Genomic DNA, 57,671 nt, shown 5'->3' on the forward strand with positions numbered 1-57,671 from the left:
AACGAAAATAGCCTGACACTTTAATCGACCAGACAGCACGATCTGTCAGATCAGATCGTGGCTACTACAATTAAAGGTGCATTTGGAGAAGGCTTTGATGCCAGCACTTATCTCAATCGGTTTTTCGATTTTGAATTTGGTTTGCCACGAGGTGATTTTAAAGCGTTTGCAAAAAGAATTACCGTAGAAAGGATTGCAAGGTTGGTTGACAATGAAAGAGAGATAGACCCCAGCACGGTTACCTGTTTTGCGGAGTTCTTCAGCCATCATACATACGATAGAGATCTGATAATAAGAGATGGAAATAAATCTCTGCAGATTACGCCACGTGATGTTGAAAGGATTTTGAATCGCTTCAGTATTTTTATCGGCACGCTGGCACCCAGTAGCTTTTTGGTTCAGAGAACAGGATTTATAATTATTGCTGGCCTTTTGACTAGTGAGAAAAATCGTATCATTGATGCTCTCCGCTATTGTCGAATGGGAGCCCCAGCAATAGATGCCATCGTGCGTGCAACTTGTCATAGTGATACCGTCAGTGAGATTAGCGCGAGCCTTGCAGCGATTTTTCTCCCAAACGTTAATCATGAGCAGCATAAACATATGGCACGACATGGGTTCTCCACAGGAGACATTACACAATACGCTAACGAAGTAAAATTGCACAACCTGAGCCCTGCTAGAATCCGTGATGCGTATTCTTTTGCACTCCAAAGCCTCCCCATTGAACACGTTGATGGCGGTAAAATTTCTGACCATATAAGTGGTGAAGTAATTCGTCATCCCTCAGACTCCTAGCTCCAGTTCGGTCTGACACTCGCGGGCCAGGCGTTGTTTGCGGTTAAAGTGGGCTTGGATTTCCCAGGGCTCGGCGGCGCGGTAGCTTGCGCCAGTGGTATTGGCTGCCTGAGCGTCGGCCAAAACAACAAAGCCGAGCTGGTAAAGCTCAGTGGTTCGTGGCCGCAGTGACAGGATCGAAATGCCGCTACGCTCGGCGAGCTCCTCAGTGGAGCCCGGGCCGTGCTGCTGCCACGCCTCCAACACCTGAGCGCGAGACTTGCTCAAGCGCTCCTGGAGGCTTTCAAACGTGGCGTTGCGGTAATCGATCGGTTCCATGGCTTAACTGAATTGGCGTTGTTGTTCGCTGTGGCTTACTTCCAAAGGTTGAGGCGCATCCGGTTGGCTGCTTGGAGCGTTGCTTGGCGTAACGATTGCGGGAGCCCGTAGAATGTCGTCAGCTGCTGAATGCGATGGCTATCGAACCCGCAGTGCTGCCAGTATTGCGGATCTTCGCTGCAGGCGGCCTTGGCCGCGTCGCGCCATTGTTCGTTGGGCTCACGGTGGCCGGTGGGACCGGCGCCGCGTTCGCGTGCTGGGTTTGGTTTATAATTCGGGTCGGGAAAAATGCCCTGGTAGCCGTTGGCGATGCTGTGTTCGATCGCAGCGATCGCCGCCTCGGGGCCGAGGGTGGCGAGCTTCTTCAAGGCCATGCGTTGGGCGCGATCGGTGAAACGCTTGCGCATCTCAGAGCGATGGGCTTTCCACTCTTCCCAGGCGTCCTTAAAAGGCGCGGTGCAGAGCTCTTTCGGAATGATGACGTGCTCGGCCACAATTAAAACGGATCCGCTGACTTGGTGATTACTTTGTAAGGCAAAGTTGCCTGCTTGATCTTGGGCTTGGCTCGGGACTTCGCCCGGGCGCCGCCGACGCGGCGACGATTGCGAACAGTGAAGAGTAAGCTCCAGAGTTGCTTGGGGCTGGCGGCATCGAGGGCGCACTTGAACTGCCGGCGGCAGATCGCGCCCGGGTAGCCTGGGAAGTCCAGATTGCGCTCGTCGCAGCTGGCTTTGATGTTGTTGAGGGTCTGCAGCTGCTCTTCGTCGGCGTGGCGGAGGAGGTTTTTTAACGCGTCGCCACTGTCGCCGGCCAAGTCCTGGAAGTGCGCCAGGAGTCGCAGGTAATGCTCCTCGCTGACGGCTTGCGTGAGACTGCTGATGCCGATGCATTGCTGCTGCTCCAGCTGACGCCAGAGCTCGAAGATCTTGCTCTTCGACAGTTCAGGATTCCGCTCCAGCCAGTCGTCGCGTCGGGACTCGTTGGAGTCCCAAGCGCGGCGAGCAGCCTGGCAGATGCGCATCTTCTGGGTGTTACTGAGGAGTTGCATGGCGTTTAAGTTGCGAGTTACGAGTTGCGAGTTTTGAGTTCGTCAGGATTGGGATTGCTACCGAGTGCATCGCGCCAAGCGCTTTTCCATCCCTTGCCAACTCCAAGCGGCTCGACCGTGAGGGCGTCCCGCAAAAATCCTACGACGCACATTCCGTCGTCGCGGCGACGGACCGCGACACCTCGGGGTCCGAGGTGGCAGCGGGCAATCGCGTTGGCTTCCTTCGCATTCATGACCTAGGCGGCCGTGGCCTTCTTGGGTTCGGCTTTACCGAGGTCGACCTTGGCGGGCTTCACGTTGAAGCTGATGTTGCGCTTGCGGGTGACGCCGAGGTCGAGGAGTTCGTCGTCGCTCAGGGCGCCGAGGGCTTCCTTGTTGGGCTTGATCTCGATGCGGGTCAGCTCGTCCTGTTGGTGCGCTTTCTCGATCTGGCGCAGCGTGAAGGCTTCGTTACCGATTTCCAGGGAGACGCCCTCGGTGCGCTTGACGACTCCGTGAACGAGCTTGAGCGACTTTGCTTTCTCGAACCACTGCGGGTTGCGCTGGCAGGCTTCGGCGACAGAGTTTTGCGCCGCTTCGATCGCGGCGGAAATGTCGTCGTGCTGCGCGCGGTAGCGGTCTTTGATCGCGAGGATCTCGGAGTCGCAGTCGGCCTGCAGGGCTTCGAGGCGGTTCTGGCCTTCGGCAATGACCGATACCAGGTCGGACAGGTTTTGATAGTCGGGTGTTTCGGTGATCTTTGTTTTCTTAGGCATGGTTCCGTGTTGGTGCGTTGTGAGTTGCGAGTTGCGGGGTGTGGGTTGAGTTAGGCGACTTCGCCGCGGCGGCCGGAGCGATCGGCGAGCTGGTGACAGATGTCGATAACCCGCTGGCCGGTGATCTCGGTTTGCGATTCGATGAAGGTGGCGTCGGCCACGTCGACGACGTCGGCGACAAAGGACAGATTGCCGTTGGCCTGACGACGGGCAGGATGCTGCGGGCGACGTCCTTGGCGTGGCCGTTGAAGCCTAGGCATTTCTTGAGATAGATTTCGACGTCCTCGGCGGTGGTGCCTTTGGCGTAGGTGTCGAAGATCGGCTTGATCGTCCGGCGCATCAGCTGGCGGGCCTCGGCGTGAGCGTCGTCACTGGCGAGCACAACGCGGCGCCACAGCGTTGGATACGCCAGGATGACGAAGCGGCACGGCGTTTCGTTGACCAGCGTCTTGATGATCTTGAGCAGGACGACGCCGCCGTCGTGGGCCTCATCGATAAAGATGGTCTTGGGCTCGGCCTTGAGTTTTTCGACAACGCTGTCGAGCTGGTCATCGGACGAGACGCGCTCCTCCACACCAATGACGCGACTGATGCCGCGGAGGATCTGCAGCTCGCGATTTTTCCAAGTTGGCCGGCAAACAACGTAAGCCGTTTCCTTGGGATGCTTGGCGCAGGTGTGGCGGGCGCAGACGCTCTTGCCCGCGCCTTCGTTGGCGAGCATGACGATGACGCGGCGGTCGCTTTTGCGTCCAGTCAGCAGCCGGTAGCGCACGTAAAAATCGCGGTAAACCGGCAGGTCTTCCCAAACGTTTTCGACGGGCGAACCGCCATCGAGCTCGGCGACCATGGCGCGGAGACGCGGCAAGGTTTTGCTGATGCTCACTTCCTCGTATTTGCCTTCGAGGAGGCGATAAGTCCAGGTGCGCTCGCTGGTGAGGTATTGATTGTAGCGCGCCACAAAATCCCGTGGCGACAGGCCGAGGGCTTCCTGATGCCGCTTGATGCGGGCGATCAGCGCCTCCAGCTCTTCGAGTTGTTCTTGTTTCGTGCTCATTGTGTTCCGTGGTTCGTTTTAAAAAAGTTAGTAATCCACCGTCGCGAAGAGCGGGTTGCTGCGGCGGGTTGGTTTGCTCGGCTTGCGTTCGTTGCGCTGCCCAGTTGATTGGCCGCCACGTTCGCTGGCTCCGGCGGCATGCCGGCTCTCCGGTGCAGCGGGACGCTGCTGCCCTTGCTTGATCTCGGCAACGTTGCCGCGGCCGTCGCGGATGTGGTGCGTGGTCTTGGCGGCGGACTGGCGGCGGCCGAATGGCGAGATCTCGCGGTAAAGCAGGCGGCAAAGTTTCTGGTAGCGTGACTTGCGATCGAAGCCATCGCGGGATTCTGCGTTGCGGCGATCGGCGAGCGAAAACTGCGGGACGTTGTCCACCGGCTCAGCGATGCCGATGAACTCACCTTCGCGCAAGCCGAGGCGGTTGCGGGCGCCATCGCGGGGCTCGGCGTTGATCAGGGCGGCGCCGCGCTCGGGGTCGGCGGGATCGAAGGCGACCTTGACCTTCCAGCCGGTGCCGAGGCGGGCCAGCTCTTCATGGAAGAACCAGTAACGCGCGCCAAACTCCTCGCAGCGAATCGACACCAGGCCACCGCTGACGGAGACGACGCGGATCTCCGGCTGGACGCGCCAGGACTCTTCCAGCGTGGGCTGGCGGAGCGGGTGCTGGCCGACGTGGCGATGCCAGATGTCGTCGGGGTTCCAGACGTCGAGGCCGTAGAGCTCGCGGGCGCGGGCCGCGTTGTAAACATCGCCTTCCAGCGGGTCGTTGTTGCAGAAGGCCAGCGCAGCGTCGATGCGGCTGGTGACTTCGGCCAAGCTGCAGAAGTGTTGGCGCGGATCCTTGCGGCCGTCGCGGCAGACCAGCCACAGCTTGTTGGCTTCCTCAAATTCGCCACGCTTGCGGCCGAGGTGGACGCCGTCCAGGGCGAGCGCCTTCTGCAGGTGGTTGAGGCGGTTTTCGATAAACTTGCCCTTGGAGGTTTGGGCGTGGGTGATCCGGCAAAGGCGGGAGTCGGCCCCGATCTCCTCGACGTCTTTGGCCTCCCAGGCGCCATGCTCAAAGCGGAGCACCTCGGGCACGCCCACGCTGTGGAATACCTGGTTGATCGCCCAGCGGATATCCTTGGCACGGTAGGCGTCGCTGTAGCGCAGCACCAGCGAGTAAGCCACGAAGCGGGCGCTGCCGATATCGATCCACGGGATGAGCTGGGCGCGGAAAGCGCGGACGCCGTGACGCGCGGCGCAGGGGTCGGCCGAGTCGGGCCAGTCGATCCAAAACGGCTCGTTGAGGTGCATGTCGTCGGCCTCAAAGCAGACGCCTGGGACGATGGGCTTCTCGGCGCCTGTGGCGTCGATGTAGGTGAGGTCGCGCGGCTGGCTGTAGCCGGCGAGGTCGAACGTTTTCGGACCACGGTGCAGGCGCTTGGACTCGACGGTGACGCGGGCCTGGCGCTTGAGCGTGGGCGTGATGGTGTGCTTACTTTTGCGGGTTTTCAAAATGACTTCGCGGACCTCGTCGGGGCAGTCCTCGCTATGGGCGAAGATCCGGAGCGCGAAGCTAACGCTGACGCGCTTGCCTGGATTGGGGTCGCTCTTGAGCACGATTTCCTGGACGCGCTGCTGCTGCGCCGGCGTCAGTTCGGCGAGCGGTTTGCGGCCTTTCTGGAAGTGCCGCGGGATCAGGCCGTCGAGGCCTTCCTGCTCATAGGCGCGACGGTAGCGGCTCAGCGTGGCCGCGCTCTCGCCCAGCAACGCAGCCGCGCGGTTCTGGCTGTGGCCCTGCTCGTTGGTCAGATTGAGCAAGGTCACGACCAGGTCGCGGCGACGTTGGGCTTCGATGAGGGCGCGGTCTTCGGGAGTCATTAGTATTCGATTACGTGGGTTACGGTTTCGGGTTTGCGCGTGCCTTCGGGGATCTCGGTTTCCGGCGTCTTGTTGAGATTCGCCAGCAAGGTCTTGTTCTCGGCAGTCCAGGCAAACGGGTTCTTGGCGCGGCGGACGGTGGCCTTGTCGCTGAAAAACTTTTCCTTCAACAACTCGGCGACGTGATCGGCATCGCGAGCCCAGGTGCAGCTGATGCTGTACTGAGCGCCGACGCCGATCGCATACCAGGTGCAACCATCGTTGCGGGTGCGGACAAAGAGTTGGCTCCTAGGCATTGTCTTTCCCTTCAATTTCCAGACGACCGTAGGACTGCTTTCGTTTTACTGCCGGCGATGGTTGCTCCAGGCCTTCGCGATTGCGGCCGACGTGGCTGGCGAGCATCCGTAGGCCGGCCAGGATGCGGTTTGGCTGCGGGCCGGTAATGGCGATCGAATCGCCGCTACGCAGGCGGACCGCCGCGGTGTAGTGACCGCGACGGTTGCATGCTGATAGCGTAATGTGCGGATCTTCGCTCATTGTTTGGCGGGCACGCTGTTGTCGAGTGCCGTAGCAATGAAGTTGGAGCGGTTGCGGTTTTCCGCCGCCGCTGCTGCGTCAATGCGATCGATGAGCTCCTGGGGGAGGCTGATCGAGATTTGTGTCTTACCAGGCGCGCGGCCGTTGTTCTTGTTGGTTCCTTTGCTCATGTTCTATCCGTGGTTGTGGGTTAGCTCGGGACTCGTGACCCGTAGGCGGGCGTCGAGGCCGAAAAAGTCAGAGAAGATCACCACGCAGCGGAGGCTCTGCAGTTGATTTGCATGAAAGCCGCAGTGGACGGCGAAGCTGTCTTTGGTGACGTGGAAACTCACCTCGCCGATCCGGAGCTCGACCGTGACGACGTTGACGCCACGACGCCGGCAGATCGCCAAAGCCTCTTCCGCCGTGATGTCGATCCACTCCCCCAGCGGCGGCAACGGCACCGGCAACGTGCCGTTGCATCCAGAGGCGCCTGCGGCGCGGGGCTTGTCTGGCGCAAGGCTACTCATCGCAAGACCTCGCTGTTTGTAATTGCCGCCCCACAAAAAAAAGGGTTGGATGGCAGCATGACGGCATGGGAAATTATTAAGGACATTCCAACATGGGTAGGTATCGTAGCCGGAACCATTATCACTGGTGGGTTTGCCGTATTAACCGCCATGATTGCTAGGAATGGGACTTTGAAGGCTAAGCAGATGGAAATTGACGCTACTCGTGAAGCCGTTCCGAAGCTGAATTTGGCTAGCCCTAGCGATAAAAGGCCGCTGCTAATCACATATCTATACGCACTAGACAAACGCAATAAGGCAGCTAACGAAGCAATTGCACCGTGGCTAAATGTTGCCTCAATCAGAGAATCATTTTTAACAGCCCGAAAGAAGTATGAACGGCAGTTGATGTGTGATCGTTTGAAGCGTTTCGCGCTGCTTTTTATCCTGCCTACAAGCTCAATTCTTCTGGGATTGAATATGGAACAACTGAATGACATGGGAAACATCGGTTTAGCAATTAGGGCCATACTAGGAATGTGCATTGGTGGGTCGCTGGGTAGCCTACTTGCGACGTGTTATTTGTTTACTACTGTAAGTTATGATTTCGCTTTTAAGCCGGAAGACTCAGGTTCAGCTCCGACTTCAGCTCATCCGGAAGCTCCGCCAGCAGACCAGTGACTTGCTTCACGGCTTCCTTGCGTTCGACTTCGTCGAAGTCGTTCCAGCTTGGCGACTGAGGCCCAGCCGCTGATGAAGAGATCGAGCTGGCGGCTCGTGGGGCGCTCTTTGCCCTTGGTTGCTTTGCGGCCGGCGAGGCCTGCGATCACCGCGCCCAGGCCGCTGCCTTCGATGAAGATCGCCTCCTCGATGTCGGGGCGCAGATCGGGGTCTTTCGCGATCTCGTTGTGGATCTGCTGGGCGTAGAAAAACAGGGAGCGGGACACGCCGAGCGAGGCCGCGATTTCCTCGGCGGTTTTACCGTAGTCCACTGAGTGGACTGCGGAGTCGGCGCTCTGGCGCAGGGCGTTGAGCTGGCGTTGGCGGGCCTCGGCGACGGCGGGCTCCAGCAGCGGATAGGCGCTGTAGGCCAAGGCGGACTTCGACAGGTGGCGGCGGAGGATCAGGCCGGCGAGGATGCGGGCACATGTATTTCGTCCGCGTGATCGTCCGCCTGAAAACTGGCAATCCCGACATCCTCAAGAAGATCATCGAGCCGGCGCTGTCGCTTCCCCACGGGCTGAAGCTCGGCAAGCTCTGCGTCGACGCCACCAACGAACGTTTCTTTGCGGCCAGTCTGAAAACGTCGCTCGCTGGCAGCGTCATCGTCGAGCCAGTCGTCAACAGCGAGTCGATCGAATACCTAGGCCAGTCGATGTCTTACAAAAGCTACCTGGGCAACCTGATGATCGAAACCTTCGACGATGGCTACATCGCGCTACCCAACGAGCAGTGGATCAAAGACGACCTGCGCCGCGTTATCCAGGACAAGGGCACCTTCGATTGCGAGCTCGGCGAAAACGGCGAGCACGGCGACGTCTTCGACGCCATCAAGCTTTCCATCCATGCCCTCCGCGGCAAAGGCGGCCCCGTCAGCGCGGCCGCAGCGCCCGCCGGCCATGGCGATCTCCACCAGGGCGGCCAACGCCCGGGCATCAAGAACCCACTTCTGCGCAAAATCCGCCGAAAAATCAGCATGTACCAACGATGAGCAAACTTTCTTTAAGCAGCCGCTTCCGTGTTCTTGTCTCCGGCAAGATTCCGGAAAAAACCATCCCAACCACCGCCGCCACGCCACGCTGGCGCCGCCTGGGCGATGAACCGCGCTCCACGGCCGAGGATCTCGACGTCGATCGCCTCCACGCGATTCTGGAATCCGCCGAGCACGGCCAAGTCAGCGACCTTTTCGCGCTCTACCGCGACATCCTCGCCAGCGACAGCCACCTGCAAGCCGAGTTTGCCAAGCGAAAGCTCGCGATCATTGGCGACGCGCTTTCCGTCCAGCCGATCGACGACGGCGAATCTGCCGACGAAGAGGCCGCCGAGCTCGTTGAAGACCAAATCCAATGCCTCACCGCGTGGCCTCACGCCTTGGCCCACTTGCTCGACTCGACCCTTTGGCCGGTCGCCGTCCTGGAGAAGGTTTACCGTCCATCCTCCAAGCCCGGTCTGCGTTACGAGCTCGCCGAACTGGTTCCCGTGCCGCATCAGCTCCTGGATTATACCACCGGCCGAATGATGATCCGCAATGTGGATCCGGAAACGAAGGCCACGCTACAAACCTACCACGAGCCGGATCCAAATCGCTACATCGTTCACCGCGGGCACATCCTTTCCTTGCCGGATTATTGGGGCGGCCCGATGCGATCGCTGGTTTTCTGGTGGTTGCTCTCGGCAATGGATCGCACCTGGTGGGCCAACTTCCTGGACAAATACGGCACGCCGTTCCCCGTGGGCAAGTTCGACCGCAACGACGACGCCGGCCGCTCCGTCCTACAGCTGGCTTTCCAGTGGGCCAAAAAACTCGGCGGCCTCGTCGTCACGAAGGAGACCGAAGTCGAGCTACTCGAAGCCGGCCGCGCCGATGCCGGCGACGCCTACGAGAAATTTTACTCCATCTGCCAGCGCGAGAAGTCGAAACTCATCCTTGGCCAGACCCTTTCCGCGGAAGCACAGTCGACCGGCCTCGGCTCGGGCGTCTCCAAGCAGCAGGAGAGCGTCCGCCAGGACATTCGCCAGTTTGATGGCCTGCTCCTCGGCTCCACGCTCCGCGACCAACTCTTCCGGCAGTTCCTGCTCATCAATGGCAAGAAGGGCGACGTCCCGACCTTGGCCTGGGGCTCGGAGTCGATCGAAGAGAGTAAAGCACTCTCCGACATCCTGACTTCGCTCAGCAACGCCGGGATCCACGTCGCCGACGAAAGCCTTCCAGTCCTCTCCAAGCGCATCGGTCTCACTCTGGAGCGCAAACCGCAACCAGCGGCGCTTCAGTCGGCACAGCCAGCCGAGCAACAGCAGCAGGCACTTAGCGAGAAAGCGCTAAAAGAAAATCAGCAAGCCGAGGAAGATCGTGATTTTCGTTCTCTGATGGCAAATGCCGAAATCGTGGGGCCCAAGCTTCGCGCGCTCGCCGCACAATCGCCCGAGGATCCGGAAGACGCCATCATCCGCAACACAACTGCGGACCTCTCGCAGGTGTTCCGCGGTAGCCTTGCACCGGTTCGGCAGTTGATTCGCGAAAGCGAGTCACCGGAAGACCTGGAAGCAAAACTGCGGACCTTCTACACCGATTGGCAGCCCGGCCGCGTCCAGGTTCTAATCACCGAAGCCCTGACCGCCTTCCTCGCCAACGGCGTCTCAACGGCCGAAAGTTGATTTTCCTGCACGATCGACGATCACGACCCTTTTTTCTAAATGCGTTCCTGTGGTCGACCTCGACCCTTTTCATTTATTCTGCATCTGGGATGATCGCCGATCGGCGGCCTTTTTTTGAAATACCTCTGATCCCTTATATTACCTAGCCGTACGCTATCTGGCGCTATTTCACCTTTTCCGCCTAGTGCTGTTGATAGTCGCATTCCTCGCAGAATCCCTCCCCCCCTTTCTCCCCCTCTGGGCGGAAAAATTGGGATTCGTGGGCACACTGGCTTGCATTGGGTGTCGTTCATTGTCTCACTGCTTCTTTCCACGATGCCCTGGTATTTGTATCTAGCGATTAAACAACTGTTTCCGACCGGAAGGGCGGCATCGTTTTTCGCGTGGATATCCATCACCGGCGTCGCGCTCGGGGTGGCGATTTTGATCGTCTTCGCCAGCGTGATGAACGGCCTCGGCGACCGCATCCGCAGCAAGGTCGAGGAAACCTTCGGCCACGCCCACGTGTTTACCGGCAGCATCATATATGATTACGAGGCGCTGCTGGAGACCCTGCAAAATTACCCCGGCGTCACCGCCGCCACGCCCTACACCAACGGCGTGCTGATGATGCAGTATGAGAACCGGCCGTCGTTCCCGAAAATCACCGGGCTCAACCCCTGGGAAGAGAACCAGGTGATCCCGCTGGAGGATTATTTGGACATCGGCAGTATCGACGATTTCAACGACCAGAAGGTCATCATCAGCATCGGGGTCGCGCACCAACTCAAGGCCAGCGTCGGAGACGAGGTCAACCTCTACTCCCCGCTCATGCTCCAGCAGATCAAGCGCGACGAAATTCCGCTGCCAATGGAGCTTGAAGTGTGCGGCATTTTTGCATCGGGCTTTAACGAGGTGGACAACAACACCATCATCGTCACCCGCCGCACCATGCAGGAGCTTTATGGCCTCGGTGACGGCATTCACGGCGTCATGCTGCTGATTGAGGATCCCGACAACGTCTTCGAATTCACCCGCCAGTTGGAGCAGGATCTTGGCGAGGGTTATCAGTCCCTCAGCTGGATGGAGGCCAACGAAAACCTGCTGTTCCTCCTGCAGTTTGAGAAGACGATCATGCTCTTCCTGCTGTTCGTGATCCTGATCATTGCCGGGTTCTGCATTGGCGCGATTTTGATCGTAACCGCGCTCCAAAAGACGCGCGAGATTGGCCTCCTCCACGCGATGGGCGGACGCTCCCGCCAGCTCGCCGCGATCTTCTGTTTGGACGGCGTACTCGTCAGCATGATGGGCTGCATTGTGGGTACTTTATTTGGTTTTGCGCTGATTTTCTCGCGCACATTCCTGATCAAACTCATGCTCTATGCCACTGGAAAAGGAAACGCGTTTCAGGAGCATTACCCGCTACCAATCACCGACTTGCCCGTCGCTTATCAGGTAACGGACTTCGTGCTGATTTACCTGTTCTGCCTTGTCGTCGGCGCGCTGGCTGGCCTCTATCCCGCGTGGCGTGCCGCCCGCATGAAACCCTCGGACGCCATTCGTGCGGAATAAGACCATGAGTGAACCATCCGCCATCCTCGAGGCCCGCGGCCTCAGCAAAACATTCCAAACGCCGACCCGCCCCATCCAGGTCCTCGACGAAGCCAACGTCTCCCTGGCCTACGGCGAATCGCTTTCCATTCGCGGGGAGTCTGGCGCCGGCAAAACCACCCTGCTCTACCTGCTTTCCGTCCTCGAAAATCCCGACAGCGGGGAGCTCTTTTGGGCCGGTGAAGACGCCTTGAAAAAGTCCGCCGATTGGCGCGCCCGCAAACGCGCAACCTTCATGGGCTTTGTCTTTCAGGCGTATTATTTGATGCCCGAGCTGAGCGCGATTGAGAACGTGCTCCTCGCACGCCGCCTCATTGACAAGGTCCGCAGCGAAGACCGCGCCCGCGCCGAAGCCCTGCTCGAACGCGTGGGCCTCGCCGAGCGCGCCAAGCAAGTCCCCACCAAGCTTTCCGGCGGCGAAAAGCAGCGCGTCGCCGTGGCCCGCGCACTGATGAATCAGCCCCCGCTCATCCTCGCCGACGAGCCCACGGGCAACCTCGACGAGCGCACCGGCGAGCACATCATGGACCTCCTCCTCACACTTTGCGCCGAAGAGAACACGAGCCTGATCCTCGTAACGCACAACCCGGAATTCGCCAAACGAACCGACCGCGGCCTCTTCCTTCACAATGGCCGTTTCACCAGTGGCAACGAGCCGTTGCATCCATAGGCAGCGCGCCGTGACATAGACGGCAAAAGCCTATTCCTTGATCTCCAGTTTTTTGCGGGATTGTTGGAAGTAGCTGCTGCCTACAAGCGATTTGCTTACTTGCTCGTGCTGACATCCAGTTGCTCTTCGATGTTGAATGACCACCACAATTTGCACGTCATACCGCATCTCTCTTAAATTGATAGTTATAAAGTTTCATGAAGCTTTTGCAGAAGCGCATGCCCAAGCGCTGGTTCGTCATCCCGTTGCCTCTGTCTTCAACAGAGCCATAATACGCTCACGGTCTATATCGTTGCCTAAATGTCGTTTCCTCACAAAGACACTGAATCAAATATCGCGCTTATTATCTCATTTTAACCGAGGAAAGGTATTAGATAGAGAAATTTACGCAGCACGTAAATTCACGATTAAACATGACAAAAGCGCAGTGGCAACAAGCCCTGCGCTTTTTCTGTGGTCAAATTCAAATAATAACCAGCAGGCCAACATCGCCCTACAAATATTTTGGGCTTAAGAATTTTTCAACTTTGCTTCGAGCGAACGGAGTTCTTCCATGCGCTGCTCAAGCTCAGTTTCGGTTTCTTGCTGTTCCATCATCTTTTCAAACAGAGCCGCTTCGGATTCCTCAACGAAAGCTTCGCGCTCCTTCAGCTGGTCTTTGGCTTCCTGCAAGGCTTGCTCTCGCTGCTCCAACGTTTCACGGAGGTGCTCCAACGCTTGGCGTTCCTCATCAGACATCGCGGTTCCACCACTGGCTTCTTCCGAACCCGCTTCAGCCTTGGCCTTTTGAAACTCGCTCATTTTGGCGGCAAGCATTTCCTGCTTCACCTTAAGCAATGCTTCGCCCTCCCAGATATCACGTTCTCGCTCAGCTAACTTCGCTTCATACTCCGCCGCGTTGCGCTCACGTTCCAATAGATCCGCTTCGAGCTTTCGCAGGCTCTTTTCCAGTGTATCAATCTCAGCACTCGCCATCTGATCACGATCATTAAACGGCGCGCGAGTTCGACGCATGATAAGGTCGATCGTTTCCTTGGACTTCAGCGAAGCCTCAGCGGCCTGCTGAATCTTAGGCCGTAAGCTGATAACTCTTTTCTTCTGCGGTGGTTTAGGTGCAGTCATGCCTCGCGGCCCATTCATTTACGACCAAAGAGACGGGCAAAAAACCCGGGTTTCTTGCCAGAAGCCGACTCAGGTAAATCCGCCACGGCATTTTCCTTGAGATAGCGGGCAGTAATCTGAGCGCAAATACATTCTCGCTCCGGCTCATCCACAACCATGAATACACGCTCCAAGGTTTTGCCGCCTTTGATATCAATCGCAAGCTGCTTGTATTGCTCTGGAAAATAGTCGCAAATTTCCTTTAGCTTAGTTTGCAGAATGTCTTCTAATTGAGATATTTGCTCCTTGCTCAGACGCGCCTTAGACTCCTGTAACTCACTCAACTTACCGTAACTAAAGCGCTTGAGCAGCGAACATTTCTCAACATCGCTCAATTGGTTTAACAGCAGGCCAATACACTCCGGCAAATGCAGCCCGAAACTGCCGGGACGGAAAGGAATGTATTTTGCCAACGTTTGCTGGTCTTCTTGAGTTAGGGCATTGAGTAAGGCGCGGAAATCGCCCCCTATAACAATGTTTTGCGCCATATTCTGCGCGAAATGACCGAAATCTTTCAGGGTCTTGATGTCTTCGTTTTGACAGAAAGAAAGCGTGTCAGCTGACAAGCCGCTGAGCGCCATCGGAAAATCCTGCGGGATCTTGAGGCGGTTAATGTTCTTTTCAAGCGTGCGGTCAACACTCGCGTGGGCATCAACGGTCGCGACCATGTCACCAAAAGGATCATCAAAGGCCTGTGTTTCACGCAGAATATGAATGAGCAGATCGATGCGCTCTGGCATATCAGCCAAGCCAGGCAATTCTTGAAGCTCCTCCCACGTAAAATCAATGTACTTGGAGGGTGTTTCGCCGGAGCCCTTGATCGGCCACTCCTCAATTTCCAAATTCTGCGACAGACTTAGCAAATTCGTGTCAACCATCAGCGAAGTGGCGAAGGCTAAACGAATTTCATCCCAGTCATCTTTGTTATAACGAAGCGTTGGCGATTCCTCAGACATGTTCTCCTAAATATCCCGTCTAAAATAAACTTTGCAACCGACTACCAAGAAATTGCGTGACGGTCAATCTCTGCGGCGAGTCGTGCATAGTCCTTCACCACGCTATCCTCCTCCTGAGCGGCCTGCCCCACAAGGCTAACCGGCAGACCAAGAGTCACCGCACGGCGAACAACCGTGGCGTCACGGATCATAGATTCAAAAATCTTAGCATCTTGAGAAACACGGCGCTGGTTGCGGAACTGGTTCATGCGCAATTGCATACGCATTTTTGGAACTTCAATGTCCACATTTGCCTTGATCGAGTTGAAGATGATCCCGCGAACGGCTGCTGGCGGTGCCATACCTGATGTGCGGAAGCTCGCAGCACGCTTGTGAAAAAGTAGTAATTTTTCTACTAGCAGCGTGAAGCCAATCAAACTGAGGGCATCAGGATTAGATGGAACGTAGATTTCTGAGCTGGTAAACACCCCGCATTGTGATGCGTTGAGGATATTTGGCGGGCAGTCAAAAACGACGTAATCGTAATCGTCTTCAATCTCAGTTAGCTGATCGTGGATCAGCTTGTAGTGAGGCATCTGTGGATCGCCCTTGTACTCATTTTCAAGATCAACGAGGTTAAACGTCGTCGGAACGATGTCCAAACCAGGCAATACCTTCTCACCAGTTTTGCTCTGCACAACGTCCTTAACCACAATATCTTTAATGGTAGACTGACCGGGATCAAAAACAGAATACACGGAACCGGAACCGTTGATATTCAGCTTATTCCAACGATCAAGGCGCATCAGCCATATACTGGCGTTTGACTGCGTATCGAAGTCAAACAGGAGCACGCGTTTACCCTTGTGCGCCAAACAGGCGGCAGTGTTGACGATGAGCGAGGTTTTGCCCACGCCGCCTTTATAATTTAGGAAACAGATTTTACGTGGCATAGAAAAAGAGAGGAGTTAACGGGTGATTCGCAATCGAAATAGCTAGTGACGTTGAATGCAAGCTTTTCACCGTCAAAATGCTAGATATCCTCCAGCACGACAATGCGCTCATGCAGGAAGCTCTTATCGACACATTCCAGACCAAGTCAAGCCGCAGCTTTCGTGTAACATTTCAGATGTTCTTTTTTAGGTGAAATTTACGCGTTTTCCTCCACTGCGTGATTGATTGGTTAAATTAATGCTCGTAGCCCACACACTTGCTGGAAGCATTTATGCAAGTGAATCAGCCAATTTAGGGTTGAATTTACCATTTGGCCTACTTAATGTTCACGAAATAAGCGCATTAAGACGTCTGCAAAACCCATATATTATCAGGCATTATTCACAATAATCTCTACAGGAATTAGATATGAGAAAATTCAAGGTTGTTACCCGCATCACCAATTACATCTGGGCAGAATCCCCAGAAGATGCGCGGAAATTTCATGAAGACCTAATCAATAAAGGTAAAGTCACCCTCCAGAAGGATGGTGAAACAACCGTGAAGTTCTCGCGCGCGCTCGGCGTTCAATTCCTTGAAGCGCCTGAAGACATTTCCCGCTCTCGCGACCCGATCGAAAAACCACGCCCGCTCGACTGGCTGGAGATCGAACAAGACGGCATGTCGCTCATCGCGCTCGTCACCAAGCTTTCCAAGCGCCGCGTCTATTATTACGAAGCGCTGACTCAGACCCAGCGCTCGATCGACCGCGACGCATGGGCAAAGTGGGCCGGCAGCCACAAGGTACATCCAAGCTACCAGGAAAAACTGCCGCCCTTCATCATTCACGAGTGTGTGCGCATCCACCGTGAGAAAGGCCTCATCACAGACCACGGCGGCACTCCGGACTCCTCCGTCATTCTGGCTACCCTCGAAAAGTATGGGTACGAACCGGACGACTATGAGTTGCAGAACGGTTACTGGGCGGAAAACATTCTCGATAAGGAACTCAACACCTACATTCTCGAGAATTCCAGCAAGACTGGCCCTTCCGTCGGCGGCGACGAAATCGACGAGTGGGACATACAACTCGGAGACGATCTTCCAACCTTGGACGAATTGTCCAAGTAGAGTGCTCCCGTCATCTATTTACCAACCCGGCGTGCAAGCGCCGGGTTTTTTCATACCCCCATTCAACTGACGTCTGCGGCCCGCAAAAAAGGTTCATCGTCAAAGACGGGATAGCGCGGAGCGAAGAAGCTAGAGATAAAGCTCTCACACCAACCATCCAGCTTCAAACCTCGCTTTCCCAAAGGAGATTGATAGCTTCGGTGCTCAGGGTATCGTGCTCGTGGTGTTTGGTCATCGTTGGTGCTGGTTTTTGTTTTAGCACCCTCAGTTTTCAACGGTAGCCCGATGCCGCTCAATGCCAAGCGAAACACTTCCTTCCCTGGGAGGGAACCGCGTATTCAGACCACTACTTACGATTTACAGACGATTTGTTGCACCACCGCCACCGAGGTCAGCAAGTTAAGACACGTTACAATATTTGACGGTCGCGAATGCGTACAATGGAAAACGCCGGAGTTACCTCCGGCGCCGTATAAAGTAAATTATGAGCTGGATGTGACCGCGGCTCCGTATGGAGGCCCAATCAGCTGACGATGAGGATTACTCGTCGCCGTCGTCGCCAATGGCTTCGACCGGGCAGCCTTCAAGCGCCTCCATGCATAGGTCGATGTCGTCCTGAGCTTGCGGCTGCTTGACGACATAAGAATAGCCACCATCGTCGCTGCGCGCAAAGTAGTCAGGCGCGGTTTCACGGCAGAGATCACAATCGATGCACTGCTCGTCCACATAAAATTTACCGGTAACGTTCTCCGGCCACTTGTCATTGATATCAGCCATAAAAGGAAAAAATGTGAGATTCGGAGCCTCGAAGTCAAGCGGGCAGTTTCTAAAATAAGCAGGACTTCCGAAGTGATTACAAATCGTCGATCGCGCCGATCTGCGCCAGGTGCGAAATGTCCCCCCAAGTATGGAGCAGCCAACGACCATCTTCGAAGAAAAACTCATTGAAGGCGGCGTTAACGAATTTGTAGGCACGCGTACTCTCGCAGGGGATGCCGATGGCGTGGCGCAGAAACATGCCAAGGATGCCGCCATGCGTGACCACACAGACGGTTTGTCCGTCAAAGCACTTGGCAATGGAGTCGAACGTGTTGCCAGCGCGGTGAAAGACATCGCGCAAACTTTCACCTTCTGGAATCACGTAATCGACGCCACCGTGGAGGTAGCCCTCCTCTTCACGGGGAAACTTAACCGCCGCTTCCGCTCGGGTGTAACCCGCGAGGATGCCGAAGTTTCGCTCGCGTAGCCCCGCGTTCTGCTCCCAGAGCGTATCCGGATGATACTGAGCAATGGCGCGGCAAGTATCCACCGCTCGCCCGAGGTCGCTGGAGATGATGCGGTCGAACTTGAAGCTCTTCAAACGTTCGCCAATGGCGTCAGCCTGGCGACGGCCCTTCTCGGTTAACGGTGAATCCTGTTGCCCCTGATAGCGATGCTGAATGTTCCACTCAGTCTCGCCGTGGCGGATAACGATTAAACGCATGGCTGGTAAGGAAAAAGATTAAAGGAAAAAGGAAAAAGCTAAGAGGCAACTTGGTAAGTTCTGAATGCCCCCTTTAATCTTTTTCCTTTCTCCTTTTTCCTTAAATGTGAATCGCTTCGTTGTGGGTGGCCGCTGCGGCTTCCATGAGCGCTTCCGAAAGCGTCGGGTGCGCGTGGATCGTGCCGTGGATTTCTTCCCAAGTCGCTTCCAACTCCATGCCCAGCGCGTATTCTGCGATGAGCTCAGTTGCTTCGGCACCGGTGATGTGCGCGCCCAGCAGCTCGCCTTCCGGCTCGGAAACAATCAGCTTCACGAAGCCATCGGACTCCATAGCGGCTACAGCCTTGCCAGATGCGGTGAACGGGAACTTGCCGACCTTGTATTTGATTCCCTTGGCCTTCACGTCGCGCTCTGTCATGCCGATGCTGGCAACTTGCGGCTGGCAGTAGGTGCAGCCAGGGAAACGCTCGTAAGGACGCGGCTCACCGTGGCCAAACATACCATTGACAGCCTGTACGGCTTCGTAGGTAGCCACGTGAGCCAACCAGGGCGGCCCAATGATATCGCCAGCAGCATAGATGCCCTTGACGCTCGTGCGGTAGTGCTCGTCTACCTTGATGTAATTCTTAAACATCTCGAGCTTCACACGACTGGAAAGCAGCTTGTCGGTATTCGCTTGAACGCCGATAGCGACCAGCAGTGACTCAGCTTCGAGCTTCTCGGTCTTGTCACCCTTAACGGCATTGAGCGTGACCTTGCCCTCCTTGACTTCGATGTTCTCGGCCTTCGTGCCGAGCAGAACCTTGAGGCCCTGTTTCTTGAATTCCTTTTCGACGAACTTCGAGACGTCGTCGTCTTCAACTGGCAGCACACGGTCCATCATCTCAACGACGGTCACTTCGCAGCCAAAGGCGTTCAGGAAGTAGGCAAACTCCATGCCGATCGCGCCGGCGCCGAGAACGACACAGCTCTTGGGCAAATCGCGGCGGTCGAGGATTTCGCGGGCGGTCATCACCTGCTTACCGTCCTTTTCGAGACCGGGTAGCATGCGGGCGCGGCAGCCCGTGGCGATAAGGATGTTTTTCGCAGACAAGAACTCGCCCTTGCGGTCACCCGAGATTAGCTCGACCATGCCAGGCACATTGATCTGCGCTTGGCCAACAATGTAGTCGACCTTGTTCTTCTTAAAGAGGAATTCGATGCCCTTTGCCATCTTATCCGCGACACCGCGGGAGCGCTCGACCACCTTAGGGAAATCGACATCGATTTTGCCAACGGTGAAGCCGAAATCATCGGCGTGGAGCATCTTCTGGTAGAGCTCAGCGCTTTTCAGCAGGGCTTTGGAGGGGATGCAGCCCCAGTTAAGACAAGTGCCGCCTGCGCGCTCCATTTCTACGCACGCGACCTTCTTGCCCAATTGCCCGGCGCGGATCGCACCGGCATATCCGGCTGGTCCGCCGCCAATTACCACTAAATCGTAGCTGCTTGTGTCTGCCATATCTATGTTCTCCAATAATCGTATCGGTCGAAAGGCGAGCATTAATGGCCCTCAAAAGCTATACGTCAACCCTTCGACGCCACCGGAAGTAATTATTCAACCCATCACACTGGATTAGCATAACTGTCACAATACACTGTAAAAAGTCCTTGAAATAAAAACTAATGCCTCCAATTTCGATCAACGTATGCTTAGAACTTCCACTATTCTGGCCTCAGTTGCGCTTTGCAGCATTGCATCTGCTGACACCCTCGTATTGAAAAATGGCGACCGGATTACCGGCAGCCTCGTGAGCCAAGAAAATGGCGCGATTAACTTTCGCTCAGATCTACTGGGTGAATTGAGCGTTCCGGAAGACCAAGCAACCGTTGAAGTTCCGCAGGTCGCAGCACCCAGCGCAGCCGAAGCTGCCGCCGTTGCAAATGCCGCAACCACCCCCAGCTCCAAGACCTCGGGCAAAAGTGAACCGCTGTCCGCCGAAAAGCAGGAGAAGGTCGATATGGTCACCCAATCCATCAAGGACGCGCAAAGTTGGCTTGATGAAAATGTCATCCCAGAAGGTTGGTCAGGCAAGATGTCATTTGGCTTCAGTTACTTGGAGTCAAACACTGACACCACTGCGATCAATTTTGACCTGAACGGCAAGAAAAACGCTGCCCCGCATCACTACGCCTTTGACATTTACTATGATTACAGTCGCCAAACTCAGACCAATGGCGGAGTTAACAAAAACCTCGACCAATACGGCGCAGAGTTCACCTACGATCACGACATCAACGAGTGGATGTTCTTCAACTCCAGCGCTAGCTACCTGAAGAACATGGTCAAAGACATTCGCCATCAAGCTGACCTCGACCTTGGCCTTGGCTTCCATGTCATCAACAACGAGGATATGACCTTGGATATCATCCCAGCCTACACGCTCCAATATAAGGACGCCGAAGGCGTTTCCCAAAAATGGTATAACTTAGCCACGATCAAGGAATCTTACGTTTACCACTTTAGCGAAATCGTCCGCTTCGAACAAACCGCCTATGGCAGTGTTGAGCCCGGTGACACCAAGAACTACCAGTATGGCTTCACCGCAGCGCTCATCAGCAAGCTGGCAGACTGGGTAGAAGCAAGCATCGCCTACGAGCTGACCTACGACAACACCGTTGGCACAGGCGGCGTCAAGCGCGAACAACAGATCATCGCTGGCATCGGCATCCCCTACTAATCGATATATTTTTCTGAAAAAAATTAAGGCGTTCTTGAATCACAAGGACGCCTTTTTTCTTTATCCCGTTTCCTGAAATCTGTTTCCTCCATCCATGTCAGAAAACCTTCGCCTGGACGGTCGCACCTGCGACCAACTTCGCCCCATCACCTTTGAACCCGGCATCGCGCCAAATGCGACTGGCTCTGTGCTCGTCAGCTTTGGCAATACGCGCGTCATTTGCGCCGCCACGATCGAAAAACGTGTCCCCGGCTGGATGAACGCCCAAGGCGTCGAGGGCGGCTGGATTACCGCGGAATATTCAATGCTCCCCTACTCCACCCTCGACCGCAAGCAGCGCGACAGCTCCCGGGGCAAGGTCGACGGCCGCACCGTTGAGATTCAGCGCCTCATTGGCCGCTCCATGCGCGCCGTGGTTGACCTGAAGAAGCTGCCAGGCATGACACTCTGGATCGACTGCGACGTCCTCCAAGCCGACGGCGGCACGCGAACCGCCTCAATCAGCGGTGCATGCGTCGCCGCCAAACTCGCAATTAAGCGCCTCATGGCTGACGGCGTACTGGCCGAAGACCCGATGCCCAACACCGTTGCCGCAGTCAGCGTGGGCATCTGGCAAGACCTCGAAGTGCTCGACCTACCCTACGTCGAAGACCGCGACGCGGATGTGGATTTCAATGTGGTGATGACCAGCATCGGCGAGTTTGTTGAAGTTCAGGGAACCGGCGAAGAGGCAACCTTTACCCAGGCTCAGCTAGATGGACTGCTCGCGCTAGCCAAAAAAGGCATCCTCGAAATCAGTGAATCACAGGCAGCTGCATTAGTTTAATTAATTATATTCATTTTTTGAACAGGCTGACAATTTAAGCCAATATGGCATCAAAAAACGCACTAATAGGACTGGTTAAGGATGAAAATATAGGCCTAACCTCAAAATTAAGCGTTGCCAAAGTATGTGCTGGACGGCCAAATGGGCTACTTAAGCCTCCTTCCTGAAACCCATGAATATTCACGAATACCAAGCCAAGGAATTGTTCACCGAATTTGGCATCGCAGTGCCCGCTGGCAAAGCGGCGCAAAGCGAATCCGATTTTGAAGCCGCGCTGAGCGCAATCGAGGGCGACACCGTTGTGGTGAAGTCTCAAATCCACGCCGGCGGTCGCGGCAAGGGAACGTTTACGGACGGTTTCAAGGGCGGCGTCAAGGTGCTCCCCCGAGCCGAAGCAATCGACGTTGCCAAGAAGATGCTTGGCAATACGCTGGTCACGCACCAAACCGGTCCGGAAGGCCGCGAAGTAAAGACCGTTTACTTTACGGAAGCCAGCGCCATCCAGAAGGAATACTACTTAGCGATCCTTCTGGACCGCGCCACCAGCAAGCCCGTCATTATCGCTTCGACTGAAGGCGGTATGGATATCGAAACCGTCGCTGATGAGACTCCGGAGAAGATCATCCGCGTCATCATTGACCCAGCGACCGGCATTATGCCTTTTCACAAGCGCCAGATCGCGTTTGGGCTCGGCCTCACCGAAAAGGCTCAGCTCAAGCAGCTCGATAAGTTCCTCACTGGTCTTTATGACATGTTCTGGGACAAGGACTGCTCGATGGTGGAGATCAATCCGCTCATCACCACGCCCGAAGGCGACATCCTCGCCCTCGACGCGAAGGTTAATTTCGACAGCAACGCCCTCTTCCGCCACCCGGAAATCGTCGCCCTCCGCGACCTGGGCGAAGAAGACCCGAAGGAAGTTAAGGCTTCCGACACCGGTCTGAGTTACATCGCGCTCGACGGCAACATCGCTTGCCTCGTCAACGGTGCAGGTCTGGCCATGGCCACTATGGACATCATCAAGCACTTCGGCGGCAATCCGGCAAATTTCCTAGATGTAGGCGGTGGCGCAAATGCAGACCAGGTTACCGAAGCCTTCAAGATCATCCTCAGCGATCCGAACGTGAAGGGCATCCTCGTCAACATCTTCGGCGGCATCATGAGCTGCAAGACGATTGCTGACGGCATCATCGAAGCAGCCAAGAACGTCGACATCACCGTGCCACTCGTTGTGCGCCTCGAAGGCAACTCCGTCGCCGAAGGCAAGCAAGCCCTCACCGACAGCGGTCTGGCCCTCACACCGGCCGACTCGCTATCCGACGCAGCCCAAAAGATCGTCAAGCTTGTTGCTGAAGCGTAACCACACCTTAGAACCATCAATTTTATAATATCATGAGTGTCCTCGTTGGCAAAAACACCCGCGTCGTCGGACAAGGCATCACCGGTAAGGCAGGCACACAGCATGCCCTCAACAACATCGCCTACGGCACCAATTATGTTGCCGCTGTCACCCCTGGCAAGGGCGGTGGCAAGTGGGAAGACAAGTTGCCGATCTTCAACTCCGTTCATGACGCCGTGGCAAAAGAAGGTGCCAATACTTCCGTGATCTTCGTCCCCCCGCCCTTCGCGGCTGACGGTATTCTGGAAGCAATCGACGCCGGCATCGAGCTGATCATCTGCATCACCGAAGGCATCCCGGTTCGCGATATGACGGCAGTTAAAGATGCGCTGATTAAGACTGGCGGAAAAACCCGTCTGATCGGCCCTAACTGCCCGGGCATTATGACCCCCGGCGAATGCAACATCGGCATCATGCCCGGTTACATTGCACAGCCTGGCAAGGTTGGCGTGGTCAGCCGCTCTGGCACCCTTACCTACGAAGCTATGTATCAGCTGACGGTTCGTGGTTACGGCCAAAGCACCTGCATCGGCATCGGCGGTGACCCGATCAATGGCACCAGCCACATCGACGCAGTCAAGCTCTTCAATGAAGACCCCGCCACCGAGGCGATCATCCTGATCGGCGAAATCGGCGGCAGCGCTGAAGAAGAAGCCGCAGCCTACATCAAGGAGCACGTCAAGAAGCCGGTAGCCGCCTTCATTGCAGGCACGACCGCACCTCCCGGACGTCGCATGGGCCACGCAGGTGCCATTGTTTCCGGCTCCAGTGGCAGCGCAGAAACGAAGATCGCTGCGCTTAAGGACGCCGGCATCGCCGTTGCTCCAACGCCTTCAGAAATTGGTGAAACCCTGCTGTCGATTTACAGCTAGAGGTAAGCAGTATATTTCCTCGCTTAGAATGTTTCATGCAGTCTTGCATGAAACATTTTTAGCATATATTGTTAAGAAGTGACTTAAAAATGTCGTTTAATAATCATCAACAGGTTTAAAGATGCTTTTTCGCAATCACGGCTACATGGCAGATGCAAAGATATCCTCCTAAATGTGTTGCCAAAATGCTCTCAAATACCTAGCGATATAGGATTCTTGATAAGCAAGGAAGATTATGGCTAAAAAACAAACTCATGGGCGCGCGCCCGGAAAAACCCAAATCTCAATCAGCCTCCCCGAGGATCTGGTTGATAAAATTGATCGGCTTGCGGCTACAGAAAATCGCAATCGATCTAACTTCATCGCCACGCACCTAGAGTCGTTGGCAGGTGAATTGGAGGCCTCAGAACCTCCCAAGAAGTTCAAAAAGAAAGCTACTAAATAGCTAACTCCAGAGAAAACTTATTCACCCCATCACTGAATCCCGCCTGAACAGGCGGGATTCATTTTTTGCTGCGAAACTTGCTCTTTACCGCCCATGCCATTTGATTGCACCCGTGAACATATACGCCGACTGGTTGCCTGACAATGCCTACTACGCCTTCCACCTATTGGCTTGGCTCGGCGGAGTGGTCGCCCTGCAATGGCTCGGCTTTCATCGCCTGCTTTGGGCAAACCGACGCGCGATTTTCCTGCCTGCGGTTATTCTCGGCACCTACCTGATCCTCACGGATATAGTGGCGGTGCATTTCGAGATCTGGCACTTTGACCCAAATTTCATCCTCGCCGGAAGCGTCGAATCGCCCATCGCTCGATTTCTACTAAAGCCCTTTGGCGTGCCGATCGAAGAATGGCTCTTCTTTTACCTTACAGCCCAGCTCGTGTCCCAGAGCTTTATCTTGTTCCTGCCCAAGCATCTACGCAAGGAGCCGAAAACGCGCCAAGGAAACAATTAAAGCATTCGCCATCATTGAAGCTTACTTACTGACCTGCTGTTCTTGTTATTAAAACATTATTTACGCTTCACAGCTAAGTCGATGTTCTCCATTTATTCCTAGCATGCCCTCCGCTTTTACACGACATCTCACCCAAAGCTGCCTTCTAGTACTGATCACGACATTCTGCGCCACAGCGCTGTGGTCAGATCCGATTCCAGGTTATCAAGATATCGACGGCGATGGTTATGCCGACTACATTGAAAGCCATTGGCTCGACTCTGCTGCCGTAAAAAATCCCGAGCGATATCCGCAGAGCGGCACATCAGTCCTCCTTGGAATCACTGAAGACTACGGATCCTTTCAGCGTTTCCCGCAAAACGACAAGGTTATCAGCATCGCGGCATATGGCTCAAACATGATCCAGCTCAAGGCTGATGGAACCGTCGACATTTGGTCGTCCTTCAACCGGGAATCCACTGAAGCCAAACTGACCAGAGGAGAATGGACCGGTATCCACCCTTCACGCTGGACTGGCGTTGTTGAAGTACGTGCGAATCCAGCCGGGCTCTTTGGCATTCGTTACAATGGCCAAGTATATGCCTGCGCCGAGGGATGGGCTGCTTTGGGAATTGTGAACGAATCAGGCATCAAGGACTTGGATGCATCAGAAAACTTCCTGATCTTGCTCCGCGAAAAGGACAATTTTGACGTATTAACACCTGATGACAGGTATATACCACAGCTCATTGATGAGTTAGGCAGCGCTGAGCACTTAATCAACGGTTCGCCCATTAAAAAGGTCAGAGCTGGCCTGAACAGCCTTTGGGCACTGACCGAAAATGGCTACCTGATCGGTGCCGGCGATGTAGATATGCCGGAGGAGATGGACTATGACTACACTGACGGGCAGGTGGAAGATTTTATCATCGCACACGATCGCCATGCAGGGCTCGCCCTGATGAGTAATACCGCAACTAAGTCTTGGGGGCCTCAGCGGTTCGCCTGCACCAAGCCTGATGGTGTATCGGTCATTAGCAACGGCTTTGTCGACAGCTTTGTCGCGCTGGATACCGACGACCAATACGATCGATCTGCCTGCCAGGAAGATTTTGATTACAGCTACCCCATTGCACCTGAAAACTGGACGTATCGCGACATCGCCTCAGGTGAAAACTTCGTCGTAGGTGTCCTGGACTGCACCATGCTTGACCGCATCGTTGCTGATGAAACCAACTCCGATCCGGAGCATTTGAACGAGCAAGACTACGAACAAGTAAACACTCTGGGCCTCTATCACGTCCCCATTGTCGACCTAAGCGGCTTTGAAAAACTGACCAAACTGGAAGCCCTTTATATCAGCAATGTTCCCGTCAGAGATTTATCGCCTTTGGAGTATTTGCCTCGCTTACGAGAGTTGGAGGTATCCAATGCGCCGGTTGCGGATTTCAGCTTTCTTGAAAACCGTCATCTGGAATATATTTCGATTTCGGATACGCTGTTCGATGAGTTATTGGAGGAAGAAGAGGCCTTCCCCTACCTCAACCTTCAAGCACGACGCTTGATTCAGGAACTCGAAGCCCGTGGCACAAGTGTAAATCTTAGTGCCGTTCACCGCGATGACTGGTGGCAGGTTTTTGATCCTGCGGTGAACCGTCATCTTGCTGAAGCGCTGAATTTCCCTTCATCCCTCCATATTGGGGATCTTGCAAATTTGAGTTCAAGCACGCTGCAGTTCGATAATAATCCTGAACTACCAATAGTGTTTAAGCTAGATGGCCTGCAGTACATTGCCCATTTGCAGTCTTTGGATATTTCAACGCAGTCCGTTACCGATATCAGTCCTCTGGCACAATTGAAGTTTCTTGAAGACGTGAATCTGGCTGATAATCCAGTCGCAGATATTACCCCACTGTTGTCCCTAGCGAATCTACAACAAGTCGACTTGGATAACACCGCCTTTGCGGAAATCATTGATAATAGAGAAGACAATGCGCTGACGCAGGAGATGAAGCGCCAGGTTTACCAATTGGAGTCTGCCGGACGCACTATTTTGTATGAGTTTGGCCGCTCGGCCCGCCCGGATTGGCAACTGCATTTCAGCCCGGAGTTGATGCGCGCAATCCGTGATGCCGCAAACATTTCGACTTCGTTTATCCGCTACGATCAGCTGGCTGCCATCTATGATCTGAACCTCCCCTACACGAGCGACTCCGACCCAGCAGAGGCTCAAGTCATCATTGAGGATCTGGAGGGGCTACAGTATTTGGTCAATCTGGAAACGCTCACCGTCAAGGAGCACTTCATCCATGATCTGACGCCGCTGCGCTTCAGTAAAAGCCTGCGTGAATTGCGTATCTCCAATCGCTTCTTTGAATTCATGCGCTACGACGGGCAAGTGCTCGACTTGACCCCACTTATCTCGCTGCCGGCATTGGAGAACATTGATCTACGTGATTCACCTGTGCTGGATGTTCCGCTTGAGCTCGTTCGCTGGCCGCTGCAGAACCTGCGCTTAGAGCAGACTTACGCCTCTGAGCTCTGGGGAATGCCGAAGGAGAATTCGCTACTCGACCCGCATTATCATCAACTACGCCGCTTGGCTTCTCTGTGTGAAGAACGGAGCATCAGCGTCGGCTTGAATTCCGGTGGCAGTCGTCAACCTTCGCTGTATCTCTTTCAGCCCAATCTACGCTGGGCGCTGCTCGCCGATGTCGGCTTTAACGATTGGGAATATTCAGACCTTCGATACATTTCGCAACTGGCTCTCTCTCAAAGCGGAATCAGCGATTTGAGCTATCTGAATGCTCTGGTTGGCCTAAATACAATCGACCTGAGCGAGAACCGGATAACGTCCCTTGAAGGTCTTGGCCCCAATCCCAACTTGCAGGAGATAAACCTGAGCGCCAATCCGCTGGCGAATATCGACGACTTAACCTTGAGCAATTTCCCCAAATTGTCTCAGTTGAATCTTAACGGCACGGCTGCCAGCGAGCTGGCTGGCCTTAACAAGGATTCAGAATTCGCCTACGAAGCGCCAGTTACGGCGGCACACACGCGTATCATATCATTGGAGGGCGCAGGCATCTCAGTCGATCAAGCATTCGATGAACGCACTGACTGGTGGACCTTCTTCCAGCCTGAGTTAACGGTCGTCATGCATGATCCAAATTCAAATGAATTAAGCGATTTACCCCTCTCGGAGCTCACCAATGTAAGTGGCCTCTACTACTATGAGAATAACCCGAACCTGATCATCCAGAGTTTGGAGGGACTGCAATTCGCCTTTAGAATGGATGCGATATCTTTAGGGAATCAGGCCATACACGATCTATTGCCGCTGCAAAATCTTACGCAACTGCGCACCGTTGAGTTCAACAATGACCAGCGCAAGCAGTGGCCGCGGAACACGATTCAGGATGCGTCGCCACTCGCTAAAATTAGCTCACTAGAGCATCTCAATCTAAGCAGAACTGACTTGGTCGATATTCGAGCCCTAGGCGACCTGACATACCTGGAACAATTCGAAATCCATGAAACACCTGTCTGCGAAGTAATCCAGTTAGAGGAAGCGCGCAGCGACTTCGAACGCGACACCATCAGGACTGCTCAGATTCTGAGCGCCACCGGTTCTCCTCCCACTAATCCAGACTGGCGCCGAGTCTTGCCCCCACAAGTCACTGACATCATTGAACCGTTTTTTGATATTAAAATCGACTATGACCAGCTAGCCAGCGTCGCAAACTTGGATCTGACTGACAGCTGTATCACCGATCTCAGCTTCATTCAACTGATGCCCAACTTACAGGAGCTGACGATTAGCCATTGTCCGGTGTCAGACCTAAGCGCCTTGGGTGGATTGCGGGAGCTGACAAACCTCGAAGCACGTCAACTGGCAGCGCCGCCATCCGGACCGCTGGACGCATCCCCGCTTGCTGGCTGTAGACGCTTATATGACATTGAGTTGAGCGGAAACCTCATTGCAGATCTGGAGCCGTTTCTCAGCTTGCCGACGCTGGAAAATTTGATGCTGGAATACACCTTCGTGAGAGATTCTGCCAACTTCCCTCACTTTACCGAGCTACGCATACTTGAAAATCGTGGAGTAAACATCGTGTCTGGCGACGAGCTTCGCGACTGGTCTTTGCTCATGGATCTACGCCTGGCTTGCTCCCTTGCAGCGTATGCCTACGATCCAAACTACCCAGTAACCTTCGACAATATGCAAGGCATCACTAAGTTCCAGGCAAACGCACTCACCTCAATCTCAGGTATTGAATACTTAAGTCAGCTGGAAGTCCTGGACTTGAATGAGAACTTCATCAGCGACATCTCCCCCTTAGCTCATCTAGATCAGCTAAGGGAGCTCTATTTATCTGGAAACTCCTCTCCGAGAGCCGGCTTCGAAGATCGTCAAAATCCTATTCAAGATTTGTCGCCAATCAGCAATCTCCTACGCCTCCAAGACCTAGGCATCATCGGCCAACTGCCGCAAGAGCTCAGTTGGCTCAGTGAAATGCCCTCACTGCGAAACCTCGATTGCAGCCAGTATGGCAGTCAGTCCCCGAGTTGGCATGCCCGCCTCCTCAAACACAGTGTGCAAGTAAACTTTTTTGAAGAAGACGAAATTCCCGCCGCTGCCCTGCATCCAACGCTCAATCGAGCATTCTACGATAGCGGTAACGACCAATTAGACGCCGACTTGAACTATGCCCATTTAGGTGAGCGCAACATTACCTCGCTGGAGGGCATTGAGAACTTCACCGAACTCAAAAACCTCTATCTGGATGGGAATCAAATACGCGATATCTCGCCACTTGAGTCACTCACCAAGCTCACGTTTTTGAATCTCGGGGCCAACTACGTTTCAGATCTTTCGCCGCTGAAAAGCTTTACACAGCTCGAAACGCTCGATGTGTCTGAGAATTTCATTTCCAAGAGCCAACAATCACCTAATTTTCCTATTGTCGGCCAATTGGAATCCTATGGTGCCGATGTCTTTAATGACTTAGAAAGGGAAAGTTGCAGTGAGCTGTTTCGCGATCCGGTGCTCCGCCGCAAATACTATGACAGCCATCTTTCTGGCTTGGAAGTGATCACGAATCTCGAGGAAGCGCTTCCGATTCGCGACCTGACTAGCGTGGAGTTCATGCTAGGTTTGACGGATATCAAACTGTCGAACGCCTACGTGAGCAGCATCGCTCCCATCTACAATTTGCAGGAGTTAGACCGCATCCTCCTGGGCCGCTATGATGATCCGTTCGACACCGCGCCAGCGCTCAAAGACATCGACCTACTTGCCAATGCAAAGTCACTCCGGGACATCAAGCTGGATCAACAAGGCATCTCGTCCCTCGCGGCGTTCGACCAGTTACCCTTCCTGGAAGGCCTCGTCATTGTGGGGCACCGCATCCCGCAGTATGCGATTGATGCCTTTGACGCTGAAGAGCACCCATTCAGCTCGACCATTATGAACCCACAGTCAGGCATCTATGACCCGGAAATCGACACCGGCCTGGAAAGCGCTCTGAGAGATAGCTTGGGGATCTCGAATAATGGATCCCTGGACTTACATAGCCGCGAGTTAACACAACTCACGGCCAAAGGCTATGGCATTGAAGATCTCTCCGGGTTGGAGCAGACCGATGGCACCTTGTACAATGTCGATCTAGCCGGTAATTCCATCTCTGACTTCAGCACACTGTCTGGCATAAGCACGCTGCGAAGCATTATTCTCGATAACGATAGCGATCTCTACCCCGGCCAGGAAAATACACTGTCTGACCTCAGTGCCTTCAGCGATTTAGGCATCCTGCGCACCCTGTCTCTACGCAACCAGGGGCTGGTCGACCTCGCTGCGCTCAGATCCATGGGCTCTCTGCTAAATCTTAATCTTGCCGGCGCCATGTATGATAGCCGAGAAGGCTCCGCAACCATGACGCTGCTGGACATACTCGAGGAACGCGGAGTTAAGATTACCACAACGGATCACTACGCAGACGGCTTCACCGCCGGGGTGGCCGCCGTTCAAAACGATCCCGACAACTACTCGCTCTACACGCGCGACCAACTGAAGTCGCTGGCGCTGCCTAGCCCGACTATCGAGCGCCAACCAGAGGGCAATTTCTTCTTCCGCTTTGGCCTTTGGAAAAGCGATAACCTTGATAACTGGATGCCAGCAACTGGCTCGCTCAAGCAAGAGGACAACGTCTTCACGCTAGATTTCACGCCCGGTGACAACACTGAGTTCTACCAAATTGAAGTCCTGCCCGAAGTGCTGGAATAAAACAGCGCTAGCGGCCCCACTTCATATTCTTGCCCTTCTTCGCACGCTTACGGCGACGGGTGGCTTTCGCGCCCGAGTCCGAACCAGTCGTGCTTGCGGCCGCCCCATTTTTCAAGGCGTCTATCTGGTCGCGCAAGACCGCCGCGCGCTCAAATTCCAAATTGTTGGCGGCTTCAAGCATCTCGGCTTCAAGCTCTGCCAAAACCGCGGCGACATCCTCATCGCCTCCCGATGCCTTGAAGTCCACCGGATTCTCTGCCGCTTCCTGGTGATGCAAGCTCGCCTGCACGGCGCGACGGACGCTACGCGGCGTGATGCCATGTTCCAAATTGTGCGCGATCTGCCGCTCTCGGCGATCTTCCGTGACCGCAATGGTGCGCTTCAGCGAATCGGTCATATTATCCGCGTACAGAATCACGCGGCCCTTCTCGTGGCGCGCCGCGCGGCCCGCCGTCTGCACAAGACTGGTTTCACTGCGCAAGAAGCCTTCCTTGTCCGCATCGAGGATCGCCACCAAGGCAACTTCGGGCAGGTCCAAGCCTTCACGCAGCAAATTTACACCCACGAGCACATCGAAATCACCACGCCGCAGGTTACGCAGAATCTCCACGCGCTCAATCGCGTCGATGTCGCTGTGCAAATACTCCACGCGAATGTTGGCTTCGCGCAGGTAGCTGGTCAGGTCCTCGCTCATGCGCTTGGTGAGTGTCGTCACCAGCACGCGCTCCTCCTGCTCGATAGCGGTTTTGACCTCGCCAATTAAATCTTCGACCTGCCCCTTGATCGGCCGCACTTCCATCACCGGATCCAGTAGGCCCGTCGGGCGGACGACCTGATGCGCGACCACAGTTGATTTTTCCATTTCCAGCTTTGCCGGCGTCGCTGAAACGAACACACACTGCCCCGTAACATCCCAGAATTCATCAGGCTTGAGCGGACGATTGTCCAACGCCGACGGCAGGCGGAAACCAAAGTCCACGAGACGCGATTTACGCGAACGGTCGCCATGATACATCGCGCCGATCTGCGGCACGGTCACGTGGCTTTCGTCGATGATCAGCAGAAAGTCTTTCGGAAAGAAGTCAATCAGGCACCAGGGGCGCTCCCCTTCTTCGCGCCCCGAAAGGTGGCGCGAGTAATTCTCGATGCCGTTACAGAAGCCCATTTCCTGGAGGAGCTCCAGATCGTAGTCGGTCCGCATTTTAATGCGCTGCGCTTCGATCAAACGACGATCTTGCTCGAACTTAGCTACCTGCGCATCCGCTTCCGAGCGAATTGCCTGCACCGCGGTATCCAGCTTGCGACGCGGCGTGATGTATTGGTTGGCCGGATAGAGCTGAAAGTGCTGCATGCGCTCGCCCATCTCGCCAGTCAGCGGATCCAGGCCGGTGATTGCCTCAATCTCGTCACCCCAGAACTCGATGCGAATCGCGCTCTCCATGTAAGCCGGAAACACGTCGACGACCTCGCCGCGCACCCGGAACTTACCACGTGTCAGTTGAATGTCGTTGCGCTCGTATAAATTCTCTACCAAGCGCTCCAGTAGCTTGTCGCGGCCATATTCTTCACCGACACGCAGCGGGATCATCATTTCGCGGAAATCTTCCGGCGAACCCAAGCCATAAATGCAACTCACACTCGCTACCACCAGCACATCGCGGCGGCTGATCAGCGAGCTCGTGGCCGCAATGCGCAGGCGCTCGATCTCGTCATTGATGCTGGAATCTTTCTCGATATAGGTATCCGTCGAGGGAACGTAGGCCTCCGGCTGATAGTAGTCGTAATAGCTCACGAAATACTCGACGGCGTTGTTCGGAAAAAAGCTCTTAAACTCCGAGTAGAGCTGCGCCGCCAGCGTCTTATTGTGCGAGATAACCAGCGTCGGGCGCTGAAGTTCCTGCACGATATTGGCCATCGTAAACGTCTTGCCCGAGCCCGTTACCCCCAGCAAGGTCTGGAACTGATTACCCGCGCGCAAGGAGCGCGTCAGCGTCTCGATCGCGGTCGGTTGGTCCCCCTGTGGGCCATAGTCGGACTGGAGTTCGAAATCCACAGAGCAACCCTAGATCGAGTTTTTCGGAATGCAACCCGCAGATCCATTCAGGCAGAAATCTACTTGTGCAGTACATGAAAACAGGGCCCGGAAAAATCCCAAAGGCCCTGCTCAGTGCAGTGGTAAAATTACGACTGTTGCGTGGTTTTCAGGCCGTAGATCGAGGCAAGCTGATCCTGAGTCGGAAAGGTCTGATAATATTCACCCTTCGGGCCAACCCATTGACCATCATCTGACGGCGTCAAAACCACCGGCGTCCGCGAGCCATTGCCGTTTTGAATCCACACGGTCACGTTTTGCGGGGCTGCAGGGGCAGCCTCCGCATACACGGGTTCGTTCACCACGACCGGAGTTTCGACGACTACGTAGCCACTAGTGGCCCGACGGTAATATACGCCGTTATACACATAGTAGCTGGATCCACCGACGACCTGCATTTCACAACCGGCAGGGAGCGTCGGCACTATAACGCCAACCGGTGCATTGATCGATATGTAGCTACCATTGGCCCACTGGTAGAAGATGCCGGCGCTGAAAAAGATGTTTTCGTTACCGAACTGAATCGAAATCGCGCCACGGGGAACTTGCGCATAAGGCCGTCCCGGCGGGACCATCACTGGAGAGCGCGGACCAGGCTGATGCTGAGCAACCTGAGGCTGCTGCGGCTGCGGTTGGCCATGTCCGGGCTGCGATGCTTTAGGCTGTGCTGGTTGTTGATTACCTGCGTATTGCGGCTCTGACTGCGGGTTGCCCATATGCGGGCCGCTCTGCTGCTTACCTGCTTGGGGCTGTCCCTGCTGAGAAGGCCCGGCCTGAGGTTGCCTCTGCTGGGCATTCGCAGGCGCATGCATTTGCTGACCAGCCTGCTCGCCTCTAGGGGCACCTGGCTGCCCGCCCATCGCTAGTCCCGGACTGTTGTCACCATGCTGGGCGAAAGCTGAGGCCATAAATGCGCCGCTGATCGCGGAGACCAGCAACGCGCGCTTCATCACTGAAATTAAACGAACGTTTGTGTTTTTAATCATATCTGGGTAAACGCAAAACGTTCTCAAACGTTGCACCACCTAATATGAATTTACCGTAATCTAGATCCTCTTGGGACTAATCGAACAACACCGCAGCATTAGCAGCGCCATAGAGCGAGATGCTGTATTCACGGATTATATAGACTGGGAACTTCGTCAGGATCTCCTGAATGTTCGGATGAAAATTCTGCTCGAAGTAATACATGAACTGCCGACCATCCACGAAGAAATTCTCGTTTTTCTCCACGATGCCACCCGCCAGGTAAATACCGTTAGACGGCAGGAGCAGCGTAGCAAAGTCGGCCGTGATGCGGCCATATACCTTGATGAACAAGCGCAGCACGTCGCGGCAGACCGGGTTGTTCGCGGCGTGGGCGCCGATCATTGCCGGCTTTTCGCTGTCCGGCGCTTCGTCAATGTCCTTTAGGACGCCAAGCATGGTGACCTTGCGCACGTCGCGGTAGAAATTGAAGATATTCGTCAACCCGCGGCCCGACACCAGCATCTCCACCTCGGATGCGTAGTTGGTATTGCGCGTCACGTAGTGCTTCAACTCGCTCGTTTCAGCATCGAAATTCGCAAAGCTCGCGTGGCCACCTTCGGACGGATAGGCTACCATTTTGCCGCCGTGGTTGATAACAAAGCCCACGCCCAGGCCCGTGCCCGCGCCAATGACCAGCGACACCTCGCCCGAGCCCTCGGAGTGACTACCATCAGAGTGCGCCAATTGCGTGATCTGCTCGGGGTTATTGACGTCCAGCAACGGTACACCGTAGCTGATCGCCAAGAAGTCGTTGATCACAATCGTCGGAATGCCGATGGCCGCCGCAATTTCGTCTCCATCTATATTCCAACGCAAGTTCGAGAGCTTGCAGTAGTTCTTCGCCACCGGCCCGGCGCCGCTAATGCAGCACCGCTGAATGGCTATGTCTTTCAGGCGCTTGTCTGCCTCGGAGAGCGTTTGCTTGATGGGCTCAATCAGGCCATTAATTTCCGCACTCGGAAAAACGCACTCAACCAGTACCGTAAACTTCCCGTCGCTCTCGCCTACGAGGGCCAGATTACTATTCGTTCCGCCGATATCGCCGGCCAGCAGATAGCGGTTAAATTTCGTTTCGTTGGAATGCCAGGTAGTGCGCATGTAATGGAGGATTATAAACTAAGGAAATTAATGTAATAGTAACGGAGTATTCCCGTTGACTATACTCGACAAAACAAAGGAAAACTTAGAAAAGCAACTCAATCCCCGCCATGGAACTCTTAACGCAGATTTACGACGAAGCTATACGCTGGTATAATTTGCCGTTTTCCGTGCTATTCGGCCTGGTTCTGATCTATTGGGCATTTCAGCTAATAGGTGGACTGTTCGGCCTCGTTTTCGACTTCGACTTCGATTTTGACGGCGATGGCGACATCGACCCGAGCGAAGCAGGCCTCATGGGCCGCTTCTCCTACGCCCTCAGCGACGGCGAAGCCCCTTTCATGTGGGCCCTGAGCGTATTCATCACCCTCATGTGGGGCATGATGATGCTCCTGAACCACTTCTTCAACCCCATCAGCGTTTGGGGCGTTGGCATTGCGATTATGGCTGGCTCAATGGCCATTGCGCTCTACATTACACGCATGTTTATGCGTTTCTGCGCCCGTGTTTTCCGCAAGCTCTTTGGCGTTACCTCACAAAAGGAAACCTTCATTGGGGCTGTCGGTGTAGTCATCACCGCTGAAGTTACGGATAAATACGGCCAAGTGGAACTCGACCACCACGGCGTGCCCTGCCGTTTTAATGTCGTGCTGGAAAATGAAGCCGAAGTGCTGGTCAAAGGCGACTATGCCAAAATCACCAGCAAAAACCCAAATGGCAAAACCTACCTCGTAACCAAGACCAACGAGGAGCCACACTTAGTTGAATTGGAGGCTGCCAAGTGAAATACCACAAGGCATTCGCGGGCAAAGCACTCGTCCGCTCTGGCCTCGGAGGCCGTAAAGTCACGTTCGACGGCATGTTCGTCTTTCCCGGCCTACAGCGAATTTCCAAAGTCGATATCACGATTTCCAATCTCTCACTCACTTTCACCGGGCCGGACAATCCGCTCATCGCCAAGGACCAGCAACTCTTCGACCTGAAGGTCACGCTGCAGCTCCGCGTCAACGACACACCCAAAGACGTCCTGGCCGCAATTGATTATCTCGAAACAGACGCCCTCTTCGACCTGGATGAACGCATTCCCGAGATGATCAACGATGCCGAGCAGCTCATCCGCGCGGCCGCCAGCGAACATGATTGGAGCGAGCTCGCCGACATCACCACGCTCAAAAACGCGATCATCGAGCGCGTGCCCAAACGCTATTTCAAACCGGGCATCGTCCTGCAAGACGTCGCCCTCGACCACATAGATAAATTTCCCCCGGAGTACAGCCCCACCCAAAGCGGCGGCCTACTCTTCCGGGCGCACTAAACTTAAATTAACAAAACAACCGTTAGCCACTAACTCCAAGTTATCATGATGATATACCGCAAAACCCCGCAAGGTCAGGCCCTCGTCCGGACCGGTTTCGGAGGCATCCGCGTCTCCTTCTCAGGCATTTGGCAAGTATTCTTCGCCCACATGCTCGAAGAGATGGATATCTCCATCAAGCGCGTCCGCGTCGACCGCCGCGCCAAGGAAGGCCTGATCTGCCGCGACAACATCCGCGCGGATATCACCGTCGACTTCTTCGTCCGCGTCAACGACACCGTGGACGACGTTAAAAAGGTCGCCACGGCCATCGGTTGCGGCCGCGCCAGCGACCCCGAGCAGATCAAGGTCCTCTTCGACGCAAAATTCTCCGAAGCACTCAAGACCGTTGGTAAACAATTCGACTTCGAGGAGCTCTACATCGAGCGCGAAAAGTTCCGCGACGAAATCATCAAGGTCATCGGCGTCGACTTAAATGGCTATGTGCTAGACGACGTCGCCATCGACTTCCTTGAGCAAACGTCCCTGACCGAGCTCAACCCGGACAACATCCTCGACGCTGAGGGTATTAAGAAGATCACCGACCGCACCTCGCGCGAAAAGATCCTCGCCAACCAGATCGACCAGGATCGCATCAAGACGATCACCAAGCAGAACGTCGAAGCCCGCGAAGCCGTCCTTGAGCTCGAAAAGCAACAAGCTGAGGCCGAGCAAAAGCAAAAGCGCGAAATAGCCGTCATCACTTCCCGCGAAGAGGCCGAGGCCGCCCGCGTCCACGAAGAGCAACGTCTCCGCGCTGATCAAGCCCGCATCGCCACCGACGAAGAGCTTGCCATCGCCGAGGAGAACAAAGAGCGCCAGATCATCGTTGCCCAGAAGAACAAACAGCGCACGGACGCCGTTGAAACCGAACGAGTCGAGCGCGACCGCCAACTCGAAGTCGTCGAGCGTAACAAGGTTACGCAGCTTGCCGACATCGAGAAGGACAAGGCCGTTGAAAAGGAAAAGCGCGAGATCCAGGAGGTCATCAAAGAACGCGTGATGGTCGAAAAGACCGTGGTCGTAGAACAGGAAAAGATCAAAGACACCGAAGCCTTTGCCGGCGCCGACCGCGCGAAAAAGGTCGCCATCACCGCCGCCGAACAACGGGCCGAAGAACAGCTCGTTGAGAAGGTCAAGACCGCTCAGGCCAACAAGGAAGCCGAGCAGCTCAAGGCTGACGAACTTTATTACCACGAGGTCCGCAAGGCCGAGTCTTCCAAGAAGGCTGTCGAACTCCACGCTGAAGAAACCGTCATCTCCGCCGAAGCGCGCGAGACCGCTGCTGGCCGCGACTCTGCCGCCAAGAAGACCCTCGCCGAAGGTGTCACCGCCGAGTCCTCCGCCGTTGGTTTGGGCGAAGCAGCTGTCCTCGAAGCCAAGGCCGCCGCGTTCCAAAAACAAGGCGAAGCCGAGGCCACCGTTGCCGAAAAGAAATACCTCGCCGAGGCCAAGGGCATCAGCGAAAAGGGAGCCGCTTCCGCCAGCGCCGACGAGAAGAAGTACCTGGCCGAAGCCGAAGGCATCCACAAGAAGGCCGACGCCATGAAGGTCTTCAACGAAGCCGGCAAGGAGCACGAAGAGTTCAAGTTGCGCCTGCAAAAGGACAAGGAAGTCGAGCTCGCCGAAATCGAGGTCAACGAGAAGATCGCCGAGCATCAGGCCAAGGTCTTGGGCGAAGCGCTCAAGAACACCCGCGTCGACATCGTCGGCGGCAGCACGGACTTCTACGACCGCGTCGTGGGCGCCGTCACGCGCGGCAAATCGGTCGACCGCCTGCTCAACAACTCCGAAGCCCTGACCGACGTCAAGCAGACCTTCTTCAACGGCGACCCGGAATACTTCAAGGCCAAGCTCAAGGAGTGGACTTCGCAGTTCAACATCAGCACCGAGGACGTGAAGAATCTGTCCATCGCCGCCCTTCTGACTCGCATCGGCGAACAAGCCGAAGGCCAGGACAAAAAGGAAGCAAACGACCTCCTCTCCCTCGCCGAAAAATACGGCCTCAGCGGCAAGAAAGCCGGCGAGTTCTTGGACCAGTTGATTCGCAATTAATGCGGGTCAGCTGGCCTACCAGCTAAACGTATTTAGTATCGCGGAGAACGCCGAGGAGGTCGCTGAGAGCGCAAAGAACAATGAATACATTAACCGAAAAAATCATTGGAGCTGCAATAGAGGTCCATCGGGTTTTAGGCCCTGGATTGTTGGAAAGCTCGTATGAGAAGTGCCTGGCTCATGAGCTACACTTGCGAGGCATTCAGTGCATTCGCCAACAGAAGCAACCGATCATCTACAAGGGATTAGAGATCGATGAAGGTTATCGGCTGGATATATTCGTCGAAGGTCAAATCATCCTCGAGCTGAAGGCAGTAGATAAACTCACCGACCTCCATCTCGCGCAGCTATTGACCTATCTAAAACACTCCGGCTGCACAGTAGGTTACCTGATGAATTTCAACGAAAAGCTATTCAAAGATGGCTTACGTCGTGTCGTGCTCAATCACACGTAACAAATTACTCTGCGCTCTCAGCGACCTCCTCCGCGTCACTCCGCGATACCAAACCCACGTATCCCCAGCATCCACTCTCCCTTCCAATGGCCGACACCGCCACAGAAACCGAAAACAAAGCCGCGACTCCTAAGCTCGAAGGCGGCGCCTACGAAGTCATCCGTCAGCGGCTGGACACCCAGTCCGCCGCCTTGCTCGAGCGCCTGCAAACGCTCAACAAGAACCGGCAGGATGTTTTCGGCGCTATCGAAAACAAGCTCATCGGCACGGACCGCATCACCACCGAGCACAATTGCACGCCGCGTGGAATGGTGTCGCTGCCGGGCGGACGTTTTCTATTCGGCTACAACGTGAAGCTCGGCCTCAAATCTCAGATGGAAGTCGGCGATGTGTTCTCGGTTTACCGCTTTCAAAGCAGTGACAAGACCTTCCATGCCGAGTCGCTGGACCTGATCAATAACCGTGATTTCCAGGACGACTTCGCCTATCTCTACAAGTATTACAAGGCCACGACTTTCGTAAAGTTCCTCAAGCGCGGTGCAGAGCTCTTCATGGCTTTTCGCATCAGCGAGGACGTGCGCGACATCAAGGTCTTCAAGTGGATCATCACTGATACGGGCATGGAGTATGTCGGCAACCGCTTCGACACCGAATACACCTTTCCGGAGCAGCACTCGTTTCAATGGATTCGCGCGCATCGCGACATGCAGCGCAGCGGCCAACACCCGCACATTTCCATCGAGGATAAAATCTTCGTGGAAACCGTTGGCGGCGACTTGACCATTAAGATCGAGGACAACACTTCCGACGGCTCAGGCATCTACGATGAGCCGGTCGACCATGTCGACCAAACCCTGGACGACGCCGACATTTTCTACGCTGTCGTCGGCGACCTCATTCTTCTGCGCATCCTCCCCTATCAGGAGAAAAAGACGCGCTACTTCATCTACAACCACAAGGTCAAAGAGGTCCGCCGCACCGACGCCATCGGCACAAGCTGCGTCGCCCTCCCCGAGGACCAGGGGGTAATATTCGCCAACGGCTACTACCTCCACAGCGGCGAGTGCAAGCTATTCGACAGCGAGCTCAGCAACATGTGGTTCGAACGCCTGGTGAAGTCGCCCAACGGCGAAGACTACCTCTACTCGTTCTACGAGCGCGTGAGTGGCGAATACGTTTTGATGAGCTACAACCTCATCGAGCAAAGCGTCGCCACGCCAATTGTTTGCAATGGCTTCTCGCTCTTCGATGACGGTGAACTGATCTACTTCCGCGGCGACGGAGAAGCGCAAAAGCATCACTCGCTGCAGATCTGGCAAACGCCATACACGAGCGACGACCTCCCGCCCACGGGCAACAACGACAGCTACCTCTTCAAGGTCGGCAACAAGGAAGTCGTCCGCTGCATGAGCGAGTGCTACGAGGTCTATAACCTCCTGCAAAAAGAGGAAAGCTACAGCGGGCTTTACGTCGACTTGGTCAAGCTCAGCAGCGACATCCTCGACACGTATTTCTGGCTCAACAACGCCGAGGCCGCGAACATTCAGGAAACGCTCCAGACCATCAATAAGACCGCTCAAAGCGCGATCGATGAGTTCGACAAGGTTCAGCGCATCCGCAAGTCCACCAACGAGCAAACCGAAGCCGTCAGCATCCGCGTGCGTAAGCTGACAACGGAGGTCAGCTCCACGCGTCCGGACGACATCATGGGCTTCGTCCGCAGCCTCGCTGATCTGCGCACTGTCCGCGGCGAGATCATCGGCCTGCGCGATCTGCGCTACGCCGACGTCCCGCTTTCCGAAAAGCTCGAAGAGCAAGTCAAAGCCCTCTCCGACCAAGTCGCCCGCCAGGCTGTTGAATTCCTGCTGCTCGACGAAGCGCTCGACCCCTACCGCAACGCGGTGGAAGAACAAGCGGCGGCGATTGAAGCCATCGAGAAAGTCACCGAGGCCAACGCCATCAACGAGAAGCTCGACGAGGCGGGCGCAGAGCTGGAGCTGCTCATCGAAATCGTGGGCAACCTGAAGATCGACGATGCGACGCAGACTACCCGCATCATCGACTCGATCTCCAACATTTACTCGCGGCTCAACCAGGTCCGCAACGACTTGAAGGCGCGCCGCAAAGAGCTGATGCTCGTCGAAGGCGCAGCGCAGTTCAATGCCCAGCTCAAGCTGCTCAACCAAGCCGTCGCCAACTACCTTGACCTTTGCGAGACGCCCAAGCAATGCGACGATTACCTGACCAAGCTCATGGTCCAGCTTGAGGAACTCGAAGGCAAATACGCGGACTTCGACGAATACCTCGAACAACTGTCCACCAAGCGCGACGAGCTCTACAATGCTTTTGAGACGAAGAAGATGGCGCTGCAGGAGGCGCGCAACCGGCAGACCACACGTCTGCTCGCCAGCGCCAAGCGCATCCTGACCGGCATCGAAAACCGCGCCAAAGGCTTCAAGGAAATCACGGACATCAACGGCTATTTCGCGAGCGACCTCATGGTCGAAAAAGTCCGCGACATTGCCGACGAACTCGGTGAGATCGGCGAAAACCTGAAGGGCGACGACATCCTCGGTCAGCTCAAAACCGTCCAGAGCGACGCCATTCGCCAGCTCAAGGACAAGCAGGAACTCTTTGCCGACGGCGATGACATCATCAAGTTCGGCCGCCACCACTTCAGCGTCAACACGCAAGAGCTGGCGCTGACCACCGTGCAGCGCGAAGGCGGCATCTACTTCCACTTGTCGGGCACGCAGTTCTTCGACCCGATCAAGGACGAGCAGCTCAACGCCACCAAGCCGGTCTGGGACATGCAGTCCGTCAGCGAAAGCCGCACCGTTTACCGTGGCGAATACCTGGCATACCAACTCCTCCGCCACTTCGACACGGTCAAGCCCGACGGCAAGTCCGAGTTGAGCATCTCCATCGCCGACTACCAAGCTTTGGATGACAAAGCTCGCCTCGAGTTCGTGCAGAAGTTCATGGCGCCTCGCTATGAAGAAGGCTACATGAAGGGCGTGCACGATGAGGATGCGCAAAAGCTGCTCGACGCCTTGCTCACGATTCACAGCGCCGCGGGTCTCCTTCGCTACTCGCCCCAAGCCCGCGCGTGTGGCCTAGTTTACTGGCAGCATTTTCTGGGGCGCACGCCGGACAACGATTTGCTCGAAGCAAAGGTCGACGCCTTTGGCGACATGCTCCGCCTCTTCCCGCAATACCGCACGCAAGACGGCTACATTCGCGAGCTGACCAAGCGCATCGCCAACTTCTGCCAGGAGACCGAACTTTGCGATGCAAAGTTTGCGGACCAGGCAGCGGAATATCTCTTCCGCGAACTCGTCGACGCCGAGACCTTCACCGTTTCCAACGAGGCTGCGACGCTCGCCGAAGGCTTCTCACATGAGCTCGTGGCCAAGCGTTTCACCGATAAGTTCGAGAAAGCCCGCGCAGGCATGCGCGCCAACGCCGTGGGCGAGTTTCAAGTGCTGCGCGACTGGCTACGCGGTTATGCGATCTCGCGCAACCTACCCGAGAGTCAGTTTGACTACATCGAAGAAGCGGCGGCGCACTTGCTGCGCGGCCCCATCGAGAAGCGCTACGTCGTGGAAGTGCCGATCGAAACCGATGTCGCTGGCCTGCGCGGCGATCACGACGTCATCGAGGCGAAGTCCCTTCACCTGCACTACAACAAGTTCCTGGAGAAGCTGCGCGACCACGAGCGCGAAGTTGTCCCGATGTATCGCCAGTTCCAGGCGCGCAAGCAAGAGCTGGTTGATGAGTTCCGCGAAGACTTGCGCCTCGACGAGCTAAAGCCGCGCGTGATGTCGGCCTTTGTGCGCAACCAACTACTCGACAAGGTTTACCTGCCGATGATCGGCGACAACCTCGCCAAGCAGATCGGCACCGCCGGCGAAGACGCGCGCACCGACCGCATGGGCATGCTGCTGCTCATCTCGCCGCCGGGTTATGGTAAGACGACGCTCATGGAATACATCGCCAACCGTCTGGGCATCACCTTTGTGAAGATCAACGGCCCGGCGATCGGTCACCACGTCACCAGCATCGACCCCGAAGAAGCGCCCAACAAGGCCGCAGCCGAGGAAGTCGAAAAGCTGAACCTCGCCTTCGAGATGGGCGACAACGTGATGATCTACCTCGACGACATCCAGCACTGTAATCCCGAGCTGCTGCAGAAGTTCATTTCCCTCTGCGATGCCCAGCGCAAAATCGAAGGCGTGTGGAAGGGCAAGGCGCGCACCTACGACCTAAAGGGCCGCAAGGTGGCGGTCGTCATGGCGGGCAATCCCTACACCGAGACCGGCGGCAAGTTCCAGATTCCGGACATGCTCGCGAACCGCGCCGACACCTACAACCTCGGCGACATCATTGGCGGGCATCGTGGCGCGTTTGAAGATTCCTATCTGGAAAACTCGCTCACCTCCAACGCCGCTCTGCGTCCGCTTTCCAACCGCAGCCGCAAGGATGTTTACTCGGTCATCAAGATTGCCAAGACCGGCATCCGCGAGGGCGTTGATTTCGAGGGCAGTTACTCGGGCGAAGAGGTCGAAGAAATGGTCGGCGTCATGAAGAAGATGATGCGCGTCCGCGACACCATCTTGCGCGTCAATTTGGAATACATCCGCAGCGCCGCGCAGGCTGATGAATTCCGCACCGAGCCTCCGTTCAAGCTCCAGGGCTCTTACCGCAACATGAACCGCATCTCGGAGAAGCTGCTGCCGATCATGAGCGATGACGAAGTGGAATCGTTGATCGACGACCACTACGAAAACGAGTCGCAAACCCTAACCGATGGCGCCGAGGCCAACTTGCTCAAGTTCCGTCAGCTTGAAGGCAAGATCACGCCGCCCGAAGAAGAGCGCTGGAATGAAATCAAGAAGCGCTTCACGAAAAACAAGATCATGGGCGGCGGCGACCAAGACCCGGTCAACAAAGTTGTCTCTCAACTCGCCGACAACAACATGGCCCTCAGTGAAGGCCTCGCCCTCCTCGGCGAACGCCTCACCGCGATGCGCCAGCCCATTTCCTTCGACGACGCCACGCTCGACAAACTGCACGCCCTTCTCCCCGCTCCCCCTGAGCCCAAGCCGCTACAAATCGACGAAGCCACCTTGGCCCAGCTCGGAGCCCTGCTACCGAAGCCACAGCCCCTCGCGTTAGACGAAGCAACCCTAGCTCAGCTCGGCGCGATGCTGCCCAAGCCAAAACCGCAGCAGCCCGTCCAGCTCGACGAGGAAACCATCGTTCAGTTGGCGTCTATTTTACCCAAGCCACCAACGCCGACATTGGGGCTATCGGAAGAAGCGACTGCACTCTTGCAGCAGCTTGCCGCCAGCCTGGAAAAGGCTGCCAAGCCCAAGCCTGCCTCGAAGCCTCAAGCCACCGGCAATACCGAGCTCGCCGCCGCCATCGAGCAGCTCGGCGAGAAGCTCGCTAACCGCCAAAGCGTCGTGCTGCCGAAGTTGTCACTCGATGAAAAGACCGACAACACCCTCGATCAAATCCTCGAAGCCTTCCACCTACTCTTCCGCCACACGGGTATTGATAACACAAACGACAAAGCAAAATAGAGCGCTTGAATTCAATTTCATTCAAAGCCGCAGGTGATACAACGTGAATTCTGATTATTCAGATCTGTTGCATCGACAATTCCTGTTTCCCATTCCTCGGAAATTTCCATAATGATGGCAGTGACGAGTCTGAGGATCGAGTCTGTATTTGGAAAAAGTCCGGCGACTTTGGTTCGTCGTTTGATCTGCGTATTGAGGATCTCGCACATGTTGTATGTGCGCAGCCGCTTGCGCATGTGGGTGGGCATGGAGAAGACGGTGAGCCCCCTCGGGGATGGCCTCCTGCATCCAGCGGCTGAGCTCGGGGGCGGTTTTGTCATATTTGTCGGCGAGCGCCTGGAGTCGTTCTTCGGCGATGGCGCGGGCGTCGGCATTGAAGACGGTGCGGATGTCTTCGGCGACGGCTTTGCCGCAATTTTCGGTGCCACGGTCGGTGAGGATGCGCAGCAAGCCCATGCCGCTGTCCTCGTAGAGAGGCATGACGCGCTCGTTGAGCAAGTCGGCGGCGGTGATCGGCGTTTTGGTGGCGTAGAGCTTGGCTCAGGCAAACTTTGGAGTAGGCCTCGATGAAAGGTCTGCTGGTAGACACGCCCCAGACCCTTTAGCGTGCCGACATAGAAGGTGTCTTGGCGGCCGAGATAGCCCCCGGGTACGCAGTCTCGATCTCGCCGCTGACGATGTCTTCATCACTTTTGCGCTCCATGACTGTGACCTGAGCTTCGGTCAGCACGACACCGGTTTCGGCCACGTGTTTCTCCAGAGCCTGAAGGCGCAGCTTGAAGGTTTGCAGCTTATGACACCGAGCGAACGCCACCAGGCGAGATAGGCAGACCTTCTTTACGCAGCTCGTTGGACACGCGCACCTGCTCAAGGGCCGGGTTGTCGATGGCCATCTCGCAGATTCGTTGTTCAATGCGCTTGTCTACGCGGTTTTTCCGATTGGGCACACGGCGGTTCTTGTCCCAATTCTGCGACTTGCCCACTCGCGTGCGCTTTACCTTGAAAGCGCTCAAGTCCACCCGATCAACCGCCTCCAAGATGAAATGCATAGGGTCGTCCTCAGCAACCAACCCACTTACGCATATCAACTGGTAACAAAAGAGGCCGCTTCTCGATCTACTGGCACGAAATCCAACACAACAACAAATCAAACTCGTTCGGACAGTGCGATCAAATCCGACAGGCGATAGGCACGCGCGCTCAACACATCGTCCATAAAAAATCCGCCGGGCTCAGAGCCTGGCGGATTATTTTTGAAATGAAGCGACAGGGCTTAATCGTCGTCGTCCACGTCGTCGCCTTTAGCCTTGAAGGCTTCGCGGTCGACAAGAGACACGTGACCTTCGACCATACCGTTATCGAGCGGATTGTCTTCACGCGCGGCCAAGTCCCTAAAGAGCGCACGCAAGTCGATGATGCCGCCGGTCAGGAACCAGACCGTCGAGATCACGCCAAGGATCGCAGTCACAATCAAGCTGGTGAAGAAGAAGTAATTCACCCACCACTCTGGTGGCCAAGGTGAAATCAAATTCCAAATCAGCACGCCAACAAAGCAGAGGCCAAATTTGTAAACGATGGCATAACCGAATACGGACCAGGCAATGACTTTGTCGCCCGTGGTGTATTCCGGTGTTATGCCGATCAGCTTTTTGATGGCATTGTGCACGGACCACTTGAAAGGCTCCTTGTTTTCATGGGCCACGTCATAAATACCGCGGTGGAGCAAACGGTCCAGGTTGAAGGGCTTGCGCTGCGTCAAGAGAGAGCCCAGCACGTAGGCAACGATGCCCGCGCACATGGACATGAAGTAGAGTTCGTAGGAATTGATCGGGAACTTCACCGGATTCATTTCCCAGACGATATACGGGTTAAACGGGCTGGATGCAGCTTCCAGGAAGTTGCCCACCGAGACGTCCCAGCCTTTGTTTTCCAGCCACGGATACACGGTCTGCGCCCAGTTGCGCTGAAGCAGGAGACCCAAGCCAGACAGACCAGAACCAAATATCAGCGAGCCAAAAGCGCCAACGGTATTGCCGAAACGACTATAGAGACCAAACACCATGATCGGGCCAGCGCCACCGAGCCAGAGCCCGGTCATGATCGTCGTGAACATGATAATGTAATCGAGCTGGACGAAGAAGATGGAAACGAAAAAGAAGAAGACGCAGACCCCGACTGAAGATAGCCTCAATAGCAAAACATGCTGCTTCGGCGTGAGTGGATTTTTGCAGAAGGGAATGATGATGTCCTGAACAATTGTTGACGAGGCATTGAAAACGCGGGAGTCATCCGTCGACAACAGCAGCATGATCATGAGCAGACAGAACAAGCCCATCAGACCGACTGGCAGCACATTTCTCAGCGCCACCGGCAACATCATCTGCTGGTAAAGCGTGCGGAATTTCTGGAACTGCAGGTTGCCCTCGGGCGAGTCCCCCAAGGCCTTATGGGCAGCATCCATGTAAGGTGTGTCGAGGTTGACTTCCTGGGAGAGTGGCGTATCGACACCGATTTCGTGCGTGCTCGCGGGGATGCTGTCGAGCGCCGTATTCAAGTTGGCGCGCATGGCTTCGTCGGGGATGATTTCGGCAGCCACCTTGTGTGTCAGGTCGTGGCGGATTGCGCGCGACTCCTCGGAGAAACGCGTGTGCGTCATCAGCGCAATAATCATCACGGCGATCAGCAGCAGCATGAGGCCCGCATAAAGCGCGCGCCAAGTGCCGAGGATACCGGCCATCTTTTGTTCGTGAGGCGTGCGGCCGCTACTGGTCGTGTCATTGCCAATCCAACTCGCGCGGTTGAGGATGCTCCCCATAATCGTCACGAAGATCGCGAAGATGTTAAAGTCACGGAGCTCCGAAATGTCGAATGGGTTGATGAAGCTTTCGCCCGGAGCGCGGTCTAACATCACGGGAGCAATCGTATCATGCCATCCGAAGTTGAGGAAGATGTAGCCCGCAATGACGACAAAAATTGGGTAGCTCATCAGGCCCTGAAAGGCGTCAGAAATAAGGAGAGAAATGCGACCGCCTGGCCAGATGACGACCATGCACAGGCACAGCGACATCCCTACGATCAGCGCAAAGGTAGGCATGGCTATGCCAAAGAAGTTAATGCTGTGAGGCAGGCCGAGGAAGTAGATGAAAAAATTCGTCGCGACAGCCGGCCCAATCGCGTTGGTAATCATCTCCGAGATCGTGCGCAGGGTCGCCGCAACGATACGAAGCGGGCGATTGTAGCGCATTTCCAGGAATTGGCCAATCGAGAGCGAGCGCGTTTCGCGAAAGCGATAAACGCAGTAACCGGTCAGGCCCATGATAATGCCTACCGGAATCGTTAAATACTCCCAGAACGATAGGGCGTAGCCGACCTGGTATTTGGACTCAACCAAGGCAACCAAGGTAATGACGCTCAGGCCGGCGGTTAAGTCGCCCGCAGAAATAACGTAGCGGCCAGCAACACGGCCAGCAGCAAGAAAGTCGACGACACCTCGTACGTATTTACGGCTGTAAACAGCCAAATAAAGCACGAAGCACACCGGTGCCAGCGTAATGATCCAATCAATCCAATGCATTGTCTACAGCTGTTGAGCGTTCTGATTGGGTCCGTCTGCCACACTGGTCCGTGGAAAAGAGAAGACCGTAGTCTTCACAGAGGATGATTTCTTGAGTGTGCTATACAGCAGCCCAAGACACTCAGGAACAAGCTGTTCGCTATTAGATGGATTTATTAATATTCGCATGCGGGGGGTTCAGGAAAATTGATAATGCCGACCCATAGGGTCAGATTTGTTGGTATATCACCTGACAATATCGTCAAGCGGAAGCGAAAAAGAAAGAAAGAAAGAAAGAAACCTTTCTTCAACGCAACTACCGGGCATTTACTATATCACAGCGGGCAAAGCGATATAGGAAATCAGGAACAGCGGTCCACCTCTAAATTCAAACTCTCAGAACGCAAGCTGATGATCACGCCACTTGTTGCACGACCAATCAAGTAGAGGTGCTTAATTGTGTAACGTAATTAAAAAGCGAGCGCTTTCCCCGGGCTTACTCACCAGAGAGACATCTCCTCCTTGGGCGATCATCAGCTTTTTCACAATCGACAACCCCAGTCCAAACGAGGACTCGCCTCCCGTTGGGCGAGCCGACAGGCGCTGATAGCCTTGGAACAGCTTGTCGTAATCTTCTTCCTGAAATCCTGGTCCTTCATCATAGACGACGATGCATGGTCGTCCTTCAGTATCCTTAGCGCCTTCAACATACACCGATTTCCCCGGCGGCGAATACTTCAGGCCATTGCTGATCAAGTTATCCAAAACCTCACTCAGCAAAAACGGATCAGCGGCGATGATTTGATCAAGCTCGCCTTGGAAATGGAGGGTTATAGTCTTACGCTCGGCCTGCCCAATATTTCTCAAACGGACATCTTCGATGACATCCAACAGCGAAACATCTGTAACCGTAGCCTCAAGGTTGCCTGAGCTGGTAAACTTCAAGTTCAACAACTCGTTCAATGTATTCAAAGTCTTCTCGGCGCTATAAGAAATCGCTTGGATCATCTCATCTAAATCCTCAATTGCGTTGTAGCTCTCCGCAGCATGCAACTCATCACTGATAATCTCGGAAAAACCACGGATCGAAGCGATTGGTCCTCGCACGTCGTGCGCAATAATACCGATCAACTCACTCTTGAGCTGCAGCTGCTTCTCCAGGCGACGCTGCGCATCCCGCAGTTTTAAATGTGTGCGAACTCGAGCGATCAGCTCAGATGGGCGAAACGGTTTGCCAATATAGTCGACTGCACCTGCATTGAAGCCATCTTCCACATCATCTTCCTCCACATGCGCGGTCAGGAAAATAATCGGCAAGTCTGCGTATTTTTCTTGTGTCTTTAAAAAACGGCAACAATCCAAACCGTTCATCCCTGGCATCGATACGTCCATTAGAATAATGTCCGGCTCGTTATCTTTCAACCAGGATAACGCATCTTCCGCACTCAAAGCAAACGCCAGCGAAAACGACGAGTTCGCCAACGTATTGCCAATTAGTCGCAAATTTTCCGGCTGATCATCGACCGCCAAAACCACCGGTTTTACGGTGGCGTTGTCATTTTCAAACAGTTTCATTGGAATGCATACTTAACAGAAAAGTTTTGAGTTGGCCTAAAGTTTGACGAACCGTCGCAACATCAAATGTCTCAGCGCTCATCATCAGTTGATGACTGAGCTCGGACAAATAGGCGGACTGATATTCTTGAGCTGCCTCATTCAATTGCCCGGCATATGCCTTCAATGCATCGATGGAAAACCCACCGTCGTGGCGTTTTAATTCACGGAGTAGATTTCCCTGCAATTCCACGGGCAATACAACCTCCCCTCCTCCCATAGGCTCGGGAAGGTCAGGATTCGGTTTCGAGGTCTGCGAGACCATAGAGCCATTAAGCCAATGATGGCATGCCTTGAGTAAAACATGCGGTGGAATTGGTTTTATCAGGCATTCATTAAAACCACGTTTCTCCAAGTCGAGTTCACTCTGCTGCAAGCTGGCGGTAATCGCCAAGATTGGCGTATCCGCAAAGGCTGCTTGCCGACGCAATCGCTGACAAACGTCTCGCCCATCCAAATCTGGCATAGAGATGTCCAATAGAATCAGGTCTGGCCGGTGCTTAACGGCCATTTCCAAACCTTTCTCGCCACATTCAGCCTCAATGATCGTTAGCTTAGGCACACTGGCGAAGGTTGCCAACATCAGGTCCATGTTCGCCTGAGTATCCTCAACGATGAGCACCTTGGCCTCTGGAAATACCATCGACAAACTGTCCTCATGATCTTCTATCGTCCGGTCCAGAACAGGCTCTGCTGTCTGCACATTGGGAATGGTGAAAAAGAAGGACGTTCCTTTGCCCAGTTCACTTGAGTAGTCGATCTTTCCTCCCATCAAAGCAACTAGCTTTGCACTGATAGCCAAGCCCAAGCCAGTTCCTCCTTTTGCTGCCTCTTCCGCCTGTTCAAACTTGTTGAAAGCACGCTCGCGGAAAGACTCTGGAATGCCCCGACCGGTATCACTTACCGTGAATGTTAAATCATAGTTCCCATCATGCTCGGCGTATTCCAGGACCAGACGAACACTTCCTTCGTCTGTGAATTTAATCGCATTGGAAAGGAGATTCAGCAGAACCTGCTGTAGGCGAAAATCATCGAGTAGCAAATAGCTCGGCAAACCATTTTGAAAACGATGTTCGAGAGTCACGCCCTTCATGTCGGCCTGTAATTGAAATACATCCTGTAGTTCACGAAACATTCGTGAAAAGGAGACAGGCTTCGGCGATAATTCTATTTTACCAGCTTCGATCTTAGCCAAGTCCAGCAGATCATTGATCAGCCCCAACAACGTTTTGCCACTCGATCGGATCGATCGAATAAACTGTGACTGCCGGACATCAACAAGCTCCTTGGACAACAACTCGGCAAAGCCCAGTATCGCATTCATCGGCGTACGAATCTCGTGGCTCATATTCGCGAGAAAATTGGTCTTTGCGCGGTTAGCCGTCTCCGCTTCGTTGCGTAAGCGCTCCAGTTCACGTTCTCGCTGAACAATTTGGGTAATGTCTGCGGTAAACATTATAATTCCGCCAATAGAGTCATCCACATCACTCCATGGGCGTATTTCCCAGCGTAGGTATTGATCATGATCCCAACCCGGTGGGCGCCAGCAATCACGGTCACTGGCCCTCACCTTTCCTTGCATACATTCACGATGAATCGCTTTCCACTCCTCACTCATATCAGGGAAAACTTCATAGTGAGAGCGACCGACCAGCTTAGCGTCCAAGGCCAGCCCATAGTCGAGTTTCCACTGATTACTAACCGCTACGTAGCGCATCCGTCGATCAAACATCGCAACCGACGCCGGTGCATTGTGCACGTATGACTCCAGTCTGCTCTTTTGCCGAAGAATCATTGCCTGCGCTTCATCGAGTTCCTGATAGCGCCGTCGGTTCAGGTAGATGAGGTAAACCAAGAACGAAAGCACGACTGCGACAATTATGCCTCCAATTAAAAATAAATTCGCAATGAGCCGATCAACTTCCACCCAGGAGGGATCCACATAGATCTCATAGTAAAGCTCGGGGGTGACCTGCGAATAAGCAGTTTCTGCTCGGGCAGGTGGCGGTTGCTTATTATTGGTGGTAATCAGCCTTACATTGTATAGGAACTCCTGCGCAGAATTCCCCCCAAGAACATGAATCGCGTCGTGGATAAATTCTACATAGTTCGCAATCCCGTAAAGCACAGCCGAATCGTTAGGCGATTCAACTGCGCTACTGGAGTGCACACGAAAAAATAAGAAATCATTAGGCGCTCCGGGTGGAGCCTTGGCCACATAGTTTCCGTCCCCAGCATTCAGATTAATTATGCTTTCGCTAAGCCACTCAGCATACGGCAAATCTGGCTCTAGAGGATATTGCCAACTGATATCACGGCCTGTGTCTCGAACATGAAGAAACTTGATCGAGCGAAAATCAGTTGTGTAGTTATGAGCATCCTGAAGCCATTCCGGCTGATTGGATGCAGGCCCATATTCAACACGATCTGCCATGCGAATCAACGCCAGGCAAAACTGCTTGTAATGCGCATCAATCAAGTCCGCGAGAAACTCAGCACGGTGCTGCGCGTGATCCAGACGAGTCTGTTCATACTGAGCATGAAACCCAAGGAAAACGGAACCAACTGCAAAAGTTGTTCCAAAAAATGTCGGTGCCCACATCCAGCGAAAAGCCTCTTGATAAAGCGCCCGTCCGCAGCGAAAGCGCTGCATAATGAGTCCCATCGAAAGCAAAAAAAAGGCTGAAGAAGTGTGCAACGCCATCTCCGAAAAGCGTGCACCCAGCCAGACAATTCGCGGGATCTCAATAATGTAGCAAAACAAAGCCGAGCCCGAAATTCCAGCCACCAAACATGCAATGAGCACAATCAAAACCTCTATCTTCACGCTTCGCACCGCTAATTGAGACAACAGCATGGCCACGCCCCCAAAAAAGAAGCACATGCTCGTCAGCATGGACATCCGACCGGGGGCCGGAGAATTATCCACTAGGAAAGGTTCTCCAAAAAGGTGGTCCACCCCGAGGTTGATCCCAAAAGCATGCTGCGATAAATTGGCTGCTCCCCAAACAAACAAGGCCAAACCGAACCAAAAATCCAAACGCCATTTATAGATCCAGCCCGGCGCCGAAAGCGCAAATAAACCACCTGCAAATAATAAGAAGCCAAAAGCCGTTGTGGCCTGCATCGGAGCAAGCTTCGGAAGTATTTGAACGATCTTGGCGCTTTCGAATACCCACCCTCCAATGACCAGAATCGCAGTGAGAGCAACCAGCAGCGCGATGCAAATCGAAACAGGACACGGAACGCGCCTATTGATAACATTTCGCTTGGCTAGCATGTGTCATATATAAACTGATAAGAGCACCTGTTGCGAATGGTTTCCCTCAAATACAGCGAAGGATTTCACCCCATTAGGCCATATTCCTTAGAACACTACATCCATAATCCCAGTATCAGGCATTCATTGCCTATTTAACATCCAATTCAGTTGACAGCATATACCACAATAAGAATATGCGAGACTCGAAACGAAAATATCACATGGATCAATCGCCCCCCTACTCCAACGACATAAAGTAGTTTGCAAGAATACCATGACTAAACCCAAAGTACTCATACTCTGCACGGGCAACTCCTGCCGCAGCCACATGGCGGAAGGCATTCTACGCAACACGGCTGGCGACCTCTTCGAAATTTTCAGCGCCGGCTCCAAACCAGCTGGTTATGTTCACCCGAGCGCCATTGCCGTATTGAAAGAGCTCGATATAGATATATCCAGCCATACCTCGAAGCATCTGGATCAATTTATGGACGCCGGCATCGACACCGTTATCACCGTGTGCGACCACGCCGACGAAAGCTGCCCCCTCTTTCCTGGCAAGGTCCACCGCTACCACTGGGGCTTTGAAGACCCCCCAAAGGCCATTCGTGAAGGAGAAACCGAAATGGACGCCTTTCGCCGCATTCGCGACGAAATCCGCATGGCCTTCGAAGCCTATGCATCTGGTTACCGTCAAGCGCTGACCACGACGCTTAGTCTCCCATGAGCCGAACCTCTGCTCCCCCAGCCTGCTCTCCCTGCAAAAAGGAATTAGGCTTTCTCGATCGCTTTCTCACGCTCTGGATCTTCCTTGCAATGGCGATTGGGGTTGGCATCGGGGCGCTGTGGAGCGGTGCCGACGAGTTTCTCAATCACTTCCAGGTTGGCACGACCAATGTGCCCATTGCCATCGGCCTGATCCTCATGATGTACCCGCCACTGGCCAAGGTGCGCTACGAGGAAATGCCCCGCGTCTTCCGCAATCTGAAGGTGCTGGCGCTTTCTCTGGTGCAAAACTGGATCATCGGCCCGACGCTAATGTTTGCGCTAGCCATTATCTTCCTGCGCGGCCACCCGGAATACATGACAGGCGTCATTCTCATTGGACTGGCTCGCTGCATCGCGATGGTGATCGTCTGGAATGAATTAGCCGAAGGAGACAACGAATACGCCGCCGGCCTAGTTGCTTTCAACAGCGTTTTTCAAATCGTCTTTTTCAGCCTCTATGCCTGGGTGTTCATTACCTGGTTACCGGGTGTCTTCGGGCTGGAAGGCAGCTTGGTGTCCATCTCGATGGGCGAAGTCGCACAGAGCGTGTTTATCTACCTGGGCATACCCTTTTTCGGGGGGATGCTCACGCGCATCATCGGCGTCAAAGCCAAGGGCCGCGATTGGTATGAAAAGCAATTCATTCCGCGCATCAGCCCGATCACACTCATCGCCCTGCTTTTCACCATCGTGCTAATGTTTAGCTATAAGGGAGACAAGATCATCGAGTTGCCTTTGGATGTCTTGCTCATAGCGATCCCATTAACCATCTATTTCGCCATGATGTTTGTCGTGAGTTTTGTCATGGGCAAATGGGTGGGCGCAGACTACCGCCAAAGCGTCACCTTAAGCTTCACGGCGGCAAGTAACAATTTCGAGCTGGCTATAGCGGTTGCCGTCGCCGTATTCGGAATTGGATCAGGTGCAGCGTTCGCAGCCGTTATCGGACCGCTCGTGGAGGTACCCGTCATGATTGCCCTGGTCAACGTAGCCTTCTGGTTTCGCCGTAAGCTTTTCGCACAATGACCCCACTGTCTGCCAAGGTGCAGACTCGACATTAGCGCTAGTTAAAGTATACACGCAATAGGGAATAAAGTAAGGACTCCCTGTATCTAAAAACAATAAACAGCTAAACGAATGTCTTTTTATACCGATTGATACATCGAATTGCGTAACTTTATCTCCAATAAGCACCTACTGTGTCTACTGTTCATCCTAACGCTCACGTTTCTGCGTGCGTTCGGGCAAGAGGACAGCGTTGATGCGCTAACTGAAGTAGCTTCACCCACTGCCCCCATTGTATTCAGCAAAGAAGAACTCAATTGGATTAAGGACCATCCCCTAGTCACAGTCGGCGCAGATAATCAATTTCCACCTTTCGAATACAAAAATTCGGGCGGACGTGTCGTTGGTCTCTCCATCGCCTATCTCGACTTGATTACAGAAGAAACCGGTCTGCGCTTTCAGGTCAAAGACTCCGACCATTGGCAAGACCTCATGCAAGAAGCCTACAAGGGAAAGCTAGACTTAATGTCTGGTGCCATTCCCACACCTCAACGTCAGGAAAAACTACACTTCAGCCAACCATACGCAGTCTTCCCTACCGTTATCGCTACCCGCGATGATGCCCATTTCGTGGGTTCCATGAGTAACCTCACTGGCAAAAAAGTCGCTGTCGTTCAGGGTTTTTTCGAAGAAGACATCCTCCGTAATGATTACCCCAACGTCCGGCTAGCCATTTATCCAACGCGACGCGAAGCACTCTACGCAGTCGCGCATGGCGATGCCTTTGCCTATATTGGCAATCTCGCAATCATCAGCTATCTAATTCGTTCCGAAAAATTTGACAACCTCCAGATAGCCGCGCCAACGCCTTTTAGCCATGTCGGGCTATGCATGGCGTCCACCGATCCGGTGCTCATCGGCATCATCGATAAGGTGTTCAACAACATAGCACCGGAGAAGCGCAATGCGCTCGAACAAGAGTGGGTGGCCGTACTCAACCACAAAGTAGAATACATGGTGTTGGGTAAAATAGGCGCTGCAATGCTGCTGGTCATCGGCCTAGCCTCAGCTTGGATTTTTTCGCTCAAGGTCCAGATCCGTAAACGCCGAAAGATTGAAGAGCAAATCATCCTCGCCAAAGCCCAGGCTGAGCGCGCCAAGGCACAAGCCGAGTTCGCCAAGGCCCGCGCTGAGGCAGCCAATGCCCGCAAGTCGGAATTTTTGGGCATTGCCGCGCACGATTTAAAAAACCCGCTCGGCAGCATCCGTGGCCTGTCCGAATTATTGATTGAAGACTTGGACAACATACCCACCGCCGAAAACATGCGTCATGGGTCAGTAAAAACACTGGAGACGATTCGCAATGCCGCCGATCATATGCTTGAACTAGTGAAAGAACTGCTCGATGTGGAAGCGCTCGAGAGCGGCACCGGCCAATCAGAATCCGAATACATTTCCCTGCATACCATTCTTGAGAGTGTCGTTAACTTTAACCGTCACGACGCGACCAAGAAAAAGATTACACTCAAATACAAAAACTCTGTTCGGAATCCGATTACGCACGGCGACGCCCGGCGTATTCGTGAGATCCTGGACAACCTCGTGAACAACGCGATCAAATACACCGACCTCGGTGGCGAAGTGCAGGTCTCGTTAGATTTTGTAGATCAGGACAACATGCTTCGAGTAACGGTGCAAGACAGTGGCCCCGGCTTAAGTGAAGACGACTTGAAGAAGCTTTTTGGTCGCTTCTCACGGGGTAGTGCTCGCCCTACTGGAGGTGAGTCTTCCACCGGGCTTGGGCTGTCCATAGTCAAAATGATGATCGAAGATCTTGGAGGAAATACTTGGGCGGAAAACCGACTCGACCGCAAAGGCAGCCTATTTTACGCAGATTTTCCGCGCTACGTTTAGCTCAGTGAGGACTTCCCCCAAGGATCAGTCTCCATTGATGCCGCCAGTAGACGACTGATTCCGTGGAAAAATTCGATTCTTAGTTGCTCGCGCCTGAATCCTGCTATACCAGACCTCCCGAGCATTATTTTTGCTACTATGAATCTACGAGAAGCATTTTCCACAACCAAACGAATCCTGGGCAAGCCATACCGCGACCTTGAGTTCCTCCTCATGTCGCTTCAATCAGTGCTGTCGAAAAACGGTGAAGGCGAGATTGCCAACGCGATTCCCTGGATCGGCGGCAAAGAGTTGACCGTAGATGAAATCACGCCCAAGCACGTTCAGCTCTATTCGCTGATTTTCCAGCTCGTCAACATGGTGGAAATCAACGGTGCCGTTCAGGCTCGTCGCACCAAGGAGGAAATCTCCCTGGACTCCGTAAACGGCCTTTGGGGCATCAATATCAAGGAGTTAGTCGACGCTGGGCTCTCGACCGAAGAAATCCTCGACGCACTGCGCGAAGTGGTCATTGAACCCGTTCTCACCGCCCACCCAACTGAAGCCAAGCGCGCCACCGTGCTGGAGCACCACCGCGAGCTCTACGTGCTGCTGGTGCAGCGCGAGAACTCGATGTACACCAAGAACGAGATAGAAAACGTCGACCACAACATCGAGCTCACCCTATATCGCCTGTGGAAAACCGGCGAAATTTACCTGGAAAAACCCGACAT

The 57,671-nt window shown here is 54.5% G+C and carries 48 protein-coding genes and 2 pseudogenes (1 of these 50 running past the window's edge); 23 read left to right on the plus strand and 27 right to left on the minus strand.

Going from position 1 to position 57,671, the window contains the following annotated elements; genetic code table 11:
• The first annotated feature begins 57 nt into the window (after positions 1–57).
• Positions 58–798 (plus strand): hypothetical protein, encoded by a 741-nt coding sequence (locus RBB62_RS16555; RefSeq protein WP_309400196.1) that lies wholly within the window; start codon positions 58–60, stop codon positions 796–798.
• On the opposite strand, the gene RBB62_RS16560 is transcribed toward RBB62_RS16555, so the two are convergent.
• From RBB62_RS16560 to RBB62_RS16615, 12 genes and pseudogenes are all read right to left on the minus strand, one after another.
• Positions 787–1,116: a hypothetical protein gene (locus RBB62_RS16560; protein ID WP_309400197.1), complete on the minus strand. Its 330-nt coding sequence runs from the start codon at positions 1,114–1,116 to the stop codon at positions 787–789. The two genes, RBB62_RS16555 and RBB62_RS16560, sit on opposite strands and share 12 nt — an antisense overlap.
• Before the next feature lie 35 nt (positions 1,117–1,151).
• Entirely contained in the window at positions 1,152–1,610 is a 459-nt protein-coding gene (locus RBB62_RS16565; RefSeq protein WP_309400198.1) for a hypothetical protein, read from the minus strand.
• Between the two features lie 2 nt (positions 1,611–1,612).
• Positions 1,613–2,164 carry a hypothetical protein gene (locus RBB62_RS16570; RefSeq protein WP_309400200.1) on the minus strand — a complete coding sequence of 184 codons (552 nt, stop codon included), beginning with the start codon at positions 2,162–2,164 and terminating at the stop codon, positions 1,613–1,615.
• A 17-nt stretch (positions 2,165–2,181) separates the two neighbouring features.
• Positions 2,182–2,397 carry a hypothetical protein gene (locus RBB62_RS16575; protein WP_309400202.1) on the minus strand — a complete coding sequence of 72 codons (216 nt, stop codon included), beginning with the start codon at positions 2,395–2,397 and terminating at the stop codon, positions 2,182–2,184.
• A 3-nt stretch (positions 2,398–2,400) separates the two neighbouring features.
• A complete protein-coding gene (locus RBB62_RS16580; RefSeq protein WP_309400203.1) occupies positions 2,401–2,919 on the minus strand; it encodes a host-nuclease inhibitor Gam family protein in 519 nt (172 codons plus the stop codon).
• Positions 2,912–3,973, minus strand: a complete 1,062-nt coding sequence (locus RBB62_RS16585; protein WP_309400205.1) for an AAA family ATPase — start codon at positions 3,971–3,973, stop codon at positions 2,912–2,914. The genes RBB62_RS16580 and RBB62_RS16585 overlap by 8 nt, the downstream gene beginning before the upstream one ends.
• 27 nt (positions 3,974–4,000) lie before the next feature.
• A complete protein-coding gene (locus tag RBB62_RS16590; RefSeq protein ID WP_309400206.1) occupies positions 4,001–5,467 on the minus strand; it encodes a hypothetical protein in 1,467 nt (488 codons plus the stop codon).
• Between the two features lie 225 nt (positions 5,468–5,692).
• A pseudogene (locus tag RBB62_RS20325) lies at positions 5,693–5,833 on the minus strand (hypothetical protein); the annotation flags it as partial.
• Positions 5,833–6,129, minus strand: a complete 297-nt coding sequence (locus RBB62_RS16600; RefSeq protein ID WP_309400209.1) for a hypothetical protein — start codon at positions 6,127–6,129, stop codon at positions 5,833–5,835. The gene RBB62_RS16600 and the pseudogene RBB62_RS20325, both read right to left, overlap by 1 nt.
• Complete coding sequence (locus tag RBB62_RS16605) at positions 6,122–6,370, minus strand: hypothetical protein (protein WP_309400210.1); 249 nt, start codon at positions 6,368–6,370, stop codon at positions 6,122–6,124. Before RBB62_RS16605 ends, RBB62_RS16600 begins: the two co-directional genes overlap by 8 nt.
• Positions 6,367–6,540: a ribbon-helix-helix domain-containing protein gene (locus RBB62_RS16610; protein ID WP_309400213.1), complete on the minus strand. Its 174-nt coding sequence runs from the start codon at positions 6,538–6,540 to the stop codon at positions 6,367–6,369. The genes RBB62_RS16605 and RBB62_RS16610 overlap by 4 nt, the downstream gene beginning before the upstream one ends.
• Before the next feature lie 3 nt (positions 6,541–6,543).
• Entirely contained in the window at positions 6,544–6,879 is a 336-nt protein-coding gene (locus tag RBB62_RS16615) for a hypothetical protein (protein WP_309400214.1), read from the minus strand.
• Positions 6,880–6,936: 57 nt separating this feature from the next.
• On the opposite strand from RBB62_RS16615, the gene RBB62_RS16620 reads away from it, so the two are divergent.
• Entirely contained in the window at positions 6,937–7,539 is a 603-nt protein-coding gene (locus tag RBB62_RS16620) for a hypothetical protein (RefSeq protein ID WP_309400215.1), read from the plus strand.
• On the opposite strand, the gene RBB62_RS16625 is transcribed toward RBB62_RS16620, so the two are convergent.
• Positions 7,509–7,952, minus strand: coding sequence for a hypothetical protein (locus RBB62_RS16625; protein WP_309400217.1), 444 nt, complete (start codon positions 7,950–7,952; stop codon positions 7,509–7,511). The genes RBB62_RS16620 and RBB62_RS16625 overlap by 31 nt on opposite strands.
• Positions 7,953–8,005: 53 nt before the next feature.
• Between RBB62_RS16625 and RBB62_RS16630 the strand changes: the two genes are divergently transcribed.
• From RBB62_RS16630 to RBB62_RS16645, 4 genes are all read left to right on the plus strand, one after another.
• Positions 8,006–8,569 carry a hypothetical protein gene (locus RBB62_RS16630; protein WP_309400219.1) on the plus strand — a complete coding sequence of 188 codons (564 nt, stop codon included), beginning with the start codon at positions 8,006–8,008 and terminating at the stop codon, positions 8,567–8,569.
• Positions 8,566–10,233, plus strand: coding sequence for a phage portal protein family protein (locus RBB62_RS16635; protein WP_309400220.1), 1,668 nt, complete (start codon positions 8,566–8,568; stop codon positions 10,231–10,233). The genes RBB62_RS16630 and RBB62_RS16635 overlap by 4 nt, the downstream gene beginning before the upstream one ends.
• A 315-nt stretch (positions 10,234–10,548) precedes the next feature.
• Entirely contained in the window at positions 10,549–11,784 is a 1,236-nt protein-coding gene (locus RBB62_RS16640; RefSeq protein ID WP_309400221.1) for an ABC transporter permease, read from the plus strand.
• A gap of 4 nt (positions 11,785–11,788) precedes the next feature.
• On the plus strand, positions 11,789–12,493 hold the full coding sequence (locus tag RBB62_RS16645) for an ABC transporter ATP-binding protein (protein WP_309400222.1): 705 nt from the start codon (positions 11,789–11,791) through the stop codon (positions 12,491–12,493).
• A gap of 510 nt (positions 12,494–13,003) precedes the next feature.
• Here RBB62_RS16645 and RBB62_RS16650 read toward each other — a convergent pair.
• The 3 genes from RBB62_RS16650 to RBB62_RS16660 are packed head-to-tail and all read right to left on the minus strand — an operon-like array spanning position 13,004 to position 15,542.
• On the minus strand, positions 13,004–13,615 hold the full coding sequence (locus RBB62_RS16650) for a hypothetical protein (RefSeq protein WP_309400223.1): 612 nt from the start codon (positions 13,613–13,615) through the stop codon (positions 13,004–13,006).
• 14 nt (positions 13,616–13,629) lie between these two features.
• Positions 13,630–14,610: a hypothetical protein gene (locus RBB62_RS16655; protein ID WP_309400224.1), complete on the minus strand. Its 981-nt coding sequence runs from the start codon at positions 14,608–14,610 to the stop codon at positions 13,630–13,632.
• A 41-nt stretch (positions 14,611–14,651) separates the two neighbouring features.
• Positions 14,652–15,542 (minus strand): ParA family protein, encoded by an 891-nt coding sequence (locus RBB62_RS16660; protein WP_309400226.1) that lies wholly within the window; start codon positions 15,540–15,542, stop codon positions 14,652–14,654.
• A gap of 409 nt (positions 15,543–15,951) precedes the next feature.
• Between RBB62_RS16660 and RBB62_RS16665 the strand changes: the two genes are divergently transcribed.
• Positions 15,952–16,653, plus strand: a complete 702-nt coding sequence (locus RBB62_RS16665) for a hypothetical protein (RefSeq protein ID WP_309400227.1) — start codon at positions 15,952–15,954, stop codon at positions 16,651–16,653.
• Between the two features lie 540 nt (positions 16,654–17,193).
• Here RBB62_RS16665 and RBB62_RS16670 read toward each other — a convergent pair.
• The 3 genes from RBB62_RS16670 to lpdA all read right to left on the minus strand — a co-directional run bounded on the left by RBB62_RS16670 (position 17,194) and on the right by lpdA (position 19,634).
• Positions 17,194–17,430, minus strand: coding sequence for a ferredoxin (locus RBB62_RS16670; RefSeq protein WP_309400228.1), 237 nt, complete (start codon positions 17,428–17,430; stop codon positions 17,194–17,196).
• Between the two features lie 76 nt (positions 17,431–17,506).
• Positions 17,507–18,136, minus strand: coding sequence for a histidine phosphatase family protein (locus RBB62_RS16675; protein WP_309400229.1), 630 nt, complete (start codon positions 18,134–18,136; stop codon positions 17,507–17,509).
• A gap of 100 nt (positions 18,137–18,236) precedes the next feature.
• On the minus strand, positions 18,237–19,634 hold the full coding sequence (lpdA, locus tag RBB62_RS16680) for a dihydrolipoyl dehydrogenase (protein WP_309400231.1): 1,398 nt from the start codon (positions 19,632–19,634) through the stop codon (positions 18,237–18,239).
• A 187-nt stretch (positions 19,635–19,821) separates the two neighbouring features.
• On the opposite strand from lpdA, the gene RBB62_RS16685 reads away from it, so the two are divergent.
• The 7 genes from RBB62_RS16685 to RBB62_RS16715 all read left to right on the plus strand — a co-directional run bounded on the left by RBB62_RS16685 (position 19,822) and on the right by RBB62_RS16715 (position 31,171).
• On the plus strand, positions 19,822–20,853 hold the full coding sequence (locus RBB62_RS16685; RefSeq protein WP_309400233.1) for a DUF481 domain-containing protein: 1,032 nt from the start codon (positions 19,822–19,824) through the stop codon (positions 20,851–20,853).
• A 94-nt stretch (positions 20,854–20,947) separates the two neighbouring features.
• Positions 20,948–21,679, plus strand: a complete 732-nt coding sequence (gene rph, locus RBB62_RS16690; RefSeq protein WP_309400234.1) for a ribonuclease PH — start codon at positions 20,948–20,950, stop codon at positions 21,677–21,679.
• Positions 21,680–21,851: 172 nt separating this feature from the next.
• Positions 21,852–23,039, plus strand: a complete 1,188-nt coding sequence (sucC, locus tag RBB62_RS16695) for an ADP-forming succinate--CoA ligase subunit beta (protein ID WP_309400236.1) — start codon at positions 21,852–21,854, stop codon at positions 23,037–23,039.
• Positions 23,040–23,071: 32 nt separating this feature from the next.
• Entirely contained in the window at positions 23,072–23,950 is an 879-nt protein-coding gene (sucD, locus tag RBB62_RS16700) for a succinate--CoA ligase subunit alpha (protein WP_309400237.1), read from the plus strand.
• A 235-nt stretch (positions 23,951–24,185) separates the two neighbouring features.
• Complete coding sequence (locus RBB62_RS16705) at positions 24,186–24,395, plus strand: ribbon-helix-helix domain-containing protein (RefSeq protein WP_309400239.1); 210 nt, start codon at positions 24,186–24,188, stop codon at positions 24,393–24,395.
• Between the two features lie 112 nt (positions 24,396–24,507).
• Positions 24,508–24,906 (plus strand): lycopene cyclase domain-containing protein, encoded by a 399-nt coding sequence (locus RBB62_RS16710; protein WP_309400241.1) that lies wholly within the window; start codon positions 24,508–24,510, stop codon positions 24,904–24,906.
• A gap of 103 nt (positions 24,907–25,009) precedes the next feature.
• Positions 25,010–31,171: a leucine-rich repeat domain-containing protein gene (locus RBB62_RS16715; protein WP_309400243.1), complete on the plus strand. Its 6,162-nt coding sequence runs from the start codon at positions 25,010–25,012 to the stop codon at positions 31,169–31,171.
• A gap of 7 nt (positions 31,172–31,178) precedes the next feature.
• Here RBB62_RS16715 and uvrB read toward each other — a convergent pair whose 3' ends face one another.
• The 3 genes from uvrB to RBB62_RS16730 all read right to left on the minus strand — a co-directional run bounded on the left by uvrB (position 31,179) and on the right by RBB62_RS16730 (position 35,390).
• On the minus strand, positions 31,179–33,224 hold the full coding sequence (gene uvrB / locus RBB62_RS16720) for an excinuclease ABC subunit UvrB (RefSeq protein WP_309400244.1): 2,046 nt from the start codon (positions 33,222–33,224) through the stop codon (positions 31,179–31,181).
• Positions 33,225–33,352: 128 nt separating this feature from the next.
• Positions 33,353–34,249, minus strand: coding sequence for a DUF6515 family protein (locus RBB62_RS16725; RefSeq protein ID WP_309400245.1), 897 nt, complete (start codon positions 34,247–34,249; stop codon positions 33,353–33,355).
• A gap of 76 nt (positions 34,250–34,325) precedes the next feature.
• Positions 34,326–35,390, minus strand: coding sequence for a glucokinase (locus RBB62_RS16730; RefSeq protein ID WP_309400246.1), 1,065 nt, complete (start codon positions 35,388–35,390; stop codon positions 34,326–34,328).
• A gap of 110 nt (positions 35,391–35,500) precedes the next feature.
• Here RBB62_RS16730 and RBB62_RS16735 point away from each other — a divergent pair, with 110 nt between their 5' ends.
• The 5 genes from RBB62_RS16735 (at position 35,501) to RBB62_RS16755 (ending at position 44,842) form a co-directional block, all read left to right on the plus strand.
• The gene (locus RBB62_RS16735) at positions 35,501–36,175 is read left to right on the plus strand and encodes an OB-fold-containig protein (RefSeq protein ID WP_309400247.1); all 675 of its coding nucleotides are present in this window, start codon (positions 35,501–35,503) and stop codon (positions 36,173–36,175) included.
• Positions 36,172–36,705, plus strand: coding sequence for an SPFH domain-containing protein (locus RBB62_RS16740; protein ID WP_309400249.1), 534 nt, complete (start codon positions 36,172–36,174; stop codon positions 36,703–36,705). The genes RBB62_RS16735 and RBB62_RS16740 overlap by 4 nt, the downstream gene beginning before the upstream one ends.
• 45 nt (positions 36,706–36,750) lie before the next feature.
• Positions 36,751–38,799: a flotillin family protein gene (locus RBB62_RS16745; protein ID WP_309400250.1), complete on the plus strand. Its 2,049-nt coding sequence runs from the start codon at positions 36,751–36,753 to the stop codon at positions 38,797–38,799.
• An 80-nt stretch (positions 38,800–38,879) separates the two neighbouring features.
• Positions 38,880–39,254, plus strand: coding sequence for a GxxExxY protein (locus RBB62_RS16750; RefSeq protein WP_309400251.1), 375 nt, complete (start codon positions 38,880–38,882; stop codon positions 39,252–39,254).
• Between the two features lie 86 nt (positions 39,255–39,340).
• Positions 39,341–44,842 carry a DNA repair ATPase gene (locus RBB62_RS16755; protein WP_309400253.1) on the plus strand — a complete coding sequence of 1,834 codons (5,502 nt, stop codon included), beginning with the start codon at positions 39,341–39,343 and terminating at the stop codon, positions 44,840–44,842.
• 17 nt (positions 44,843–44,859) lie between these two features.
• On the opposite strand, the gene RBB62_RS20330 is transcribed toward RBB62_RS16755, so the two are convergent.
• The 5 genes and pseudogenes from RBB62_RS20330 to RBB62_RS16775 form a co-directional block, all read right to left on the minus strand.
• The gene (locus tag RBB62_RS20330) at positions 44,860–45,216 is read right to left on the minus strand and encodes a transposase (RefSeq protein WP_425499901.1); all 357 of its coding nucleotides are present in this window, start codon (positions 45,214–45,216) and stop codon (positions 44,860–44,862) included.
• A 16-nt stretch (positions 45,217–45,232) separates the two neighbouring features.
• Positions 45,233–45,804 (minus strand): annotated as a pseudogene (locus RBB62_RS16760) (transposase family protein); the annotation flags it as partial.
• 311 nt (positions 45,805–46,115) lie between these two features.
• Entirely contained in the window at positions 46,116–48,416 is a 2,301-nt protein-coding gene (locus RBB62_RS16765; protein ID WP_309400254.1) for a sodium:solute symporter family transporter, read from the minus strand.
• Between the two features lie 432 nt (positions 48,417–48,848).
• Positions 48,849–49,970 carry a hybrid sensor histidine kinase/response regulator gene (locus RBB62_RS16770; protein WP_309400255.1) on the minus strand — a complete coding sequence of 374 codons (1,122 nt, stop codon included), beginning with the start codon at positions 49,968–49,970 and terminating at the stop codon, positions 48,849–48,851.
• Entirely contained in the window at positions 49,957–53,289 is a 3,333-nt protein-coding gene (locus RBB62_RS16775) for an ATP-binding protein (RefSeq protein WP_309400258.1), read from the minus strand. Before RBB62_RS16775 ends, RBB62_RS16770 begins: the two co-directional genes overlap by 14 nt.
• Before the next feature lie 256 nt (positions 53,290–53,545).
• Here RBB62_RS16775 and RBB62_RS16780 point away from each other — a divergent pair, with 256 nt between their 5' ends.
• The 4 genes from RBB62_RS16780 to RBB62_RS16795 form a co-directional block, all read left to right on the plus strand.
• On the plus strand, positions 53,546–53,998 hold the full coding sequence (locus tag RBB62_RS16780; protein ID WP_309400260.1) for an arsenate reductase ArsC: 453 nt from the start codon (positions 53,546–53,548) through the stop codon (positions 53,996–53,998).
• Positions 53,995–55,065, plus strand: coding sequence for an ACR3 family arsenite efflux transporter (gene arsB / locus RBB62_RS16785; protein WP_309400261.1), 1,071 nt, complete (start codon positions 53,995–53,997; stop codon positions 55,063–55,065). Before RBB62_RS16780 ends, arsB begins: the two co-directional genes overlap by 4 nt.
• 141 nt (positions 55,066–55,206) lie before the next feature.
• Positions 55,207–56,958, plus strand: coding sequence for an ATP-binding protein (locus tag RBB62_RS16790; protein ID WP_309400262.1), 1,752 nt, complete (start codon positions 55,207–55,209; stop codon positions 56,956–56,958).
• A gap of 138 nt (positions 56,959–57,096) precedes the next feature.
• Positions 57,097–57,671: the 5' end (the start) of a phosphoenolpyruvate carboxylase gene (locus RBB62_RS16795; protein WP_309400263.1), read on the plus strand. The gene runs 2,194 nt beyond the window's last position; the window shows 575 of its 2,769 coding nt (coding positions 1–575); its start codon is at positions 57,097–57,099; the stop codon falls past the right edge of the window.

The sequence above is a fragment of the Cerasicoccus maritimus genome, assembly GCA_031296935.1.
Taxonomy (GTDB): Bacteria; Verrucomicrobiota; Verrucomicrobiia; order Opitutales; family Cerasicoccaceae; genus Cerasicoccus; species Cerasicoccus maritimus.

Excerpts from the sequence above, each read along its gene's own strand:
- RBB62_RS16560 (WP_309400197.1), bottom strand. The coding sequence starts at position 1,116 with ATGGAACCGATCGATTACCGCAACGCCACGTTTGAAAGCCTCCAGGAG.
- RBB62_RS16570 (WP_309400200.1), bottom strand. The coding sequence starts at position 2,164 with ATGCAACTCCTCAGTAACACCCAGAAGATGCGCATCTGCCAGGCTGCT.
- RBB62_RS16575 (WP_309400202.1), bottom strand. The coding sequence starts at position 2,397 with ATGAATGCGAAGGAAGCCAACGCGATTGCCCGCTGCCACCTCGGACCC.
- RBB62_RS16580 (WP_309400203.1), bottom strand. The coding sequence starts at position 2,919 with ATGCCTAAGAAAACAAAGATCACCGAAACACCCGACTATCAAAACCTG.
- RBB62_RS16585 (WP_309400205.1), bottom strand. The coding sequence starts at position 3,973 with ATGAGCACGAAACAAGAACAACTCGAAGAGCTGGAGGCGCTGATCGCC.
- RBB62_RS16600 (WP_309400209.1), bottom strand. The coding sequence starts at position 6,129 with ATGCCTAGGAGCCAACTCTTTGTCCGCACCCGCAACGATGGTTGCACC.
- RBB62_RS16605 (WP_309400210.1), bottom strand. The coding sequence starts at position 6,370 with ATGAGCGAAGATCCGCACATTACGCTATCAGCATGCAACCGTCGCGGT.
- RBB62_RS16610 (WP_309400213.1), bottom strand. The coding sequence starts at position 6,540 with ATGAGCAAAGGAACCAACAAGAACAACGGCCGCGCGCCTGGTAAGACA.
- RBB62_RS16615 (WP_309400214.1), bottom strand. The coding sequence starts at position 6,879 with ATGAGTAGCCTTGCGCCAGACAAGCCCCGCGCCGCAGGCGCCTCTGGA.
- RBB62_RS16620 (WP_309400215.1), top strand. The coding sequence starts at position 6,937 with ATGACGGCATGGGAAATTATTAAGGACATTCCAACATGGGTAGGTATC.
- RBB62_RS16630 (WP_309400219.1), top strand. The coding sequence starts at position 8,006 with ATGTATTTCGTCCGCGTGATCGTCCGCCTGAAAACTGGCAATCCCGAC.
- RBB62_RS16635 (WP_309400220.1), top strand. The coding sequence starts at position 8,566 with ATGAGCAAACTTTCTTTAAGCAGCCGCTTCCGTGTTCTTGTCTCCGGC.
- RBB62_RS16640 (WP_309400221.1), top strand. The coding sequence starts at position 10,549 with ATGCCCTGGTATTTGTATCTAGCGATTAAACAACTGTTTCCGACCGGA.
- RBB62_RS16645 (WP_309400222.1), top strand. The coding sequence starts at position 11,789 with ATGAGTGAACCATCCGCCATCCTCGAGGCCCGCGGCCTCAGCAAAACA.
- RBB62_RS16650 (WP_309400223.1), bottom strand. The coding sequence starts at position 13,615 with ATGACTGCACCTAAACCACCGCAGAAGAAAAGAGTTATCAGCTTACGG.
- RBB62_RS16655 (WP_309400224.1), bottom strand. The coding sequence starts at position 14,610 with ATGTCTGAGGAATCGCCAACGCTTCGTTATAACAAAGATGACTGGGAT.
- RBB62_RS16660 (WP_309400226.1), bottom strand. The coding sequence starts at position 15,542 with ATGCCACGTAAAATCTGTTTCCTAAATTATAAAGGCGGCGTGGGCAAA.
- RBB62_RS16665 (WP_309400227.1), top strand. The coding sequence starts at position 15,952 with ATGAGAAAATTCAAGGTTGTTACCCGCATCACCAATTACATCTGGGCA.
- RBB62_RS16670 (WP_309400228.1), bottom strand. The coding sequence starts at position 17,430 with ATGGCTGATATCAATGACAAGTGGCCGGAGAACGTTACCGGTAAATTT.
- RBB62_RS16675 (WP_309400229.1), bottom strand. The coding sequence starts at position 18,136 with ATGCGTTTAATCGTTATCCGCCACGGCGAGACTGAGTGGAACATTCAG.
- lpdA (WP_309400231.1), bottom strand. The coding sequence starts at position 19,634 with ATGGCAGACACAAGCAGCTACGATTTAGTGGTAATTGGCGGCGGACCA.
- RBB62_RS16685 (WP_309400233.1), top strand. The coding sequence starts at position 19,822 with ATGCTTAGAACTTCCACTATTCTGGCCTCAGTTGCGCTTTGCAGCATT.
- rph (WP_309400234.1), top strand. The coding sequence starts at position 20,948 with ATGTCAGAAAACCTTCGCCTGGACGGTCGCACCTGCGACCAACTTCGC.
- sucC (WP_309400236.1), top strand. The coding sequence starts at position 21,852 with ATGAATATTCACGAATACCAAGCCAAGGAATTGTTCACCGAATTTGGC.
- sucD (WP_309400237.1), top strand. The coding sequence starts at position 23,072 with ATGAGTGTCCTCGTTGGCAAAAACACCCGCGTCGTCGGACAAGGCATC.
- RBB62_RS16705 (WP_309400239.1), top strand. The coding sequence starts at position 24,186 with ATGGCTAAAAAACAAACTCATGGGCGCGCGCCCGGAAAAACCCAAATC.
- RBB62_RS16715 (WP_309400243.1), top strand. The coding sequence starts at position 25,010 with ATGCCCTCCGCTTTTACACGACATCTCACCCAAAGCTGCCTTCTAGTA.
- RBB62_RS16725 (WP_309400245.1), bottom strand. The coding sequence starts at position 34,249 with ATGATTAAAAACACAAACGTTCGTTTAATTTCAGTGATGAAGCGCGCG.
- RBB62_RS16730 (WP_309400246.1), bottom strand. The coding sequence starts at position 35,390 with ATGCGCACTACCTGGCATTCCAACGAAACGAAATTTAACCGCTATCTG.
- RBB62_RS16735 (WP_309400247.1), top strand. The coding sequence starts at position 35,501 with ATGGAACTCTTAACGCAGATTTACGACGAAGCTATACGCTGGTATAAT.
- RBB62_RS16745 (WP_309400250.1), top strand. The coding sequence starts at position 36,751 with ATGATGATATACCGCAAAACCCCGCAAGGTCAGGCCCTCGTCCGGACC.
- RBB62_RS16750 (WP_309400251.1), top strand. The coding sequence starts at position 38,880 with ATGAATACATTAACCGAAAAAATCATTGGAGCTGCAATAGAGGTCCAT.
- RBB62_RS16755 (WP_309400253.1), top strand. The coding sequence starts at position 39,341 with ATGGCCGACACCGCCACAGAAACCGAAAACAAAGCCGCGACTCCTAAG.
- RBB62_RS20330 (WP_425499901.1), bottom strand. The coding sequence starts at position 45,216 with ATGCCGACGCCCGCGCCATCGCCGAAGAACGACTCCAGGCGCTCGCCG.
- RBB62_RS16765 (WP_309400254.1), bottom strand. The coding sequence starts at position 48,416 with ATGCATTGGATTGATTGGATCATTACGCTGGCACCGGTGTGCTTCGTG.
- RBB62_RS16770 (WP_309400255.1), bottom strand. The coding sequence starts at position 49,970 with ATGAAACTGTTTGAAAATGACAACGCCACCGTAAAACCGGTGGTTTTG.
- RBB62_RS16775 (WP_309400258.1), bottom strand. The coding sequence starts at position 53,289 with ATGCTAGCCAAGCGAAATGTTATCAATAGGCGCGTTCCGTGTCCTGTT.
- RBB62_RS16780 (WP_309400260.1), top strand. The coding sequence starts at position 53,546 with ATGACTAAACCCAAAGTACTCATACTCTGCACGGGCAACTCCTGCCGC.
- arsB (WP_309400261.1), top strand. The coding sequence starts at position 53,995 with ATGAGCCGAACCTCTGCTCCCCCAGCCTGCTCTCCCTGCAAAAAGGAA.